At 52.7% G+C, this 57,671-nt stretch carries 51 protein-coding genes, 1 pseudogene and 1 riboswitch (1 of these 53 cut by a window edge); of the genes and pseudogenes, 23 read left to right on the forward strand and 29 right to left on the reverse strand.

The window, feature by feature from the left end:
* A protein-coding gene (gene glgB, locus KGP21_RS27010) for a 1,4-alpha-glucan branching protein GlgB (RefSeq protein ID WP_094982404.1) crosses the window boundary here: on the reverse strand, positions 1 to 405 show its start. 1,779 nt of this gene lie to the left of the window's left edge; only the first 405 of its 2,184 coding nucleotides appear in the window; it begins with the start codon at positions 403 to 405; its stop codon lies beyond the left edge, outside the window.
* A 626-nt stretch (positions 406 to 1,031) separates the two neighbouring features.
* Between glgB and KGP21_RS27015 the strand changes: the two genes are divergently transcribed.
* Complete coding sequence (locus KGP21_RS27015) at positions 1,032 to 1,517, forward strand: heme-binding protein (protein ID WP_021807430.1); 486 nt, start codon at positions 1,032 to 1,034, stop codon at positions 1,515 to 1,517.
* A gap of 204 nt (positions 1,518 to 1,721) precedes the next feature.
* Here the strand turns inward: KGP21_RS27015 and asd are convergent, their stop codons facing one another.
* Positions 1,722 to 2,828, reverse strand: a complete 1,107-nt coding sequence (gene asd / locus KGP21_RS27020) for an aspartate-semialdehyde dehydrogenase (RefSeq protein WP_021181748.1) — start codon at positions 2,826 to 2,828, stop codon at positions 1,722 to 1,724.
* Positions 2,829 to 3,030: 202 nt separating this feature from the next.
* On the opposite strand from asd, the gene KGP21_RS27025 reads away from it, so the two are divergent.
* Positions 3,031 to 3,624 carry a YhgN family NAAT transporter gene (locus tag KGP21_RS27025; protein ID WP_021181749.1) on the forward strand — a complete coding sequence of 198 codons (594 nt, stop codon included), beginning with the start codon at positions 3,031 to 3,033 and terminating at the stop codon, positions 3,622 to 3,624.
* Between the two features lie 43 nt (positions 3,625 to 3,667).
* Here KGP21_RS27025 and gntT read toward each other — a convergent pair whose 3' ends face one another.
* Positions 3,668 to 4,984 (reverse strand): gluconate transporter, encoded by a 1,317-nt coding sequence (gene gntT / locus KGP21_RS27030; RefSeq protein WP_021807428.1) that lies wholly within the window; start codon positions 4,982 to 4,984, stop codon positions 3,668 to 3,670.
* Positions 4,985 to 5,289: 305 nt separating this feature from the next.
* Between gntT and KGP21_RS27035 the strand changes: the two genes are divergently transcribed.
* Positions 5,290 to 5,796 carry a gluconokinase gene (locus tag KGP21_RS27035; protein WP_094982405.1) on the forward strand — a complete coding sequence of 169 codons (507 nt, stop codon included), beginning with the start codon at positions 5,290 to 5,292 and terminating at the stop codon, positions 5,794 to 5,796.
* 36 nt (positions 5,797 to 5,832) lie between these two features.
* On the opposite strand, the gene gntR is transcribed toward KGP21_RS27035, so the two are convergent.
* On the reverse strand, positions 5,833 to 6,828 hold the full coding sequence (gene gntR / locus KGP21_RS27040; protein WP_037376522.1) for a gluconate operon transcriptional repressor GntR: 996 nt from the start codon (positions 6,826 to 6,828) through the stop codon (positions 5,833 to 5,835).
* A gap of 135 nt (positions 6,829 to 6,963) precedes the next feature.
* Positions 6,964 to 7,659, reverse strand: coding sequence for a pirin family protein (locus KGP21_RS27045; RefSeq protein ID WP_059199439.1), 696 nt, complete (start codon positions 7,657 to 7,659; stop codon positions 6,964 to 6,966).
* Between the two features lie 387 nt (positions 7,660 to 8,046).
* On the opposite strand from KGP21_RS27045, the gene KGP21_RS27050 reads away from it, so the two are divergent.
* Complete coding sequence (locus KGP21_RS27050) at positions 8,047 to 8,544, forward strand: GNAT family N-acetyltransferase (RefSeq protein ID WP_021807423.1); 498 nt, start codon at positions 8,047 to 8,049, stop codon at positions 8,542 to 8,544.
* Between the two features lie 72 nt (positions 8,545 to 8,616).
* Here the strand turns inward: KGP21_RS27050 and iolE are convergent, their stop codons facing one another.
* The 3 genes from iolE to iolD form a co-directional block, all read right to left on the reverse strand.
* A complete protein-coding gene (gene iolE / locus KGP21_RS27055) occupies positions 8,617 to 9,513 on the reverse strand; it encodes a myo-inosose-2 dehydratase (protein ID WP_021807422.1) in 897 nt (298 codons plus the stop codon).
* A 62-nt stretch (positions 9,514 to 9,575) separates the two neighbouring features.
* On the reverse strand, positions 9,576 to 10,589 hold the full coding sequence (locus KGP21_RS27060; RefSeq protein WP_059199437.1) for a Gfo/Idh/MocA family protein: 1,014 nt from the start codon (positions 10,587 to 10,589) through the stop codon (positions 9,576 to 9,578).
* Positions 10,590 to 10,698: 109 nt separating this feature from the next.
* On the reverse strand, positions 10,699 to 12,639 hold the full coding sequence (gene iolD, locus KGP21_RS27065; protein ID WP_223536609.1) for a 3D-(3,5/4)-trihydroxycyclohexane-1,2-dione acylhydrolase (decyclizing): 1,941 nt from the start codon (positions 12,637 to 12,639) through the stop codon (positions 10,699 to 10,701).
* 593 nt (positions 12,640 to 13,232) lie between these two features.
* On the opposite strand from iolD, the gene iolC reads away from it, so the two are divergent.
* Positions 13,233 to 15,173 (forward strand): 5-dehydro-2-deoxygluconokinase, encoded by a 1,941-nt coding sequence (gene iolC, locus KGP21_RS27070; protein ID WP_094982408.1) that lies wholly within the window; start codon positions 13,233 to 13,235, stop codon positions 15,171 to 15,173.
* 207 nt (positions 15,174 to 15,380) lie between these two features.
* Positions 15,381 to 16,217, forward strand: coding sequence for a MurR/RpiR family transcriptional regulator (locus tag KGP21_RS27075; protein WP_021807418.1), 837 nt, complete (start codon positions 15,381 to 15,383; stop codon positions 16,215 to 16,217).
* A 46-nt stretch (positions 16,218 to 16,263) separates the two neighbouring features.
* On the opposite strand, the gene iolB is transcribed toward KGP21_RS27075, so the two are convergent.
* Both iolB and KGP21_RS27085 read right to left on the reverse strand, forming a co-directional pair.
* Positions 16,264 to 17,073 carry a 5-deoxy-glucuronate isomerase gene (gene iolB / locus KGP21_RS27080; protein WP_021807417.1) on the reverse strand — a complete coding sequence of 270 codons (810 nt, stop codon included), beginning with the start codon at positions 17,071 to 17,073 and terminating at the stop codon, positions 16,264 to 16,266.
* 110 nt (positions 17,074 to 17,183) lie between these two features.
* Complete coding sequence (locus tag KGP21_RS27085; RefSeq protein WP_024482786.1) at positions 17,184 to 18,689, reverse strand: CoA-acylating methylmalonate-semialdehyde dehydrogenase; 1,506 nt, start codon at positions 18,687 to 18,689, stop codon at positions 17,184 to 17,186.
* Positions 18,690 to 19,249: 560 nt separating this feature from the next.
* Here KGP21_RS27085 and KGP21_RS27090 point away from each other — a divergent pair.
* Both KGP21_RS27090 and KGP21_RS27095 read left to right on the forward strand, forming a co-directional pair.
* Positions 19,250 to 20,686, forward strand: coding sequence for a sugar porter family MFS transporter (locus KGP21_RS27090; protein WP_223536613.1), 1,437 nt, complete (start codon positions 19,250 to 19,252; stop codon positions 20,684 to 20,686).
* 27 nt (positions 20,687 to 20,713) lie between these two features.
* Complete coding sequence (locus tag KGP21_RS27095; protein WP_223536617.1) at positions 20,714 to 21,550, forward strand: TIM barrel protein; 837 nt, start codon at positions 20,714 to 20,716, stop codon at positions 21,548 to 21,550.
* Positions 21,551 to 21,616: 66 nt separating this feature from the next.
* Here the strand turns inward: KGP21_RS27095 and fetB are convergent, their stop codons facing one another.
* The 5 genes from fetB to KGP21_RS27120 all read right to left on the reverse strand — a co-directional run bounded on the left by fetB (position 21,617) and on the right by KGP21_RS27120 (position 26,627).
* The gene (gene fetB / locus KGP21_RS27100) at positions 21,617 to 22,390 is read right to left on the reverse strand and encodes an iron export ABC transporter permease subunit FetB (protein WP_021807413.1); all 774 of its coding nucleotides are present in this window, start codon (positions 22,388 to 22,390) and stop codon (positions 21,617 to 21,619) included.
* Positions 22,377 to 23,054 (reverse strand): iron ABC transporter ATP-binding protein FetA, encoded by a 678-nt coding sequence (gene fetA, locus KGP21_RS27105; protein ID WP_059199432.1) that lies wholly within the window; start codon positions 23,052 to 23,054, stop codon positions 22,377 to 22,379. The genes fetB and fetA overlap by 14 nt, the downstream gene beginning before the upstream one ends.
* A gap of 519 nt (positions 23,055 to 23,573) precedes the next feature.
* The gene (locus tag KGP21_RS27110) at positions 23,574 to 23,876 is read right to left on the reverse strand and encodes a hypothetical protein (protein ID WP_094982411.1); all 303 of its coding nucleotides are present in this window, start codon (positions 23,874 to 23,876) and stop codon (positions 23,574 to 23,576) included.
* Positions 23,877 to 24,495: 619 nt separating this feature from the next.
* Positions 24,496 to 25,236, reverse strand: a complete 741-nt coding sequence (locus KGP21_RS27115) for a lipoprotein (RefSeq protein ID WP_021807411.1) — start codon at positions 25,234 to 25,236, stop codon at positions 24,496 to 24,498.
* Between the two features lie 191 nt (positions 25,237 to 25,427).
* The gene (locus tag KGP21_RS27120; protein WP_223536620.1) at positions 25,428 to 26,627 is read right to left on the reverse strand and encodes an NAD(P)/FAD-dependent oxidoreductase; all 1,200 of its coding nucleotides are present in this window, start codon (positions 26,625 to 26,627) and stop codon (positions 25,428 to 25,430) included.
* A gap of 304 nt (positions 26,628 to 26,931) precedes the next feature.
* On the opposite strand from KGP21_RS27120, the gene pitA reads away from it, so the two are divergent.
* Positions 26,932 to 28,437 (forward strand): inorganic phosphate transporter PitA, encoded by a 1,506-nt coding sequence (gene pitA, locus KGP21_RS27125; protein ID WP_021181770.1) that lies wholly within the window; start codon positions 26,932 to 26,934, stop codon positions 28,435 to 28,437.
* Between the two features lie 64 nt (positions 28,438 to 28,501).
* On the opposite strand, the gene uspB is transcribed toward pitA, so the two are convergent.
* Positions 28,502 to 28,837 (reverse strand): universal stress protein UspB, encoded by a 336-nt coding sequence (gene uspB / locus KGP21_RS27130; RefSeq protein ID WP_021181771.1) that lies wholly within the window; start codon positions 28,835 to 28,837, stop codon positions 28,502 to 28,504.
* Between the two features lie 553 nt (positions 28,838 to 29,390).
* On the opposite strand from uspB, the gene uspA reads away from it, so the two are divergent.
* A complete protein-coding gene (gene uspA / locus KGP21_RS27135) occupies positions 29,391 to 29,825 on the forward strand; it encodes a universal stress protein UspA (RefSeq protein WP_021181773.1) in 435 nt (144 codons plus the stop codon).
* 182 nt (positions 29,826 to 30,007) lie between these two features.
* Positions 30,008 to 31,351, forward strand: coding sequence for an NADP-specific glutamate dehydrogenase (gene gdhA / locus KGP21_RS27140; protein WP_021807409.1), 1,344 nt, complete (start codon positions 30,008 to 30,010; stop codon positions 31,349 to 31,351).
* A gap of 68 nt (positions 31,352 to 31,419) precedes the next feature.
* Here the strand turns inward: gdhA and KGP21_RS27145 are convergent, their stop codons facing one another.
* The 3 genes from KGP21_RS27145 to prlC all read right to left on the reverse strand — a co-directional run bounded on the left by KGP21_RS27145 (position 31,420) and on the right by prlC (position 36,240).
* Positions 31,420 to 33,312, reverse strand: a complete 1,893-nt coding sequence (locus tag KGP21_RS27145) for a bifunctional UDP-sugar hydrolase/5'-nucleotidase (RefSeq protein WP_223538550.1) — start codon at positions 33,310 to 33,312, stop codon at positions 31,420 to 31,422.
* Between the two features lie 130 nt (positions 33,313 to 33,442).
* Positions 33,443 to 34,189: a 16S rRNA (guanine(1516)-N(2))-methyltransferase RsmJ gene (gene rsmJ / locus KGP21_RS27150; RefSeq protein WP_059199427.1), complete on the reverse strand. Its 747-nt coding sequence runs from the start codon at positions 34,187 to 34,189 to the stop codon at positions 33,443 to 33,445.
* 8 nt (positions 34,190 to 34,197) lie between these two features.
* On the reverse strand, positions 34,198 to 36,240 hold the full coding sequence (prlC, locus tag KGP21_RS27155; RefSeq protein ID WP_021181777.1) for an oligopeptidase A: 2,043 nt from the start codon (positions 36,238 to 36,240) through the stop codon (positions 34,198 to 34,200).
* A 424-nt stretch (positions 36,241 to 36,664) separates the two neighbouring features.
* Between prlC and KGP21_RS27160 the strand changes: the two are divergent.
* Positions 36,665 to 37,148 (forward strand): annotated as a pseudogene (locus tag KGP21_RS27160) (Hcp family type VI secretion system effector).
* Positions 37,149 to 37,179: 31 nt separating this feature from the next.
* On the opposite strand, the gene KGP21_RS27165 reads toward KGP21_RS27160, so the two are convergent.
* Genes KGP21_RS27165 through KGP21_RS27175 form a run of 3 tightly spaced genes read right to left on the reverse strand, consistent with a single transcriptional unit; the run spans position 37,180 to position 38,538 of the window.
* On the reverse strand, positions 37,180 to 37,665 hold the full coding sequence (locus tag KGP21_RS27165) for a hypothetical protein (RefSeq protein WP_223536622.1): 486 nt from the start codon (positions 37,663 to 37,665) through the stop codon (positions 37,180 to 37,182).
* Entirely contained in the window at positions 37,662 to 38,270 is a 609-nt protein-coding gene (locus tag KGP21_RS27170) for a hypothetical protein (protein WP_223536624.1), read from the reverse strand. Before KGP21_RS27170 ends, KGP21_RS27165 begins: the two co-directional genes overlap by 4 nt.
* On the reverse strand, positions 38,158 to 38,538 hold the full coding sequence (locus KGP21_RS27175; RefSeq protein WP_223536626.1) for a hypothetical protein: 381 nt from the start codon (positions 38,536 to 38,538) through the stop codon (positions 38,158 to 38,160). Before KGP21_RS27175 ends, KGP21_RS27170 begins: the two co-directional genes overlap by 113 nt.
* Positions 38,539 to 38,840: 302 nt before the next feature.
* Between KGP21_RS27175 and KGP21_RS27180 the strand changes: the two genes are divergently transcribed.
* The 11 genes from KGP21_RS27180 to KGP21_RS27230 all read left to right on the forward strand — a co-directional run bounded on the left by KGP21_RS27180 (position 38,841) and on the right by KGP21_RS27230 (position 50,585).
* Complete coding sequence (locus KGP21_RS27180) at positions 38,841 to 39,683, forward strand: 23S rRNA (adenine(2030)-N(6))-methyltransferase RlmJ (RefSeq protein WP_021181782.1); 843 nt, start codon at positions 38,841 to 38,843, stop codon at positions 39,681 to 39,683.
* 192 nt (positions 39,684 to 39,875) lie between these two features.
* Positions 39,876 to 40,730, forward strand: coding sequence for a tagatose bisphosphate family class II aldolase (locus KGP21_RS27185; RefSeq protein ID WP_223536628.1), 855 nt, complete (start codon positions 39,876 to 39,878; stop codon positions 40,728 to 40,730).
* Between the two features lie 450 nt (positions 40,731 to 41,180).
* Positions 41,181 to 42,482 carry a tagatose-bisphosphate aldolase subunit GatZ gene (gene gatZ / locus KGP21_RS27190; protein WP_223536630.1) on the forward strand — a complete coding sequence of 434 codons (1,302 nt, stop codon included), beginning with the start codon at positions 41,181 to 41,183 and terminating at the stop codon, positions 42,480 to 42,482.
* A complete protein-coding gene (gene gatA / locus KGP21_RS27195; protein ID WP_021807402.1) occupies positions 42,475 to 42,972 on the forward strand; it encodes a PTS galactitol transporter subunit IIA in 498 nt (165 codons plus the stop codon). Before gatZ ends, gatA begins: the two co-directional genes overlap by 8 nt.
* A complete protein-coding gene (gene gatB, locus KGP21_RS27200; RefSeq protein ID WP_021181786.1) occupies positions 42,969 to 43,253 on the forward strand; it encodes a PTS galactitol transporter subunit IIB in 285 nt (94 codons plus the stop codon). The genes gatA and gatB overlap by 4 nt, the downstream gene beginning before the upstream one ends.
* 3 nt (positions 43,254 to 43,256) lie before the next feature.
* Positions 43,257 to 44,639 (forward strand): galactitol-specific PTS transporter subunit IIC, encoded by a 1,383-nt coding sequence (locus KGP21_RS27205; RefSeq protein WP_021807401.1) that lies wholly within the window; start codon positions 43,257 to 43,259, stop codon positions 44,637 to 44,639.
* Positions 44,640 to 44,690: 51 nt separating this feature from the next.
* A complete protein-coding gene (gene gatD / locus KGP21_RS27210) occupies positions 44,691 to 45,740 on the forward strand; it encodes a galactitol-1-phosphate 5-dehydrogenase (RefSeq protein ID WP_059199418.1) in 1,050 nt (349 codons plus the stop codon).
* A gap of 128 nt (positions 45,741 to 45,868) precedes the next feature.
* Positions 45,869 to 46,657, forward strand: a complete 789-nt coding sequence (locus KGP21_RS27215; RefSeq protein ID WP_059199417.1) for a DeoR/GlpR family DNA-binding transcription regulator — start codon at positions 45,869 to 45,871, stop codon at positions 46,655 to 46,657.
* A gap of 123 nt (positions 46,658 to 46,780) precedes the next feature.
* Positions 46,781 to 48,133 (forward strand): glutathione-disulfide reductase, encoded by a 1,353-nt coding sequence (gene gorA / locus KGP21_RS27220; protein ID WP_166733629.1) that lies wholly within the window; start codon positions 46,781 to 46,783, stop codon positions 48,131 to 48,133.
* 239 nt (positions 48,134 to 48,372) lie between these two features.
* A riboswitch (M-box (ykoK) riboswitch) is annotated at positions 48,373 to 48,544 on the forward strand.
* A 286-nt stretch (positions 48,545 to 48,830) separates the two neighbouring features.
* Positions 48,831 to 48,902 carry a protein MgtS gene (gene mgtS, locus KGP21_RS27225; RefSeq protein ID WP_245208526.1) on the forward strand — a complete coding sequence of 24 codons (72 nt, stop codon included), beginning with the start codon at positions 48,831 to 48,833 and terminating at the stop codon, positions 48,900 to 48,902.
* Positions 48,903 to 49,220: 318 nt separating this feature from the next.
* Positions 49,221 to 50,585 carry a cation-efflux pump gene (locus KGP21_RS27230; protein WP_094982419.1) on the forward strand — a complete coding sequence of 455 codons (1,365 nt, stop codon included), beginning with the start codon at positions 49,221 to 49,223 and terminating at the stop codon, positions 50,583 to 50,585.
* Positions 50,586 to 50,736: 151 nt separating this feature from the next.
* Here the strand turns inward: KGP21_RS27230 and KGP21_RS27235 are convergent, their stop codons facing one another.
* The 7 genes from KGP21_RS27235 to KGP21_RS27265 all read right to left on the reverse strand — a co-directional run bounded on the left by KGP21_RS27235 (position 50,737) and on the right by KGP21_RS27265 (position 57,542).
* Positions 50,737 to 51,663, reverse strand: a complete 927-nt coding sequence (locus KGP21_RS27235; RefSeq protein WP_094982420.1) for a fimbrial protein — start codon at positions 51,661 to 51,663, stop codon at positions 50,737 to 50,739.
* A gap of 15 nt (positions 51,664 to 51,678) precedes the next feature.
* A complete protein-coding gene (locus KGP21_RS27240; protein WP_037376519.1) occupies positions 51,679 to 52,182 on the reverse strand; it encodes a fimbrial protein in 504 nt (167 codons plus the stop codon).
* An 18-nt stretch (positions 52,183 to 52,200) separates the two neighbouring features.
* A complete protein-coding gene (locus KGP21_RS27245) occupies positions 52,201 to 52,722 on the reverse strand; it encodes a fimbrial protein (protein WP_021807393.1) in 522 nt (173 codons plus the stop codon).
* On the reverse strand, positions 52,722 to 55,331 hold the full coding sequence (locus KGP21_RS27250; RefSeq protein WP_223536631.1) for a fimbrial biogenesis usher protein: 2,610 nt from the start codon (positions 55,329 to 55,331) through the stop codon (positions 52,722 to 52,724). The genes KGP21_RS27245 and KGP21_RS27250 overlap by 1 nt, the downstream gene beginning before the upstream one ends.
* A gap of 81 nt (positions 55,332 to 55,412) precedes the next feature.
* Positions 55,413 to 56,117: a fimbria/pilus periplasmic chaperone gene (locus KGP21_RS27255; protein WP_115159366.1), complete on the reverse strand. Its 705-nt coding sequence runs from the start codon at positions 56,115 to 56,117 to the stop codon at positions 55,413 to 55,415.
* Between the two features lie 214 nt (positions 56,118 to 56,331).
* A complete protein-coding gene (fimA, locus tag KGP21_RS27260) occupies positions 56,332 to 56,895 on the reverse strand; it encodes a type 1 fimbrial major subunit FimA (protein ID WP_094982423.1) in 564 nt (187 codons plus the stop codon).
* 146 nt (positions 56,896 to 57,041) lie between these two features.
* The gene (locus KGP21_RS27265; protein WP_218520164.1) at positions 57,042 to 57,542 is read right to left on the reverse strand and encodes a hypothetical protein; all 501 of its coding nucleotides are present in this window, start codon (positions 57,540 to 57,542) and stop codon (positions 57,042 to 57,044) included.
* Positions 57,543 to 57,671: the final 129 nt, after the last annotated feature.

The following is a 57,671-nucleotide window of genomic DNA, read 5'->3' on the forward strand; positions in this document are numbered from 1 at the left end:
CACATTATCCAACGAGCCAGGATGCGCCCCCAGCCGCTCATAAGGCCGCAGATGGGTGCCCTCGGCCAGCAACCAACTGTCAATATCCTGCAGCAGGGTGCCAAAACGGTAAGGGTCTTCGAGAAGTTGTTGATGGTCGCGCCAGCTGACTTCAAGCTGATAGCGGAAAGGGGTTTTACGACGCGGTACGAGAGCGCTGAAAAAACCACGAGCGTCATCGCAATTGAGCTGAACCAGACGGTTACCGGTTTTACTCTCTACCAGCCACACGGTGCCCGCATCCGGCAACAGCGCACAAATCTGTAGTCCGTTTTCGGTTACATGCATGCCGAGCAAGGAAAAGGGATCGGCATAGTGACCGGAGATGAGCTGATTGATCACGTCACGTTCGGGAAGTACAGGCATAGCATTCTTCCTTTGATTAAGAGCATGACTTTTAAAAGGCTACGCTGAACAAAAAGCAGCCGTTGCACCTATCATGCAATTCATTTGCTACCTAAAGCGTGATTTCAGTCGGTTATTGATTAATCGATCGCCTTCATGCTCGCAGTTTCGCTCTTTATGCTTAATTTTTAGGCGAATTTTCACCATTGATGGAAAACTTTTCATCCACCTAATAAGCATAGCCATGTCTGCTAAAAACACGGTGACATTACCAAGGAAAATTTTCAGCCGGAAAACCGGCGGAGCGGGCAACCTTCGCTGGCCGCGTCTGATATACGACAGGCGTGACGTCACCTTGCCTGCATCGCCTTTACTGCTAGAGCAATTGAGACCAGAAATGTGGAAAACAGCACATTGGAGGGCTGAAAGAGATCAGCCTCAAGGAAGTTCAAGGTTATAGCAGTAACATACAGTGTTGGGGCTAACCGAACGTCAGATCAAACAACGCTCCAGCCCTTTCACAGGGTTGCATATCCCCTTACTCAGTAAAAACACCTAGCCAAGTAGGTAATCAAGACAATGGATTGCTTCAATGACACCCTCTATTCTCTTTGTTACACCAAAGGTCTATTCAGGAGCAAGCCAAGATGAAACGTATAATCTCATCCGCCATTTTATTTAGCAGTATGCTGTCATTCACCAGTGCAGCCAGTGGCATTCTGACCGAAAAGAATCTCTCCCTCGAATTGGCTGATAAGTTGGCGCAAAGTGCCATCCAGGCCTGTAGCGCCAATAACTACAATGTTGCCGTTACCGTGGTAGACCGCGCCGGTATTCCTCTGGTTATCAAGAAGATGGATAACGCGGGCCCTCATACGGTGGAAGCCAGCCGGATGAAAGCATTTACCGCGCTGACCACCAAAAACCCTACCGAAAATGTGATGAAAAATGCCCAGACCAACGCCGGGGCAGAAAATCTGCGTGATATCCCTGGATTTTTATTGCTGGCCGGTGGCGTACCGGTGAAAAGCGGTGAAGAAGTCGTTGGCGCTATTGGTGTAGGCGGCGCACCGGGTGGACACCTTGATCAGCAATGCGCGCTTACCGCATTAGAAAAGGTGCTGACGAAATAACACGATGGGCCGCGGTTTCAATGATATACCGCCAACATGGCCCCCGCATTACGTTGCCGCCAATCGACCTGTCCCCAAAGTACGGTCTTGGGGATAACCTAAAGGTGCGTTTTAGTAATGCTATCCACATAAAAAAGCCCGCTTTCATGCGGGCTATCGGTTTTTTACAGCTTAGTGATCCTTCATGCAACGCAACTAAATATCCTACAGCAGGATACGCAGCATGCGGCGCAGGGGTTCGGCCGCGCCCCATAACAGCTGATCGCCAACGGTGAAGGCGGAGAGGTATTCCGGCCCCATATTCAGCTTGCGCAGACGGCCAACTGGCGTGTTCAAAGTACCGGTTACGGCAGCAGGCGTCAGCTCACGCATGGTCAGTTCGCGGTCGTTCGGGATCACCCGTACCCAGTCGTTGTGCGTGGCCAACAGTTGCTCAATTTCCGGCAGCGGAATGTCTTTCTTCAGCTTCAGAGTAAATGCCTGGCTGTGGCAGCGCAGCGCACCGACGCGCACACACAGACCATCAACCGGGATGATGCTTGAGGTGCTGAGGATCTTGTTAGTTTCCGCCTGGCCTTTCCACTCTTCGCGGCTTTGGCCGTTATCCAGCTGCTTGTCGATCCAAGGGATCAGGCTGCCCGCCAGAGGAACGCCAAAGTTATCGGTTGGCAGCTTACCGGAACGGGTGGCCTCCGTGACTTTACGTTCGATGTCCAGGATCGCCGAGGCCGGGTCCTGTAACTCCTTCGCTACATCCGCATGCAGCATGCCCATCTGGGTCAACAGCTCACGCATATGGCGCGCCCCCCCGCCAGAGGCAGCCTGGTAGGTGGCAACAGAGGCCCACTCCACCAAGTCATTGGCAAACAGGCCGCCCAGCGACATCAACATCAGGCTGACGGTGCAGTTACCGCCAACAAAGGTCTTGATGCCTTTGTTCAGCCCTTCCTGGATCACCGCATGGTTCACTGGGTCGAGGATGATAATCGCCTCGTCTTTCATACGCAGAGAAGAGGCCGCATCAATCCAATAGCCCTGCCAGCCGGCAGCCCGCAGCTTTGGATAGATTTCATTGGTGTAATCGCCGCCCTGGCAGGTAATAATAATATCGAGAGCGCTTAATGCTTCGACATCATACGCATCTTGCAGCGTACCTTGCTGCTGGCCACCAAAAGCCGGGGCGGCAGCACCGAGCTGCGAAGTGGAGAAGAATACCGGGCGAATGGCGTCAAAATCGCGCTCTTCAGTCATGCGTTGCATGAGAACCGAGCCGACCATACCACGCCAACCAATGAAACCAACGTTTTTCATATTTACTGTCCTGCCTTGGAGGATGGCTATGCTCTATACCCTTTCAGGAAGGATATGAGATAGAGTTAAGTTATATGTTGTGTGCAATATCTACCCACCTTACAAAAAGTCGGCGCGAGCGCAAAGTGAATTTATTCAATGAGCAGGCAATTCTCAGTAACGCCGCTTATATCCGTCGTTTTTTCTGATTTTGAGGCCTTAAATGACAGAAATGATTGCGGCAACGGTGTTGCTGTTTTTAATTATGGATCCGCTGGGTAACCTGCCGATTTTCATGTCGGTGCTGAAACACCTGGAACCGCGCCGTCGCCGGGCGGTGGTGATCCGCGAGTTGCTGATAGCCTTGGTATTGATGCTGATTTTCCTGTTCGCGGGCGAACATATTTTGGCGTTCCTCAACCTGCGCACCGAAACCGTGTCGATCTCCGGCGGGATAATCCTGTTCCTGATCGCCATCAAGATGATTTTCCCTTCGCAGGAGGGCAGCGGCAGCGATCTTTCCGCCGGAGAGGAGCCTTTCCTGGTGCCGCTTGCCATTCCGTTAGTGGCCGGGCCGTCGATTCTCGCAACCTTGATGTTACTTTCACACCAGTACCCCAACCAGATTTCGCATCTGGTCGTGGCCTTGCTGATTGCCTGGGGATTGTCGGCGGCGATCCTGCTGATGTCGAACGTATTCCTACGTTTACTGGGTAGCAAAGGGGTGAGTGCACTGGAACGACTGATGGGGTTGATTCTGGTGATGCTGTCCACCCAGATGTTCCTGGACGGCGTTCGGGCGTATCTGAACCTTTAGCAGTCAGGGCGCAGCAGAGATTGCTGCGCCCCGCCGTTAAGGCTTAAACCACCATCGCCAACAGCAGGCAGCCAATCAGGCCACAGACTGAAATGATGGTTTCCAACACGGACCAGGACCTGATGGTTTCCATAATGGTCAGGTTGAAATACTCCTTGAACAGCCAGAAGCCTGGATCGTTTACGTGAGAGAAAATCACGCTGCCCGAACCAACGGCGATAACCATCAGCTCCGGGCTAGCCCCGGTGGTAGCAATCAGCGGAGCCACAATGCCCCCGGCGGTGATTGCCGCTACGGTCGCGGAACCCAGTGCAATACGCAGCACTGCGGCAATTGACCAGGCCATCAGGATCGGTGACACATTGCTGCCATGCATGATGCCAGCAATGTATTGCTCAATGCCGCTGTCCACCAGCACCTGTTTGAACGCCCCGCCACCGCCGATAATTAACAGCATCATGGCGATGATTTTGATGGAGTCGCTGACGGTACCCATCACTTCGTCCATGGTGCGGCCACGGTTCAGGCCGAAGGTAAAGATGGCGATCAGCACCGCGATCAGCGTTGCCATTACCGGGTCACCAAAGAACTCGGCGTAAGCCAAGATCGGGTGGCCTTTTGGCAACACCATTTCCGCCACGGCACGCAACGCCATCAGGATCACCGGCACCAGTGCAGTCGCTACGCTGACGCCAAACCCAGGCATTTCTTCTTCGGTAAAGGTTTTTGGGTTATATAGACCGACTGGAACCGGCTTATCGATACCTTTCAGGAAGCGGGCATACACCGGGCCTGCCAGGATCACGGTTGGGATTGCCAGCAAGGTGCCATACAACAGGGTTTTACCCATGTCCGCATGGAAAATGGTAGCAATGGCTGTTGGGCCTGGGTGTGGCGGCAGGAAACCGTGGGTAACGGACAGCGCCGCAGCCATCGGCACGCCGACATACAGCAGCGGGATACGTGCAGAGGCAGCAATGGTAAACACCAAAGGCAGCAACAGCACGAAGCCCACTTCGTAGAACAGAGCAAAACCGACGGTAAAACCGGTCAGCACGATGGCCCATTGGATATGCTGTTTACCGAACTTGTCGATCAGCGTGGTCGCAATCCGCTGCGCACCACCACAGTCCGCCAGCAGCTTACCGAGCATGGCACCAAAGCCCATGATCAGCGCCAGACCGCCCAGCGTTCCGCCCACGCCGGCCTTGATAGAACCAATCACTTTGTCTACCGGCATTCCCTGCATGATACCAACCGCCAGAGCGACCAGAATCAACGAGATAAAGCCGTTCAGCTTAAAGCGGATCATCAGCAGCAGTAGCATGGCTACGCCGATGGCAACAATCACTAGTGGCATAATTTTTCTCCAACCCTTTTATCACTTGGCCTCTTTACGCAACGGCAGCGAAAGAAGGTGCTTTGTTTTATTGTACGACCCTATCCTGGTGGTCTAAGTAGGCAGCTGAGTACAGTGGTAGCCAATGGATGCAGATTGCAGCCCGCCACGTGGCGACATGAAAACGCCGGGCATGTTCCCTGTTCTGTGCTGTGTGATGACAATCACATCTCCATTTGTTACCCGTATCATGATACCGGTAACATGATAAGATCCGGAACCAGGTAACCCAGCAAAATTCGCATTCTGAGATAGAGATCAAACTTATGGCGGGAAAAAGCATCATCCTGATGGGCGTCTCCGGCAGCGGCAAATCCACGATTGGCGCGGCGGTAGCACGGGAAATCAAGGCAAAATTTATCGATGGCGACGATCTGCATCCACGCGCCAATATCCAGAAGATGGCCAGCGGCCAGCCGCTGAATGACGAGGACCGCGCGCCCTGGCTGCAACGCCTCAACGACGCCGCGTACAGCCTTAATCACAAGAACGAGAGCGGGATTATTGTCTGCTCGGCACTAAAGCGCCGCTATCGCGATCTGCTACGCAAAGACAATGACAATATGGTGTTTATCTATCTAAAAGGCAGCTTCGAGACGATCCTGACCCGTCTGCAAGCCCGCTCTGGGCATTTTATGCCCACCGAGCTGCTAAAAAGTCAGTTTGAGGCATTAGAAGAGCCAGGGGCCGACGAAAAAGATGTGATTTGCGTGGATATCGATACCGACGTTGAAGGCGTAGTTGGCCGCTGTGTTGCAGCGCTAAAGCAATAAGTTAGCCGTGCTGGGCGCTGGCTGTTGCGCCCAGGTTCAGATGCTGCCACCGGGTGCCACGGTGAAGCCCACGTCCACCATACGTGGGGAAACAACCTCTCCACGCAGCCGTGCCAACAGGCGCTCAGCGGCGATCTGCCCCATATGCTCACGCGGCGTCAGCACACTCGCCAGCTTTGGTACCATCACCTGGCCGATATCGTGGCCGTGGAAACCGGCAATCGCCATATCCTGCGGGATAGATAACCCCTGGCGCTGGCACTCGAATGCCGCACCGATCGCCAAGTCATCGTTGGTACAAAAGATACTGTCGACCTGCGGATAATCTCGCTGCGCCTCGCGCAACATCTCACCACCGGCCGAATAGGAAGAAGAACGTGAGGTCATGATGCTGTAGGCTTCAAGACCAGACTCACGCATGGCCTGTTCGTAGCCCTGCTGTTTGATAATGGTGCGTTCATCCTGACGCGCGCCAAAGTACACCACATGACGATGGCCGCGAGCGATGATCTGCTGGGTCATTTGGCGGGCCGCTTCAAAGTTGTTGAACCCGACAGCCAGATCGATACAGGGTGACACACAGTCCATCAGCTCCACCACTGGAATGCCTGCAACTTCAATCATCTTCAGGGTACGTACGGTATGGTGGCGTTCGGACAAGATCAACCCATCGATGTTATAAGAAAACAGCGACGTCAGACGCTCTTCCTCACGCTCCGGCAGATAGCCGTAGTGCGCCAGCATGGTTTGATAGTTGTGTGCATCGGTAACGCTTTCGATACCCCGCAACACTTCGGCAAATACCTGGTTGGTCAACGACGGTAGCAACACGCCAATTGCCCGGCTGGTCGCATTGGAAAGGATATCCGGGGCACGATTGGGAATGTAGCCAAGTTCGTCCAGCGCTACCGCAATTTTTTGCTGTAAAGCGGCAGAAACCTGATCGGGATTGCGCAAATAGCGGCTCACCGTCATTTTGGTGACGCCAACCTGATCTGCAACATCTTGAAGCACCGGCCGTTTTTTCTTCATTATCACTGAACTGGCTAACCGTGAATGGGCGGCCATTTTAGCAAATAAAACGCCTTTCCGATATTGTTGGTTATCCGGCCAGCAGACACAAAAAAGGGCCCGGCATTGCACCAAGCCCTCGCCATTACTTTGTCATCACACCGGCGGCAGATCGAACAGTAAAATCTCGCTGTCGTCATCGGCATGGATAGACAGTGCTGTCTCATCCCAGATGGCAAACGCATCGCTAATACCTGCTTTGTGGCCATTGATAGAGACATTGCCATGCACCACCTGGATCCAAACGCGGCGTTCTGCCTGGATTGGATAAACCGATTGCTCGTCTTTCTTCAGCGCCCAGCGAGACAACGTCATATCCTGGAACACCTTCAGCGAACCTTCACGGGCGTCTGGCGACAGCACCAACTGGCGGCCCTGAGGCGCATCAAACATCCGTTGTTCATAACGCGGCTCCAGCCCAACCTGATCCGGAATAATCCAGATCTGGTAGAGATGCAATGGCCGATCGCTATTGGCATTGTACTCAGAGTGACGCACACCGGTCCCTGCACTCATGATCTGGAACTCACCGGCATTAATCTGTTCTTTGTTGCCCATGCTGTCCTGATGCTCCACCGTGCCGCTCAGCACGTAGGTCAGGATTTCCATGTCTTTATGGGGATGAGTACCGAACCCCTGGCCTGCATCAATCACGTCTTCGTTGATCACTCGCAGCGCCGAGAACCCCATAAAGTCGGGATCGTAATAGTCAGCAAATGAGAAAGTGTGCCAGCTGTCGAGCCAACCGTGATTGGCATGACCGCGATCTTGTGCCTTACGTAAATAAATCATATTCAACTCTCCTCAACGTTTTCTACAGTCTAGACCTGACGGAGGAATATGAAAGCGCAAAAATCTCACCCCTCTGTTCAAAAAATTAGGTGGAGTTTGCCAGCACGTAACAAAGGGTTTGTGGGATGAGTTAGCCGATGAATTTGGGCAAAAAAAAAGCCAGCACCCGAGCTGGCTAAGTAAACACTGGAAGCAATGTGAGCAATGTCGTGCCTTCAGCAAACAGTATCAAAGGTTGATACTCTCTCTGAACGCATGACAATAATAATCATTATCATTCGCACCTGTAAAGCGTTTTTTTGACCAATAGGAAATTATATTGACTCAGGGGAGTAAACGGATAATTTGGGAGGTTATTCAAACGGTAAACGCCAAAGAGAGGAAAGAATGAGCGAGATTGTAGTTCGTCACGTGGAAAGTAACGATGCTGAAGCCCTGCACCAGCTATATTCCCACCCGGCCGTTTACCGTGACACGCTACAACTACCGCTACCGTCAAAAGCCATGTGGCAGCAACGTATTGCTAACGTGCAACCCGGAACCTACAACATGGTGGCCTGCATTGACGATCGCGTGGTGGGGCAGTTGTTCGTGGAACTCAACCAGCGGGTACGCCGCCGCCATGTGGCCACTATTGGCATCAGCGTGGATGCCGGTTACCACGGCAAAGGCGTTGGCAGCGCGCTGATGCAGGCGATGATCGATATCTGCGACAACTGGGCCGGTATTGAGCGCATTGAGCTCACGGTATTCACCGACAATCAGGGTGCCATTGCGCTGTATCGTAAGTTCGGTTTTGAGATTGAAGGCACCAGCCGCCGCTTTGCCATGCGCGATGGCGAGTTGGTGGATGCTTATCATATGGCTCGGTTTAAAACCCCGTAATCAGAACTGCTTTGTAGGTGGGGCGCTAATACCAACGCCCCACCAGTTAGACTCAGCAAACCAATAACTAACTTAAAGCCCGGCCGTTTCGCGAATATAGCGGCGTGCTTTCACTGCGTATTCAAAAGGATTGGCCAGCGCCGGATCCTGCTCGGCCTCCACCACCATCCATCCCTTATAGCCACGCTCATCCAACAGCTTGAATATCGGCCGGAAATCGATCACGCCATCCCCCGGCACGGTGAAGGTGCCTTTTTTCACCCCGTCCAGGAAGCTCAGGCGCTTGGCCTTAACCTCTGCCACCACCTCGTCACGCACGTCTTTCAAGTGCACATGGTTGATGCGCGGCAGGTATTTCTCCAGGATTGCCAACATTGCCTGTTGGCTGCCTTCGGAGTAATAGGCATGCCCGGTATCAAACAGCAGGTAAACATCGTCGTTCACCATGCTCATATAGCGGTCTATCTCTTCGGTGGTCTGGATGCCCGTGCCCATATGATGGTGCAGGCAGACCTGCATCCCCTTTCCGGCGGCAATTTTCGCCAGCTCGTTATACCCTTGCGCCACCCGCTGCCACTCTTCATCGCTAAAATAGGGCTTCTCTTCAAATACCGCCTTGGTGGTGCCCTGAATGCTCTTGCTCTGCTCGGAGCAGCCAATCACTTTGGCCCCCATTGCATGCAGGAAATTCATGTGGTTAATAAACTCATCGATGGTCTTTTCCTTCAGCCCATCGGCAAAAAACGTGCTGAACCAGGCATTACAGATCTGGATCCCGCGGATATCCAGCATCGGCTTCAACACCTTGGGATCGCGCGGGTATTTGCTGCCCACTTCGCTGCCGGTGAACCCGGCCAGCGCCATTTCGCTGACGCACTGCTGGAACGTGTTCTCGTCCCCTAACTCAGGCATATCGTCATTCGTCCAACCAATCGGGGCGATTGCCAGCTTTACGTGGTCTTTGTTCATTTTTCAGCCTCAGTCATGTTGGCACTTACCGGCTATCTTTCCCACCGGCTTGGCCAAGAAAGTTATTTACCATAGAAGCCAGGACGGGCAGGCAAGGTCACTGGCACCACCTCACCGCTGGTCTGCGCGGCGATACAGGCATCCGCCGCCACCGCAGCGGCAAAGCCATCCCAAGCAGAAGGCCCGGTGAGATTGCCGGCCTGAACGTCATTGATAAAGGCTTGCAGTTCAACATCATAGGCACCGATAAAGCGGTCTTTCCAGTCGACCAGGATCTCGGTGGACAGTTTGGCACCGCTGCGCATTTGCACCGCGGAAGGCTCTGGTAGCTTGGCAATGCCGGTTTCCCCCACCACCTCACACTGAATGTCGTAGCCGTATTGGCAGTTAACAAAAATTTCGACGTCAATGCGGGTGCCCTTGGCCGTTTCCATCAGCACAATCTGCGGGTCTCTCAAATGCGGCAGGGCTTTGCTGCTCTTGCGTGGGAACACCACCTGCACCGAGACGTAATCATCGTCCAGCAGCCAACGCAGCACGTCTAACTCGTGAATGAGCGTATCGGTAATGGCCATATCCGTGGTGTAGGCTTCACCGACCCTTGGATTACGGTGGGCACAATGCAGCATCAGCGGTTCGCCGATCTGGCCGCTGGTCAGTACCTGTTTCAGCGCCCGGTAGCCCTGATCGTAAGGGCGCATAAAGCCCACCTGTACCAGGCGTTTGCCATGCCTGGCTTCGGCATCCACGATGTTTTTGCAACCCTGTGCCGTGACCGCCAGCGGTTTCTCGCAAAACACGGGTTTACCCACAGCAATGGCGGCCAGCACAAACTCTTCATGGCTCGGCCCCCATGACGTGACCAACACCGCCTGGACGTCTGAGGAGTTGATCAGATCGTGAGCATTGTCATAAACCTTGGCGTCCAGTTTCAGTTCGCTGACCACCTTGGCCGCGCTGTCCCGATTGATGTCATTCACCGCAACCACTCTGCTACCCTGCAACACCTGGCTGCAACGGCGGATATGATCCCTACCAATAGCACCGGTACCAATAACCCCAATGTTCAATGTCATTTTCGTTATCCTCGTGGACTGTAAACGGCAGACGCAAGGTCTGAAGTAGATCGGATTATTTATGCGCGGCGTTCTCCGCCGCACCTACGATTGCCAAGGCATTGCGTTATCAGTAGTCGCGGGCTTTATCGATGTTCTCCTGCAGCCTGCGGGCGACGGCAATAATTTTTTCACTTTCAGCCACCTGGGCCCCCCCCACACGCCACCAACTGAGATAGTTGTGCACCATGGTTTTCGGCAGCACTTTGATATCCAGCAGGGTGGAAACCTGTTGCTTACGGGCATCTGCTAGCGCATCGATCAGCTGTTGTTCTGTAGTAATGCTGTAGGTTTTGCAACCATAGGCCGCCGCCAACATGGCAAAGTTAACCGGAACGAGCTTGCCATCCAGTTTGTTGCCTTGCGGATTACGGAAGCGGAACTCAGTGGTGTAGCTCCCCATGCCGTGCCCTATCTGCAGGTTGTTGATACAGCCGTTGGTCATGTTGTCGAACAACACCACGTTGATTTTGCAACCTTCCTGGATCGAGGTGACCAGCTCAGAATGCAGCATCATGAACGCCCCATCCCCCACCATGGCGTAAACTTCGCGCTGCGGCTCCGCAAGCTTGACGCCTAACGCGGCGTTAACCTCATAGCCCATACAGGAGTAGCCGTATTCCACGTGATAGCCGTGCTCACCCCGGTTTTGCCACACTCGCTGCAAATCGCCCGGCAAACTGCCAGCGGCGGCAACGATGACGCTGTCCTGCGGTAAATGCTCATTCAGCACCCCCAGCACTCGGCTTTGGGTTAATACGGAGCCGGTTTTTTCGATAAACTCGGCAAACACCTGTTCACGATCGAGGCTGTCGTCGACTTCCGGCACAAAGCCTTCGCCGGTATAGGTCACTTGATAGACACGCTCGGTCTCTTTCTGCTGTTCGCCAAGCGCCTTGCTGATAGTGTCTTGCCAATCAGCACGATAATCCGCCTGAGCCAACAGCGGGCTGAGAGAGGCCAGAGCCGCACGGGCATCTGCCAAGACTTGCAGACCGTCCAGCTTGCCAGCATCAAACGCGCTGACGTTGATGTTAAGGAAGGCCACATCCGGATTTTGGAATAGCCATTTGGACGAGGTGGTGAAATCGCTGTAACGGGTGCCGATGCCGATCACCAGGTCTGCCTGCTTCGCCAGCGTGTTGGCCGCCAGACAGCCGGTTTCACCGATGCCCCCCACGTTATAAGGATGAGCGGAAAGCACCGTACCTTTACCAGCCTGAGTTTCGGCAAACGGAATATGGAAGCGTTCAGCAAACTGCTGCAACGCCTGCCCAGCCTGCGAATATTTCACCCCGCCACCGCAGATTATCAACGGCTTGCGTTTTTTCACCAGTAACGCCAAAGCCTCTGCCAGAGATTCTTGGCTGGCCGGACGGCGCTCAAGGCGATGCAGCCGTTTGTGGAAGAAATAGTCTGGGTAATCGTAGGCTTCGCCCTGAACGTCCTGCGGCAGGCAAAGCGTGACGGCACCAGTTTCTGCCGGATCGGTCAGCACGCGCATGGCATTAATGCAGGCGCTCATCAGTTGTTCTGGGCGCACAATGCGATCCCAATATTTACTGACAGCGCGAAATGCGTCGTTGGTACTGATGCTTAAATCGTAGGATTGTTCGATCTGTTGCAATACCGGATCGGGCTGGCGAGAGGCGTACACATCGCCCGGTAGCAGCAGTAAAGGAATGCGGTTAGCCGTGGCAGTGGCCGCAGCGGTAATCATATTGGCTGCGCCGGGGCCGATGGAAGAAGTGCAAGCGTAGATCTGCTGGCGCAGCTTCTGCTTGGCAAACCCGGTAGCGGCATGCGCCATTCCCTGTTCATTGCGCCCCTGATGCACCAGCAGATCGCCACAGTCTTGCTCCAGAGCCTGCCCCAGGCCGAGTACGTTACCGTGGCCGAAAATGGCGAAGATACCCTTGACGAATTTGGTTTCGACACCGTCTACCAGCAGGTACTGGTTGTCGAGAAATCTGACCAACGCCTGTGCCATGGTCAACTTGATCTTACCCATTTTACTCACCCTTTCATTTGGCGTTATCCCGAGCCTGCTGCAGATGATGGTGTGCGAGCAGACAGGTGTAGCCGGTGGCGTAGCGCTGACGTCGTTACACAAAAGCAGTGATAATCTTGTCTGGGTTGTTACACACTGCTCATGCAATAAGCGGTTTGAAACGTGCATTGATTATAAACAAATATATTTTTCATAAAATATAAATACAGAAAAAACATTTCATTTTGCGATAAAGATCGCATATTACCAAACCACCAAAGCTTGATTTATTTATATAATTCAATTAATTAAGTATAAATTCATCATCACTCTCTTTCGATCGATGCGCCCACTCGCCGATCGAACCAGCAACCATCAAGATGGCGCTCGCTTGTGCAGGAAATTTCCGCAATGTACTGTTATATCAATAATAATATGCCAGATCGGCAGGCCGTCCGTTATACGCTGCTTTTAAATGCATCACGTTTACGGGGTGTAAATTTCATTTCGTATTGAAATTGAAATTTTTATTCCTCATACTTCGAACCATGCTTCCTACTTAGCTCCTTTACCGGGTCGCAATCGGTTTTGCTTAATGACAGAAGGAAACGGGTATGGCCACACAACAAAAGCAGCTTGATGTCATTTGCCTCGGGCGCATCGCTGTCGATTTCTATGCTCAACAAATCGGCGCACGCCTGGAAGATGCCAGCTCATTCGCCAAATATCTTGGCGGCTCCTCCGGCAACGTGGCCTATGGCACCGCGATCCAAGGGTTAAAATCCGGCATGCTGGCTCGCGTAGGGGATGAGCACATGGGCCGCTTTCTGCGTGAAGAACTCCAGCGCGTCGGCGCGGACACGCAGAGTCTGATCACCGATAAGCAGCGCCTGACTGGCCTGGTGATCCTGGGCATCAAGGATCAGGAAACCTTCCCACTGATTTTCTACCGCGAAAACTGTGCCGACATGGCGCTGACACCCGAGGATATCGATGAAAACTACATCGCATCATCACGGGCCCTGGCGATCACCGGCACCCACCTTTCCCATCCCAAAACGCGCGCAGCGGTACTTCAAGCGTTGGAATACGCCCACCGCCACGGGCTGCGTACCGCGTTGGATATCGATTATCGGCCAGTGCTGTGGGGGTTGACCTCGTTAGGCGATGGCGAGACCCGCTTTATCGAATCGGAAAAGGTGACCCGCGAGTTGCAGGAAGTTCTGCACCATTTCAATCTCATCGTGGGGACTGAAGAAGAGTTCCATATCGCTGGCGGCAGCACCGATACGCTGGTCGCGCTGCAAAACGTCCGTAAGGTCACCCAGGCCACGTTGGTGTGCAAGCGAGGGGCGCAGGGGTGCTCGGTATTTGAAGGGGATATCCCCACAGATTGGCAGCAAGTCAAACTGCATTCTGGCGTTCGCGTTGACGTTTTAAACGTGCTCGGCGCGGGTGATGCCTTTATGTCTGGCCTGCTACGTGGCTATCTTAATGATGAGGGTTGGGATCAGGCTTGCCGTTACGCCAATGCCTGCGGTGCGCTGGTAGTGTCACGCCACGGCTGCGCCCCCGCGATGCCGACCAAGCTGGAGCTGGACGATTACCTGCAACGCGAACAAGAGGTGAAACGCCCGGATCTGGATGCCCGTCTGAACCATTTACACCGCGTTACCACACGTAAACAGCAGTGGCCGGAACTGTGCGTATTTGCCTTTGATCATCGCAAGCAGTTGGCAGAAATGGCGCGAGAGGCAGGAGTGAGTACAGAGCGGATCCCACAGTTAAAAACGTTATTGTTGGCCGCTGCACAGGCTGCAGCTGCCGAAGCGGGGTTACACGGCAACAGCGGTATTCTGGCAGATACTACCTACGGCCAGGCGGCGTTGAATGCCATTACTGGCCAAGGCTGGTGGATTGGCCGCCCGGTGGAGTTGCCGAGCTCCCGCCCTTTGCGGTTGGAGCACGGCAACATTGGCTCGCAGCTGATCGACTGGCCCCAAGAGCACGTGGTCAAATGCCTGGTATTTTATCATCCACAGGATGCCGAAACGCTGCGCCGTGAGCAGGATGAGCTGATCGTTGACGTGTATCGTGGCTGCTGCAAATCGGGCCATGAGCTGTTGCTGGAAGTCATTTTGCCAGAAGGTCATGCCGACAAAGACGAGCGCAACTATCTGCAGGTGATGGAACATTTCTACCGGTTGGGCGTTCTGCCAGACTGGTGGAAATTGCCGCCGCTGAGTGCCGCCAACTGGCAAAAAGTGGGGGAATTGATTGAAACTCACGACCCATTCTGCCGCGGGGTGCTGATCCTCGGGCTAGACTCCCCACAGGAAACGCTGAAAGCCGGGTTCGCCGCAGCCGCAGATGCCCACTGGGTAAAAGGTTTCGCGGTTGGCCGCACCATTTTTGGCACTTCTTCACGCCTTTGGCTACAAGGTGAGATCGATGACCTCGGGCTGGTCGAACAGGTGAAACAGAAATACCTGACGCTGATCGGTTTCTGGCGGCAATATCGCCCGCAGCCTGCGAGTAAAACCAGCCGGAGTTAAGCTGGCGTTGTTAATGAACCTGCCCCTTAAAGTGATTTTCGCTGCTTTAAGGGGATTTTTTTGCCCATTTTCTGTGAAGTAACGCAACTGGCGACGAAATAAATCGCTTTTTGTAGAAATGAAATGTCCACTCCATCTGTTAGAATAACCGGACAATATCTTCAGCGTATACCCAATACGCCTCAGCCAATACTGCGAGCCGAATGGATGACTAACCCAACTCAACTTTCGCTGTTACAGGACGAGATCCGCCGCCGTTATGAAACGCTGAGCAAGCGCTTGAAACAGGTAGCACGATACATTCTGGATAACAGTAACAGCATTGCTTTCGATACCGTTGCCTCCATCGCCGCACAGGCCAGCGTGCCGCCATCTACCCTGATCCGTTTCGCCAACGCCTTTGGCTTCAGCGGTTTCAACGAAATGAAGCAGGTTTTCCGCCAGCATCTGATGGAAGAAACGGTGAACTATACCGAGCGCGCACGCCTGTTCCGCCAAACCTCTACCGACGACAGCGTTGCCCCGGAAAAGCCGGCAGAAATCCTTAACGTGTTTACGATGGTCAACTCGCAGGCGCTGCAACAGTTGGCGATGCAAACCAGTGCCGAGCAGTTGGATCGGGCGGTAGAGTTGCTGAATAGCGCGGAAAATATCTACGTGATCGGCCTGCGCCGCTCATTCAGCGTGGCTTCATATCTCACCTATGCCCTGCGCCACCTGGAAAGGCGCGCCTTCCTGATCGACGGGTTAGGCGGGATGTTTACCGAACAGCTCAGCATGGTGAAGCCCAAGGACGTGGTGATCGCCATAAGCTATTCGCCTTATGCCAAAGAAGCGGTAGAACTGGTGGAGTTGGGTGCCAAGCAGGGCGCACAGTTGATCGCCATTACCGACAGCCAGGTCAGCCCGCTTGCCGCCTTCAGCGATGTCTGTTTTGTAGTGCGCGAAGCGCAGGTAGATGGTTTCCGCTCGCAGGTGGCCTCCATGTGTCTGGCACAGACGCTGGCGGTATCATTGGCACTGAATAACGCCAAAGAGCTGTAATATTCGAAAAGGGCCGCAGTGTGCGGCGGCCCCTACCTTGTCAGTATCAATAGCTCTCGCTGTTGATCCAGGCGTGATCTTTTTCCCAGGTGAACTTCCACAGGCGTACCGGCCCCGCCATCACATTGAGATAGTAATTGTCATATCCGGCCAGGGTTGCCACCGGATGGTAACCGCGCGGCACTTTCACCACATCGCGGTTATAGACCGGCATACACTCATCCAGCGAACGATCGTCGGTATAGACACGTTGCAGGCAGAACCCTTGTTCAGGGTTAAGACGGTGGTAATAGGTTTCTTCCAGGTAGGTTTCGTCCGGCGAGTTTTCCTGGTCGTGCTTATGGCTTGGGTAGGAGCTGGTATTGCCTTCGTCGGTATAAACCTCAACCACCAGCAGGCTGTCAGCCGGTTGGCTATCAGGCAGAATATTGTGTACCAGCCGTTGGTTACGGCCTTTACCCCGGCGCTCCACGCCGACGTCTGCCGGGGTGATCAAGCGTGAAGGCAGATGTCCGTTACCCGGTGCGCTGCATACCGCCAATTCCAGATCGGTTTCTGCCCGGACTTCAGCATGGTCGTGATGCGGTACATAAACGGAGTAAGGTGGAGTGCGCTCAAACGGGCTCATCCGCTTACCAATGTGTGGATACTCCGCTCGTTGCGTTACCACAGAGGCAATTCCCGCCACCAGCACCAGGCAAAGCTCCTTGTCGCCACTCTCCAACCGCAACGACTGCCCGGCCGCTAACCGATAGACCTCAAACCCGACAAAACGCCAGCCGGCATTTTCCGGGGTGACGGACTGAATACGCCCCTGCGCATCCGGTTGCTGACATTTCGCAAGTAATGATGACATGACAATGCTCCTTAAATCCCGTGCTTGTGAGTGTGGCTGCAATGCATTGATACCAGCGACAACGGCCGCTATCCCGATGGAATAACGGCCTCGGCATACCTGGCTGCGGTTTAGCCCAGCGTTGGCATACTGTATTCGGATACCGTTTGCTGGCCGGTTGGCCAACGTGCGGTGGCCGTCTTCATGCGGGTATAGAATCGCACGCCGTCAGTGCCATGTACGTTAAGCGCACCGAATACTGAACGTTTCCAGCCGCCAAAGCTGTGGAAAGCCATCGGCACCGGTACCGGCACGTTAACCCCCACCATCCCCGCCTGAACCTCATGCACAAACTGGCGAGCATAGTGGCCGTTATTGGTGAAAATGGCGCTGCCGTTACCAAACTCGTGGCTGTTCACCGTATCGATGGCCGTTTGGTAATCGGCCACACGCACAATGCCCAACACCGGCCCAAAGATCTCTTCGCGATAGATGCGCATATCAGGTTGTACGTTGTCGAACAGGGTACCGCCCACGTAGTAACCCTCTGGATAACCCGGCACCTGATAATCGCGGCCATCGACCACCAGCGTTGCGCCCTCTTTAACGCCAATATCAATGTACCCCAGCACTTTTTTCTGATGGGCGGATGAGACCAACGGCCCCATTTCATTTTCCTCACCACCTTGCTGCATGCCGGGGCCAACCCGCAGTTGGGCGATCAGCGGTTTGAGTTTGGCAATCAGTTTATCCGCGGTGCTATCACCAACCACGACGGCCACCGGCAGCGCCATGCAACGTTCACCGGCCGAGCCAAATGCCCCTCCCATCAGCGCATTGACCGTGGCATCCAGATCCGCATCCGGCATGACGATAGCCTGATTTTTGGCGGCCCCAAAGGCTTGTACACGCTTGCCATGCGCACTGGCGGTGGTGTAAATATGCTCTGCAACCGTAGATGAGCCAACGAAGCTCACCGCCTGAATGCGTGGATCGGTGCACAGCTGCGAGGCCTCTTCATTGCCACAATGCACGACGTTGAACACCCCATCCGGCAGGCCCGCCTCTTTCAGCAGTTCTGCCAGGCGCACGGAGGCCGAAGGCACCAACGCCGGAGGCTTCAAGACGAAGGTATTACCACAGGCCAGCGCGATAGGGAACATCCACATCGGCACCATAGCCGGGAAGTTAAACGGCGTGATCCCGGCCACAACACCCAGTGGCTGCATCAACGAGAAACTGTCCACGCCGGTGCCGACATCCGGTGAGTATTCCCCTTTGATCAGGTGCGGAATACCGCAGGCAAACTCCACCACCTCCATGCCACGGGTCAACTCCCCCAGCGCATCGGAATAGACTTTGCCATGTTCACTGACGATCAGTTGCGCCAACTCTTCGCGGTGCTGCTCTAGCAATGCTTTGAAATTGAACATGATACGCGCCCGGCGCAGCGGCGTGGTACGCGCCCAGTCGGTAAATGCCTGATGGGCGACATCAATAGCCTGTTTCACCTCGGCGGCGGTGCTCTGCGTCACCCGGCGTTCAACCTGGCCACTAGCCGGATTGTGCACGTCGACGGTTTGATTACTGCTGCTCAGGCAAACCTGCCCACCAATAAAGTTACCCACGGTTTTCATGCTTCACCCTCTTTTAAGTCCGCTATCGCCACGACCTGAAGCATTGCCGCATACCGTGACGTTCATCGTGCCGTCTGCAAGAGTACGGCCCACAGGCAGATTAAATCCTGACCAGATGAATCAAACTCTATTCTATTGAAAAAAAAGTTTCAAATAAAAGTTTTTAGAAAATTTGTTTTTAGTGCCGCCGATCGCAAATTTGCCATTCCCGTAGGCAGAGCGGGTGGTGGCAAACGATGTTATCCGCGATCCGCCAGCTGCGTGTCCTTACGCAGTAATCTCTATTTTTTAAACAGATACACTTGCCCGCCTGGAGGAGTCAATTTTCCAATCTGCTATGCACATCGGGCAGAACATTTGCCCTATTTATGCTCAATTTTTTGAACTTGATCTAAAAATCAATATTTCATTATTCACTAAATATGAAATAAATGTTCTTGTCTGCCAAAGGCCCCTTGAAAAACACCGCCTTGATGACAGGCACGGTTCACCCTTCTGCCTCCCTACCCCCTACAAGTCACTTAAGTAGGCAGAAGCCTGGATAAAAATCGGAGCAACATATGTCATATCAGCGTAAACACAATACTGGGTATATTCTGCGTATCTGCGGGATTGCAGCACTCGGCGGCATTCTGTTTGGTTATGACACCGCCGTGATTTCTGGCGCTATCGAGGCCCTTAAAGCCTACTTTGACCTCAGCCCGGCAGAAACCGGCTGGGCCGTGTCCAACGTAGTGATCGGCTGCGTGGTCGGTGCCTTCGGCGCTGGGCCGCTGGCCGGGCGCTATGGCCGAAAAAAGGCCCTGGTGGTCGCCGCCCTCCTGTTTACCGTCTCTGCAGTCGGTGCCGCTTTGGCCACCACCTTCACCTGGTTTGTTATCTATCGCATCATCGGGGGTCTCGCCGTCGGGCTGGCCGCAACGGTATCCCCCATGTACATGTCAGAAGTCTCACCGAAGGATATGCGGGGCCGGGCGCTCAGCATGCAGCAGTTCGCCATCGTGTTCGGTCAGATCGTGATTTTTTACGTTAACTTCAAGATTGCCAGCTATGCGAGCGAAGCCTGGCTGATTGAGATGGGCTGGCGCTGGATGATTGGCTCAGAGGTGATCCCCTGCCTGCTGTTCACCGCCTTGGTCTTTGTCATCCCCGAATCACCACGCTGGAGCGTAATGGTAGGCCGCGACGATCAGGCTTTAGCCATGCTGACCCGAGTTTCAAATGCTGAGCATGCTAAAAGCGTTTTGAGAGAAATCAAGGAGTCGCTTCGCCAGGACGAGCAGCACCGCAAGCAAACGCTGAATTATGGCGACGTGCGCGTACGCTTCATTCTGTTTGTCGGCTGTATGATCGCCATGCTGCAACAGGTGACAGGGGTTAACGTCATGATGTATTACGCCCCGGTGGTACTGAAAACCGTGACCGAAAACGCGCAAGAAGCCCTGTTCCAGACCATCTGGATCGGCGTATTGCAACTGGTCGGCTCGGTGATCGGCGCGATGCTGATGGATCGCTTAGGCCGTATTCCACTGATGCGCTGGGGCACCCTGGGCACCATCGTTGGTCTGCTGATCACCTCTTATGCCTTGTATACCCAGGCAACTGGCTACTTTGCGCTGTTTGGCATGCTGTTCTTTATGGTGTTCTACGCCATGTCATGGGGCGTGGGTGCCTGGGTGCTGGTTTCCGAAATCTTCCCCAACCGCATGCGTTCACAGGGGATGAGCATTGCCGTTGGCTGTATGTGGCTGGCCAACTTCGTCGTGGCCCAGAGCTTCCCGATGATCAATGACCAACCTTATCTGTTCTCCACCTTCCACGGGGCGTTCCCAATGTGGGTGTTTGCCGCCTGCTGCCTGTTCAGCTATTGGTTTATTGCCCGCTTTATTCCAGAAACCAAGGGTGTTTCACTGGAAAGAATGGAAGACGTCGTGATGGCAAAACGCTATCGCCAACCGCTATCTGAAATCGTCACGGCAGAAGATGGCAAAGCCTAAAGCCCACAAATCCAGGAGTGATGCAACATGGCCATTGCGTTAGCACGTTTTTGTATCAACCGTAAGATAGCCCCCAACCTCACTCTGGAGAACTTCTTCCGCCTGGTGAAAAGATGTGGGTTAAACAAGGTCGAACTGCGCAACGATATGTCGGGTGGCAAAGTGTCCGACAACCTGAGCAACGAGCAGTTAAACGCGCTGGCCAAAGAGTTCGGCATTGAGATCGTCACCATCAACGCGCTGGGAATGTTCAACCTGCTGGAAGATCAAGCTGCATTGCTGAAAAACGCTGAAGCGTTGCTGATTCAGGCAAAAGCCATCCATAGCAAGGCGGTGGTGATGTGCCCACATTGCAACGCGAGCGACCGGCGCAGTGAATCACAAAAGAGGGAAGATACGCTGGCTGCACTACGGCTACTCGCTCCGCTGTTCAAACAGTACGGCGTTGAGGGCTACGTGGAACCATTGGGGTTTGGCATAAGTTCATTGCGCTCTTCCTTGCTGGCACAGGCAATCATTCGTGATTCTGGCGCCCCCTATAAGATAGTGCTGGATACGTTCCACCACTATCTGAGCGACGTAGCACAACCAGAGTTTGACGCTCAGATCCGGGTTGAGCAGATTGGTTTGGTGCATCTCTCTGGCGTTGAGGATCCGCTCGTCAAAGGCGCATTAAGCGATGAACAACGCATTATGCTGAGCGATAAAGATCGGTTGGCAAGCGTAGCCCAGGTACAGAACCTGGAACGTTTGGGCTACCGGGGGATCTATGCCTTCGAGCCGTTCTCGTCACAGCTAAACACCTGGACAGAGGGCGATATCGAACGCGAGATCCGCCACAGTATTGCATTGCTGCAAGGATAAACGCACAAGCTGCCCGTAGGCTACAGAGAGCCTCGCTTTACACATACTGCGTAGGGCGAGAAGTGCCTATTTGAGCGTATGAACCACCAGTTGCTCACGCTGGTTGTAGAACTTCCTATAAGCCAGATAGCAGGCGATGATGGTTGACAGGCTGGCGGTAGAAAGCAGCATAAATGTCACCATAATCTGATACTTGATGGCTTTTACCGGATCGATACCAGCAAAGATCAAACCGGACATCATTCCTGGCAGGCTTACCAGACCAACCGTTTTAGCGGAGTCTATCGTCGGGATCAGCGATGCACGAATACTGTCACGGATCAGAGCCGCAGAAGCGAATTTGGGGGATGCTCCCAGGCTGAGCATTTCCTGGATCTTCTGCTGTTGGTCTTTAAAACGTTGCCCAAGGTTGTTGTAGCACAGACCCACCGCCACCATCGCGTTGCCAGCAATCATGCCGGAAATGGGGATCACCTGCATTGGCGTAAAGGCAATCGAGCCGCTCAGTACCAGCACTACCAGCGTCAACGTCGCCCCTGCAGTAATGGCAATAAACGAAATGGTAAACGCGTTATCGATATACTTACTGCGCTTTTTCGCGTTATATGCTGCATTGAAGCAGATAAACAGCACCATCAACACCGTTAATAGTCCATTATCCAAATCAAAGATATATTTTAAAACGTAGCCGACGATAACCAACTGTACCACCGCACGGCAAATGCTCCAGATAATGTCTTTTTCCAGTGCCAGCTTCTCTTTGTGGCTGATCAGAATGGCGACAATCACCAGGAGCATCGACAAGCCTAATGATTCGTTGGTGATATTATGCTGACTCATGAGCTTTCTCCTGGCTATCGATGCGGCTCAGCGGCAGGGTGATCACCTCGTCCGCATGCGCAATTTCATCCTTATCGTGTGTAACCCATAGTACCCCCAGACCTTGCTCGGCCACCAGGCGGCGGATCAACTCATTGACGTGACGTTTGTTATCTTCATCCAGAGCACTGGTGATCTCATCAAGCAGCAGTACCTTTGGCATAAATTGCAGATTTCTGATCAAGGAAATACGTTGTTTCTCACCGCCGGAGAGCTCGTTGATACCTTTTTTCAACATGCTATCCGGCAAGGCCAACAGTGTCAGATCCTGGCGGATTTTCTTCTCATCGGGTTTCAGTTTACGAATTTGATAGGGTAACGCGAGGTTATCGTAGACGGTGTCACCAAACAGGGCTGGCGTTTGGAAGCAGTAAGAAACCTGCTTGCGGTACTCTTCTGGGGCAACGTCATCAATATTTTTACCGTTGAAAATGATGTTGCCACGAGTTGGGCTAAGCAATGAGGAAACGATCTTCAACAAAGTACTCTTGCCACACCCCGAAGGCCCGGTGATCAACTTAAATTCGCCCGACTTCAGGGTGAAAGAAACGGCATCCAGAATAACCTGCTCGTCAATTTGATAATGGATGCCTTCCAATACCAGTAATTCATTACTGCCCTTCATGCTCACTCCGGCTTGTTGCGCGACTCTCCTCTTTCAGCGGCGAACTGCTGGCTGCCAGCTGAAATCCATGAGGGTATTTTCTGCCAGTAAAAAAATTCAGGCAAGTTGTTAATCGCTCAGCAAACCGGCCAGCTCAGCGCATGTGGAGAGCGGTTGATGCAGTATAGAACCAAGCTGAATAAAATGTTGCTGAGCCGAGAGGAGTCAAGGTCGCTCTTGGCACATTAATAATACTACGCATGTACGGCTGGCCGTGTTAATAATGTAGTAGTTTAGCCCCATTCGCCCCCAACGGCACGATAATAGGTATACGTGTAAAAGCAATTAATAATACTTTCTGCGGAAATAGAATTATATCGATAAAATACCCGGGCGTTCTACCCTATATTGGCCCTCCCCCCTTATCCAACAGCATAAGTTCAAAGTACGGTGAAATAAATAGCTCGTTAATAATGAGCCGGTACCATACGAACCAAAAAGCAACCCCTCGCTAAAATACAAGGGGTAGAGATGGAACTGTCAGGGTTCGATTTGCGCACGTAAATACGCCAGTGCGCTTTGGCTGTAGCTCTCCCCTTGAGTCAATTTGTTGATCCGGCCCTGGGCCTCCAGCACCATACCAAGACGATGTAATTCCTGATGCTGCGGAAGTACATCGGCAAACGCATTAAGCAGGATGATTGACGGCATGATTTTTTCTGCGCAAGTGCCTACTGCGCCAGGTTCATCCCCCCTGGCCGGACAGGGCAGGCTGTCCGAATGGCGATGTTGGCATGCCTGTAACAAGGTAATTGCCTGTTGAATTTCATGACTCCATGGCATAACCACTTTCCTCTGAGACTGATTGCCTTGCCTAGATATGATTAATAATCAGCACGTTAACATGCATTAACGACTAACAACAAACCACAAACGCCCCTAACCAAGCTGGCCCTATACAAGATAGGTTTTTCCGGCCATGGTTTATTGATATAGGTCACATTGCATAAAGATCGCCAAATTTTTATATCCCGTCAATGGCTAAGATAATTCGCAGAATTTCTATAACGCCACATTTTTCACTTAGAAAAGATAAAATTCCTACTGCGAAATCTATCTATCCCTAACCTAAATTGGGTAAAAAAAACCAGACTTTTCGGTAAATTACCGATTAAAAACAATAGAAAAATGCGTTCGCATGATGCAGAAGGATATTCTGAATAAACACGATAGTTGTAATTGTAAAGTTATTACCAACCAGATTATTCCTGTACGCCATTTATTGTCTCGAAAACGGCCAAGAGCAAGGTCTTGCTGGCCGAAAGGTAAGCGTTCACCCTGCGATGAGGCGATAGCCGCTACGGGGGTCAGGAGCTGCCGGTATGTCTAGGGTGTCTGAGGAAGCTGTAAACAGGCCCGAAGCCTGAACGTGGCCTCAGATTTTGAGGCCACGTTCACGCAATTACGGTTTCTTGCAGGGAGCAGGGGCGTATTTAGCATCCGCAGGGAACGCCTGCGGTTGGCAATCAGGCAGGCCCGGCAGGGCCATTTCATAAACCGCCACACCAATCACGCCGACATTCTCTTTTTCCCCCGCCAGTGAACTCGCAGCGTAGGAGTCATCCGGTTTTGCAAAACGGAATGCGGCAACGGACGAATCACTTTTACGGAAGCCCTCAATCACCAGGGTTCCTTTTGGGGAGACCAGATAGCCGGAATTACGCAGTGAACCACTGCGGCCAGAAATCACGTCCAGACCGTCAACAGCGGTTACCACCTCATAGGTTTTGCTGGGGCTGGTGTTATAGAAGAACAGCTGGTAGCGCTCGCCGTCATTGGCAGAGAATGAAAACTCGCCATTTTTATAGCGATTGAGCGCGAAATCCCGATTGTTTTCGGTCTGCACACGCATTCTGACGGAAGACAACACGATCTCATTGGTGTACTGCCCATTATTGGAAGCGGCCGCGCTGTACAACACTTTGGCGACACTGTCTGGAGAGGAATGCAAACGCTTCGCGTCAACAGTGGTCACTTTGGAGTAAACGTCCTCACCCCATGCCGTTCCCAGTTTATGTTCTTGGGCGACTGGAGCCGGTGCAGCTGCAGGATCAGCCGCCACGCGTGAAGAGGAAATCTTTTGGCTACAGCCGGAAACCAGCACCAGAGAAGCCAGTAATGCCAAACCGCATTTGATTTTCATCAGCAGAACTTTCCTTGTTATTATTTGAATAAGAGTGCGCTTACCTCAACGCACGAGCCGAGCCCATTATTCTGAATTACTTCCGATGTTCCTATCTCTTAAGTTCTTAAAATAGACGATTGATTATCTGAAAAGGCGCGGCATTCCGCGCCTCTTCATGGCGAGCCGTTTCAGGAGTGTCTGCCGTCTCTTTAAGATTTCTGCGCAGCCAAAGCCTGCGCGCAGGCCCAAGCGGAACTCCAGGCCCACTGGAAGTTATAACCCCCCAGCCAGCCTGTCACGTCCACCACCTCACCGATAAAGTACAGGCCCGGCACCTTACTCGCCTCCATGGTTTTGGAAGAAAGCTCTTTGGTGTCCACACCGCCCAGGGTCACCTCTGCGGTGCGGTAACCCTCGGTGCCATTGGGTTGTACGCGCCAATCTTGCAAACTATCAACCAACGCGGCCTGCTGCGTTGGAGTGAGTTGCTTCAACGTGGCCTCCGGCAGTTGCCCCAATTCTTGCAGCAATTCCACCAGGCGCTTTGGCAAGTGCAAAGCCAGAGTGTTTTTCAGGCTCTGGTTAGGATGTGCCTGGCGCTGTTCGTTAAGGAAGCCCACCAGGTCTAGCGTTGGAAGTAAGTTAATGCTCACAAACTCACCAGGCTGCCAGTAACTGGAGATCTGCAAGATAGCCGGACCAGAAAGCCCCCGATGCGTAAACAAGATGCTTTCACGAAAGCTGGTGCCATCATCCGCTGTGACCACTGCGGGAACCGAAACGCCAGACAGCGCCTGGGATTGCTCCAACAGCGGCTTATGCAGCGTAAAGGGCACCAAACCGGCCCGGGTCGGTAATACTTTCAGGCCAAACTGTTCCGCCAACTTATAGCCAAAGGGGGTGGCCCCCAAACCCGGCATGGAAAGCCCACCGCTCGCCACCACAAGTGAGCGAGCACTCACACTCTCGCCGTTAAGTGCCAATTCAAAGCCCTGGTCGGTTTTTTCGACGCTCAGGACCTCGCTGCGCAGGCGCGTTACCACCTGACCCAGTTCGCACTCTTGCACCAACAGATCGACGACCTGCTGTGCAGAATCATCACAGAACAGCTGCCCCAAGGTTTTTTCGTGGTAGGCGATGCCGTAGCGGTTAATCAGATCGATAAAATCCCATTGGGTATAGCGTGCCAATGCCGATTTGCAGAAATGGGGGTTATGCGAGAGGTAGGCCGCCGGTTCAACGGACATGTTGGTGAAGTTACAGCGCCCACCGCCAGACATCAGGATCTTGCGGCCCGGTTTTTTGCCGTTGTCGAGTAATAGCACCCGGCAACCCAGTTGCCCTGCCTGCGCAGCACAAAACATCCCTGCGGCACCCGCGCCAATGACGACAACATCAAACTGTTCCACCCAAACCTCTCTTTGCAATAGCCACAACAATCGCGGCAACAAGAGCGTATTTTACGCCTTTTACGTGCCTGTATACCGCTAAATCCGCGGTGGGGGATTGTAAAGGCATCGGCAGGACAACGCCAACGTAAGAAAATGTAACGGACATAAACGGCAGTAACATGCTGAAATTGCATCGATTCAACAGTGTTCAAACCCCTTGTACATCAGAGAAATCAAAAAAACGTCATATTTTCCTTTTCCCCGACACCCGTTGTCGCCGATAATGCGCGGCGTTCATGTCCACAAACCTGGCGTAACGCTTATGCTGCATTTGTTCACTGGCCTGGATTTCCATACCGGCCTGATGTTAATTCTCGCATTGTTGTTCGTGCTGTTCTATGAGGCCATTAACGGCTTCCATGATACGGCCAATGCGGTCGCTACTGTAATTTACACCCGTGCTATGCGCTCGCAACTTGCGGTCGTTATGGCTGGCCTGTTCAACTTTCTTGGCGTGATGCTCGGCGGTTTGAGTGTTGCCTACGCCATTGTGCACCTGCTACCAACCGATCTGTTGTTGAACGTCAGTTCAGCACACGGGTTAGCCATGGTCTTCTCCATGTTGTTGGCGGCAATTATCTGGAACCTCGGTACCTGGTATCTTGGGTTACCGGCCTCCAGTTCCCACACCCTGATTGGCGCCATTATCGGTGTCGGCTTGACCAATGCGTTGGTGACCAACACCTCCGTGGTCGACGCGCTGAACGTGCCAAAAATGATCAGCATCTTCCTGTCGTTAATCTTCTCCCCGTTGATCGGGATGATCATTGCCGGGCTGATGGTGTTCATGCTGCGCCGCTATTGGAGCAATACCAAAAAACGTCAGCGTATTCATATGACACCGGCGGAACGTGAAAAGGTCGATGGCAAACGTAAGCCACCGTTCTGGACACGTATCGCTCTGATCCTGTCGGCTATCGGCGTGAGCTTCTCACACGGTGCCAATGACGGTCAGAAAGGTATCGGTCTGATTATGCTGGTGCTGATCGGTGTTGCCCCTGCAGGCTTCGTCCTCAACATGAGCGCGACCGGTTATGACATCACCCGTACCCGCGATGCCGTGAGCCACCTGCAGCAATTCTACCAAAAGCATGGCGATTCTCTGGCACATGTGGCCACACAGACGCCGTTGGTTCCTGCGCCTCAGAATGCGGCTCCAACGCCTGATCAACCGGTTGAGTTCCACTGCGACAGCTCACGTGCCCTGATTGCCGTTGAGCGCTCTCTGGACCTGCTGAACAATCTGCAAAACTACGATCAGCTGACGGTAGAGCAGCGCAGCCATCTGCGCCGCCTGCTGATGTGCGTGACCGAGACTGCAGACAAGGTGGCCAAGCTGCCAGAAACCTCAGTGGAAGATCAACGCTTCCTGAAGAATCTGCGTTCAGACCTGTTGGAAACCGTTGAATATGCACCAACCTGGATTATCGTCGCGGTAGCCCTGGCGCTGTCCCTCGGTACCATGGTGGGCTGGCGACGCGTTGCTACCACTATCGGTGAGAAAATCGGTAAGAAAGGCATGACCTACGCTCAGGGGGTGTCGGCACAGATGACGGCCGCCCTGTCGATTGGCGTGGCCAGCTATACCGGTATGCCGGTTTCCACTACCCAAGTACTGTCTTCGGCGGTTGCCGGAACGATGCTGGTGGATGGCGGTGGCGTGCAGAGCAAAACCATCAAGAGCATCTTGTTGGCCTGGGTTCTGACCCTGCCTGTCTCGATTTTACTTTCCGGTGGCCTGTATTGGCTGGCGCTGAAAGTGATTTGACGATTGCTCGATACAACAATGGCGGCCAAAGTGGCCGCCATTTTTTTGCCTTGCTATCGCCGGGCTAATACCAGATCGCCAATGCCACCAGGCTGATCACCACTAGCCCACACAGCGATGAAGTCAGCACAAACTGGCTGCGGACACGCTGACAGCGGCGAATGAATTCCGGGTCGTGGTGCTCCATATAGCGTTGCGTAAAGATATAGCGCACCAGCCGTATCTGCTTGCTCGGCTGGCCGTGCGAAGTAAAGAACCCTCCGCCATCGACGTATTGGTAAAGTAACGGGTCGCAGCCGCGTAAAACAAATAGCAGCGCACGCAGAGAAGAAAAATACCGGGCCATGTTAATCACACAGACCACACACAATGCCCAAAACAGCGCGACGGTACTAATCATGATAGCCCCCTCAAGGCGTTGTTATCCCGGACACCCGCCGGGCCAACGGCCCTACTTCATACCTTATGCTGCCGGAGCCTTGGCTCCCATCCCCCTAGCACCTTACGGACCCGTTGCTACCCACAACCTCTGACCGCTTGATGAACAGGTCTTACAGCGATCAGAGGAAATAAGTGGGGTCCACATTCACTAGTGTAGAATAATGAAACGCAAACAGATCCCGGTGCCGCATAAAATTTACAGTCAGGGCCAAATTCTTCATCTACCCACTCTCCGCTCGGATAACCGTCATAAGCTATACTTTGAGCAACAATGCTTATAATTCAATCGTTCAAACGGCGAATAGCCGTATAAGCCATAGGATTTTTTGCCCCGTCGGTGTAAAACGGGTGGGGTAAACGTATAAACAAGGGTGATTGATGCGGTGCAGTGTGATCGCCCCAACATATCATTGTGTTATCTGGATGGTACTATGCAGGTAAGGCGAAAGCGCCAAGCTGGAACACTGAATGCCTGCCCCCTTTAATCGGCATTATATGGAAGGAGTATTCTCATGGCTTACAAACACATACTGATTGCGGTTGACCTATCACCGGAAAGTAAAATCCTGGTCGAGAAAGCGGTATCAATGGCGCGGCCGTACAATGCCAAAGTCTCTCTGATCCACGTTGATGTAAACTATTCCGATCTGTATACCGGCCTGATCGACGTCAACCTTGGCGATATGCAAAAGCGTATTTCCGAAGAAACCCACCATGCGTTAACCGAGCTGTCGCAAAATGCGGGCTATCCCATCACCGAAACCCTGAGCGGCAGCGGCGATCTGGCGCAGGTGCTGGTTGATGCGATTAAGAAATACGATATGGACCTGGTATTGTGTGGACACCACCAGGATTTCTGGAGCAAATTGATGTCCTCTGCGCGCCAGTTAATCAATACGGTACATATTGATATGTTGATTGTGCCGCTGCGCGACGAAGAAAAGTAAGCATTCGCTAACCTGTTTGGCCAACGCCCGCCCTGCGCGGGCGTTTTTCATGGTTTCCTGTTATTTATTGCTTGTTAATCAGCCACCCCACAGTGATATAGTCGAGGTAGACACAACATCCTCCCCAACTGTGAGACACATCATAAAAACAGGGGAACCAATATGCTAAACAGGAGCTATCCATGGAACAGGCTGTATCGCTAGAATCCTTTCTAAAATCCTTACAACGTCATAACTCGCATCAACCGGAATATCTGCAGGCAGTGCGTGAAGTCTTTACCTCTCTGTGGCCATTCATCGAACGTAACCCCCATTATCGTGACCATGCCCTGTTAGAGCGCCTGGTAGAGCCTGAGCGTATCATTCAGTTTCGCGTCAGTTGGGTCGACGATCAGGGCAAAGTACGGGTAAACCGCGCCTACCGTATCCAGTTCAACTCCGCCATTGGGCCGTACAAAGGGGGGATGCGTTTCCACCCTTCGGTTAACACCTCCATTCTGAAGTTCCTGGGTTTCGAACAGACCTTCAAGAATGCCCTGACCACGCTACCTATGGGCGGTGGCAAGGGGGGGTCAGACTTTGATCCCAAAGGCAAAAGCCAGGGCGAAATCATGCGCTTCTGCCAATCGCTGATGACCGAACTTTATCGTCACCTAGGCCCAGATACTGACGTGCCAGCCGGGGATATCGGCGTAGGTGGCCGCGAAGTGGGCTTTATGGCTGGCATGATGAAAAAGCTGTCCAACAACACCAGCTGCGTATTTACCGGCAAAGGCCTGTCGTTCGGCGGCAGCCTGATCCGCCCGGAAGCGACCGGTTACGGCCTGGTGTACTTCACCGATTCAATGCTGCAGCGCCATGGCCTGGGCTTTGAAGGAATGCGAGTCGCGGTTTCCGGCTCCGGTAACGTGGCGCAATACACCATTGAAAAAGCGTTGGAGCTGGACGCGCGGGTGATCACCGTTTCCGATTCCGGCGGTACCGTGGTGGATGAAGCTGGCTTCACCACTGAAAAACTGGCGCATCTGGCCGAAATCAAGAACCAGCGCTATGGCCGAGTTGCCGATTACGCCCGCGAGCGTGGCCTGACCTATCTGGCCGGTGAAAGCCCGTGGAACGTGCCGGTGGATATCGCCCTGCCTTGTGCCACCCAGAACGAGCTGGATCTGGAAGCCGCACAGGTGCTGATCCGCAACGGGGTCAAAGCCGTGGCAGAAGGCGCTAATATGCCAACCACCATCCAGGCCACCGATGCCTTCCTGGAAGCGGGCGTGCTGTTCGCACCGGGCAAAGCCGCCAACGCCGGTGGTGTTGCCACTTCCGGGCTGGAGATGGCGCAAAACGCCGCGCGCCTGAACTGGCGGGCAGAGAAGGTCGATATCCGTTTACGTCACATCATGGCGGATATCCATCAGTCCTGCGTCGAATACGGCGGCGAAGGCAAGCAAACGCATTACGTTCACGGCGCCAACATTGCCGGGTTCGTTAAGATTGCCGATGCGATGCTGGCTCAGGGCGTGCTCTAACCTTATCCTGAATGAAAAATGCCGGCAGATTCGCCGGCATTTTTTTATCTGGTTAACTGAGTATTACCTCAATTAATGGCTTCGATAATCATCAACCGATCGTTGAGCCGCTGTTTGATGACCGGATCGGTCGCTGCTTGCGCCTGTTGTTGCAGTGCCGCAACCTGCTGCTTCATCTTTTGCGGATCGCTAAACAGTAATTCTTTGACGTTGATGGAGGCTACGTTGGTATAGCGCCCATCATCGGTGGTTGGTACGCTGATCTTGCCGTCATTGAGCAACTTGTCCACAATCTTGCGCTCACGTTCATACCCTTCCAGCCCCACCAGCTTCCAGCGGTGCATCGCTTTGCCCTGGTATTCACCCTTCTTCACCTCGGTCAGATAGCGAATGGTGAGATTACGGATAGTCCCCGCTTCCTCACCAAATTCCGCCTTGGTATCTGACAGCACCGGGAACTGCATACCTTCCAGTACGCCGCCTTTTTGCGTCAGGTGGCCCATGCGATAACTGTTCATCCCCAACTGGATCGGCGTGCTGTCGGTCACTGGGGTGCCGTCGTTCAACTTCAACTCGGTGATGCGCTGCCCAACGGGTTTACGCAGATCGATGGTATAGGTCACACCATCAAAGAAGTCATTGGTTGAGTATTTGGACGATCGACGCTGTGGGTTAAAGCTGTAGGTGACATCGCCATCATGCTGCTGGTTGAAGTAGTCCGCTGACCACTCCATGTACTTTTTCAGCTCTTTACCGGTCAACTGGTAGACGGTGATTTCACCACCGGCATATTGATAGTTGAAGGCGATATCCTTGGCGGTGATGGTGCCCACGTTCAGCTTCGGCCTGTCGTTATCAATCTGCAACGCGATCACCTGCGCCTTAGGTGCGTAGTGACGAGCAGCCTCCTGATACAGGGCGCTGATGCCGGTATCCTGAATATGTACCTGTGGAATACCTTTTACCGCATCCGGCGGCACCAGATCCTGACCGGTCAGTTGCGCAATCGGCCGGTTGGCATTGGCACGCAGGATGGTATGGAACGGTTGGTAGATCTCTTCGAGCTTTTTATCGGAGCTGATGCCTTTGATCGGATAGGTGTAGCTGTCTTTATTGATCAGTACGTATTTGCCATTTTGCTGCTCAAATTGCAGATCGATACGCGACAGCGCACGGCCGTATTTGTCCGGCTCGGTGACGATCACGCCGTTGATCACCTCTTTATCCACCTTGACGTGCATATGCCCGGCCACGATCGCCGCCAGCTCCGGGTTGGCTCGAGCGATATCGCCCACGCCAGTGCCTGGCCGCTGGTTCTCATTATCGATCCCCATGTGGGCCACCAGCACGATGGCATCCACCTGGCCGTGGATCTGCTGGATCACCTTTTTCACCGCCTGCACCGGATCGGTAAACGTCAGGCCGTCGATACGATCGGTGCCCTTGGCAAACTCAGCGGTCATCGGCGTATCCATGCCGATAATGCCAATCTTCACCCCCTGGCGCTCAACGATCTTATAGGCAGGCAGATAAGGCTTGCCGCTGTCCCAGACGATATTGCCCGCCAGCGCGGTGCCTTTGAACTGGCTGAGTGGGGTTGCCAGCGCCTTCAGGCCAAAATCGAACTCGTGGTTGCCCATCACCCACACGTCATAGTCCAGCGCGTTAAAGCCGAGGATCATCGGGCTGGTCTTGTCGTTCTTGAAGGTTTCTACAAAATTGCCCTGAATGGTGTCCCCGGCGTCGACCAGGATCACGTTCGGCTGCTGGGCACGAACTTTATGCACCTGAGTGGCTATCTGGCTGAGGCTGCCCGCCAGGTTCTCGGTGTCGGTAGAGTAATCCCAAGGCACAAAGGTGCCATGCAGATCGGAGGTGCCCAGAATGGTGATATTTACCGGTTCAGCGGCCATGGCAGAGGTACTCAAGCAAAGCAGCAGGGAAAGCAGCGTCTTTTTCATCATGTTGTTTCATTATAGTTGATTGTAATTAAACAGGATTATGCGACGCACATCTCAGCGTTACCAGTGACATTGCAGAATGAACATGGGAAATGTGAGGAGGCTCAATGATTGCCCCCTCACGTTTATCTTACAGCGGCATATAAATATCGAAACGGTGATTTTTGGTGGTCGTGGCAGCATGAGCGGGAACATCGGCCAGCGGAGGGGCATAGTCCGGTCGTTTCACCACGACCCTTTTGGTCGCCAGCCTGCGGGCAGGCTCCAGCAAGCCGTCGGCATCATCATCACTGCCCACCAGCGACTGAAATACCCGCATCTCTTTTTTCACCAACGCACTCTTCTGCTTATGCGGATACATTGGGTCGAGGTACACCACTTCCGGGCGTGGATCGAGATCGCTCAGCGCCGTCAGGCTGGAGGCATGAAGCAACGTCATGCGTTCACGCAGCCAAAGACCGATCTCCGCGTCCTGATAGCCCCGTTGCAAACCATCTTCCAGCAACGCAGCGACGACCGGATCGCGCTCCAACATGCGAACCTGGCAACCCAGCGATGCCAACACAAACGCATCACGCCCTAACCCGGCAGTGGCATCCACCACGTTAGGCACATAGCTGCCTTTGATGCCTACCGCTTTGGCCACCGCTTCGCCACGGCCACCGCCGAAACGCCGCCGATGGGCCATCGGGCCAGAGATAAAATCGACGTAGATAGCGCCAAGCTTTGGCTCATCGCGCTTGCGCAGCTCCAACCGTTCTGGCGTCAGCACCAGCGCCATCGTCGCATTTTCGTCGCTGGTTAGCTGCCAACGATCGGCCAAAATAGACAAGGCGCCGGGATCGGCGCCTGCTTCACACAATAAAAACACGCTCACTTGGCGGGTTACCCTTTTATACCGTAATGGCGCAGCATAGCATCCAGCTTCGGTTCACGGCCACGGAAGCGTTTGAACAATTCCATCGGCTCTTCGGAACCCCCGCGTGACAGGATGTTATCGAGGAAGGATTGACCGGTTTCAGCGTTGAAAATCCCTTCATCTTCAAAACGCGAGTAGGCGTCTGCCGACAACACTTCCGCCCACAGGTAGCTGTAGTAACCCGCCGCATAGCCACCGGCAAAGATATGGCTGAATGCGTGTGGGAAACGGCCCCAGCTCGGCGAAGGGATCACCGCCACCATTTTCTTCACCTCGGCCAGGGTTGGCAGGATCTGCGCCCCTTTTTCCGGGCTGTATTCGGCGTGCATACGGAAATCGAACAGGCCAAACTCCAGCTGACGCAGGATAAACAGCGCCGCCTGATAGTTTTTCGCTTCCAGCATTTTGTCCAGCAGGGCTTTCGGCAGTGGTTCGCCGGTCTGGAAGTGACCAGAGATAAACGCCAATGCCTCCGGCTCCCAGCACCAGTTTTCCATAAACTGACTTGGCAGCTCCACCGCGTCCCAAGGCACACCGTTGATGCCAGAAACCCCGGCGGTATCGATCTGCGTCAGCATATGGTGCAGACCGTGGCCAAACTCATGGAACAGCGTGGTGACTTCGTTATGGGTAAACAGCGCCGGCTGGTCACCCAGCGGGCGGTTAAAGTTACAGGTGAGATAGGCAACCGGTTTTTGCAATTCGCCATTGGCTTTGCGCAGGCTACCGACGCAATCATCCATCCATGCACCACCGCGCTTGTTCTCGCGGGCATACAAGTCCAGATAGAAGCTGCCGCGCAGTTCACCTTTGGCATCGAACAGATCGAAGAAACGCACCTCTGGATGCCAGGTATCAACACCCTGACGCTCTTTGGCGGTGATACCGTAAATACGGTTAACCACTTCAAACAGCCCTTCCAGCACGCGCTGTTCCGGGAAGTAGGGGCGCAGTTGCTCATCACTGATGGAGAACAGATGTTGCTTCTGCTTTTCTCCGTAATAACTGATATCCCAAGCCTCTAACTCATCCACACCATAGTGCTGTTTGGCAAAGGCTCGTAGCTGTGCCAGTTCTTGCTCTGCCTGTGGGCGAGCGCGCTTGGCCAGATCGCTCAGAAAACCGAGCACTTGCTCCGGGCTTTCTGCCATCTTGGTCGCCAATGATTTGTCCGCATAGCTGGCAAAACCCAGCAGCTGTGCCAGTTCGTGGCGCAGAGCCAGCGTTTCCGCCATCACTTCGCTGTTATCCCACTTACCAGCATTCGGCCCCTGATCGGAGGCACGGGTGGTGAAGGCGCGATACATCTCTTCACGCAGCGCCTGGTTATCGGCATAGGTCATCACCGGCAAATAGCTCGGCATGTCCAGCGTCAGCAACCAGCCTTCCTGCTCTTTGGCCTGTGCCATCGCCTGGGCTTGGGCCAGTGCGCTTTCCGGCAGGCCGCTCAGCTCATTCACATCAGTAATCAACTTGCTCCAGCCCATGGTGGCATCGAGCACATTGTTGCTGTAGGTCGAACCCAGTTCAGACAGACGCGCCACGATCTCGCCGTAACGCTTTTGTTTTTCCTTTGGCAGGCCAATGCCCGATAGCTCAAAATCACGCAGCGCGTTTTCTACCGACTTGCGCTGTGGCGCGGTCAGTTTGGCAAAGCCTTCGCCGTCTTTCAGATTACGATAGGCCTGGTACAGCCCTTCATGCTGGCCCACCCAAGTACCGTATTCGGAAAGCAGCGGCAGCGCCTGCTCGTAAGCTTCGCGCAGTTCCGGGCTGTTTTTCACCGAGTTTAGGTGACCAACAGGTGACCAGATGCGTGACAGGCGATCGTCAGATTCGGCCAGCGGCTGACACAGATTTTCCCAGGTAAACGGCCCTGGTTGTGCCACGACGCGCTCAACCGCAGCACGGCAGTCGGCCAGTGCGGATGTCACCGCGGGGACGATATCTTCAGGGCGAATGGCAGAAAACGGCGGTAAGGCAAACGGTGTCAGCAACGCATTGGTCATAGAGGCAGTCCTGATTAGGGTGGTTGACCCGATGCGCACATCAGGCCAGACAAAGATAAACTTCTCTCTAACATGGTGCCAACCAGCGGGAAAATCAATGGTCATACGTGTGATTGAAGCTGTTTCTTCACTCACGCGGATCGTTTAGTGAGGAAGATAGGCCACGATCACATTAAGTAGGAAAGCGACCCCGCGAAGTACCTATAAAATGCTCTCATTTGCGTTAATACCCGTTTCTCAACACGCTCACATACATATAATGCACTTTATGAATCATTTTTATTTATTGATAAAAATTATTATTTCTAGCTAAAAAATCAGCCTGTGCGCTAAAAACCATGTTAATTGAGGCTGTTTTGAGACAAAATGGTTCTGTCTATTTTTAACCAACCACAGCCACGAATTACATGACAAGGAGTTCATCATGGCAAATAATATCTACGCAACGATTAATGGAAAACAACAAGGGTTGATATCGGCAGGGTGTTCTACAGCGGATTCGATCGGTAACAAGCACCAATTAGGCCACGAAAACCAGATGCTGGTTCTTAAACTCGCGCATAACATCAGCCGGGGCGAGAATGTGATGCATACATAACCCAGTGATTTTTGTTAAACCGCAGGATAAATCATCTCCTTTGTTTTTGCTGGCTATTTCTAATAACGAGTTGCTTAACCTTAAATTTGATTTTTACCGCACATCACAAAATGGTGCCCAAGAGTTGTACTACACGATCGAACTCAGAGAGGCAACCATCGTAGATTTCAACATAAACTATCCCCACTGCTTAACGCATGCTAGTGCACAACCCGAAGAAATTATTTCCGTACGTTATAAAGATATTATTTGCCAACACCATATCGCTGGCACCTCAGGTTATAGCGTATGGGACGACAGAGTTTATTAACGACTAGCAGGGTCTCTCTTACCAAGAGGCCCTAACGGCTATAAACAGCGCTGGGTCTTTTAAGCACTTGGGTTCCTCTTTTTTTACATTCACTGGCATCTTTGATATAGAGCGTCTCCGAATACAAGCTTCTTTTCCAACAGGTGCCATAGCCATGCTGATCCAACACTGTGGTAAAATGCCAATTAAAAATAAAGGCGACAACAAGCAAAAAAGCGGTAAGGCGTAAAGAGTAAATAAGTATAGGCTTGAATTTAGCTAGATAATTTTTGCCGGTAATAGACAAATGGAAAAACATAAGGAAATATACGGCACTTGCAGGAATAATTGCTAAAATGAAAGTTTCCAACCTGTTAAATGAAACAACATCAGGATAGGTAAAGCTGATGATATAGTTGCTAATAATACTTGGTGCAAAAATGCAACCTAAAGAAAAAATCCCGGCGACAAGCAAAGAACTTAAACGCTCTTTTACTGTAACTGTCTCGCCCACGTTGGTTATTAATTTATTTTTCATGGTTTATTGTATAAAATTTGGCTATTTATTCCTAACACACTTGAAACTCTTGGTGTCTGCGCTTCCATTTCCTTTATTTTTTCTATAATTTTATTAGTGATTCCATACTCCCGGTCTAAATACTCTAGACCCATCGTAATAAAAAACGCCACAATGGCGACACCAATAATAGCACCACCTAAGGAAACAGCCGCCCCTATTAACAACGCGGACGATGTTGCTCTCATGATAACAGTAACGACAACCGCTTTGGCAATATCACTAGTTATATTTCCTAAAAAACTAGCCGCAGTGCTTTCATCCTTTAGTATAAACTCCAGGCTACGGTAGGCCAAAGAGACATATATACTCCATTTCATGCCCTGTATAGCAGTATGATTAAGCCCTTTTACCCCGACCCCAATTTGTACAACCTGCATATTATTTAACGAATAACGCGTTCCATTTAAGATCCGTCTAATACCTGGGTAGCCGGTGATCTTGATGAGCTTCTCACCGTTTCTTCCGACATAAATGATGGCGGCAATCCCAAAGCCCCCCCAACTTCCTGACCAGGTCCGCCGCAGAGTAGAAATCCTTTGCGTTGCCGCTATAGGTTGCAGCATATCCCAGATAGTCCAACCCTTCATCACGTGTGATATTTAGAAAACCCTCATCATGCTGCCGATCGCCTCGGCCAAACTCTCCAAAGCACTCCAGAACATCATAGGCTTCTTCTTTGGTCAGCAGCATGATGTGGCGCTGTTCGGCATTCATACAAGCCTGGAATTTTTCTTCCGCAATTCGTCGGGCATAGGCGCCATGATCGGGTGGTGTGGGGAAGAGAGTGGAATTATTTCCCGTGAGATAGTTGGGGTATATTCTATCTTTCATCGCGGCCTCCGGTTGCCTTATAAGAAAGTATTTCCATTTACTCATCCACTAATATAATTGAAATTCGGCATTGTATAAAGAACAATCAAGGCAAATTCCTCATAGCTATCACCTATTCTTGACTATACCGGCGTAGATCCCTGCAGGCTGCAACGCTTTTCGCTTTTTACCAGCAAGGCGGTTTATACTTGGTAGCTTAAATTCGTTGATCTACGAGTTTGCAGTAAACACGCAGAACTCTTTTGCATTTAATGAGTTGATTTTATTGAAAATAACTCGAAAATCAGGAAACACAAAACGCCATGTTAAGTTACCGCCACAGTTTTCACGCCGGCAACCACGCCGACGTGCTCAAGCACACCGTTCAGAGCCTGATCATTGAGGCGCTGAAAGAAAAAGATAAGCCGCTGCTGTACCTGGATACCCACTCCGGTGCCGGGCGCTATCAGCTGAGCGGTGAGCATGCCGAGCGCACCGGGGAATACCTGGAAGGCATCGGCCTGCTGTGGCAACGTGACGATCTGCCAGAAGAGCTGGCGGCCTACATGAGCGTAGTGCACAACTTCAACCGTTCCGGCACCCTGCGTTACTACCCAGGCTCACCGCTGATCGCTCGCCAGTTGCTGCGCCCGCAGGATAAAATCCATCTGACAGAGCTGCACCCAAGTGATTTCCCGCTGTTGCGTAACGAATTCCAGAAAGACGAGCGCGCCAAAGTGCAGCGTGCCGATGGCTACCAGCAGCTAAAATCGCAGTTGCCACCTCCGTCACGCCGTGGCCTGATCCTGATGGACCCACCGTATGAGATGAAAACCGATTATCAAGACGTGGTGAAAGGTATTCAGGAAGGCTACAAACGTTTTGCTACCGGCACCTATGCCCTGTGGTATCCGGTGGTGATGCGCCAGCAGATCAAACGCATGCTCAAAGAGCTGGAAGCGACCGGCATCCGCCGTATCCTGCAAATTGAGCTGGCGGTGAAACCCGACAGCGATCAACGCGGGATGACGGCTTCAGGCATGATCGTGATTAACCCACCTTGGAAGCTGGAACAGCAGATGAACAACGTGCTGCCGTGGCTACACAAGGTACTGGTGCCGTCCGGTATCGGTCACCACCTGGTGAACTGGGTCGTACCAGAATAAGTTCGATGATGGTCGCCTGCCTGGGCGGCCATCCACTTTTCCCTTCTCCATCCCCCCTGCTTCAGCCTCATTTTCCCCCGATCTTTTGCCGATCCTCATCACAACCGCAAAATAACTGTTTGCTTATTTTACCTTTCGATTAGATGATGATCATCGAAAGATAACGTAACCAAGGAAAACAGGAGGCAGGCGGTGTACATCATTTCGACCAACAATATGCTGCAGAAGGCACAACAACAGGGCTATGCCGTACCGGCCTTCAACATTCATAACCTGGAAACCATGCAGGTGGTGGCTGAAACCGCCGCGCACATGCGCTCGCCGGTGATCCTGGCCGGTACGCCCGGCACCTATCTCTATGCGGGAACGGCTAACGTGGTCGCCATTGTCAAACAGTTGGCCGCCGAATACCGCATCCCACTGGCGGTACATCTGGATCACCATGAAACCCTGCAAGATATTGAAACCAAAGTGCATGCTGGGATCCGCTCGGCCATGATTGATGGCTCGCATCTGCCCTTTGCGGAAAATGTCGCCCTGGTGCGGCAGGTGACCGAGTTTTGCCATCGTTATGATGTCAGCGTTGAGGCAGAGCTGGGGCGGCTTGGTGGCGTTGAAGATGGCATCAGCGTCGATGCCAAGGATGCCCGCTATACCTCGCCGCAACAGGCCGAGGAGTTTGTGCGTTCCACCGGCATCGATTCACTGGCGGTGGCGATTGGTACGGCACATGGGCTTTACCAGGGCAAGCCAGAGCTGGATTTCATCCGCCTTGGACAGATCCGCGACAGGGTCAGCGTGCCATTGGTGCTGCATGGTGCGTCGGGTTTGCCGAACGCCGATATTCAGCAGGCGATTCGGCTGGGTGTCTGCAAGGTGAACGTGGCGACGGAGCTTAAAATCGCCTTTTCCGATGCGCTGAAACAGCATCTGGCGGAGCATCCGCAGGCCAACGATCCGCGCCACTATATGCAGCCCGCCAAGCTGGCGATGCAGCAGGTGGTGCAAAAGGTGATTCAGGTTTGTGGCTGCGAAGGCAGGCTGTGAAATACACCAGCATGGTAACGGCCCCTCACCCTAACCCTCTCCCACAGGGAGAGGGGACAGCACGTGCTACAAATTAAGCCTTGCATACTACCTCACCAACTCCCACAAAGAAGGGCAATTGAGGCGATCCAACAATGCACTCCATTCCCAACCACAACGCCGGACCACTCCCTCTCCCTATGGGAGAGGGTTGGAGTGAGGACATCCTCTCGTCACAATAACGGCTTTCACTTTATTGCGTATGCCGACGCCTCTCTTTATCAATCCTCTATAATTAACTGATTTTAAATAACTAAACCTATCCTGCTCGTTAACTTATTTCCTCACACTGAAAGCACTAGCACGGAAAAATAGCGGTAAAGTTTTCGATCTTGATCACGAATAATAGAAAAGTGCATTGCTAACCTTTCGAAACATTACGATTATATTCGTAAGAAAACGGAGGGTAAAATGAAAAATATCATCGCACGACATAAAGCAGGGGAGCCGATCGGGATCTGCTCTGTCTGTTCGGCACACCCATTAGTCATTGAGGCCGCATTACGCCTGGATCTGCACAGCGATCGCCAGGTGCTGATCGAGGCCACATCCAACCAGGTTAATCAGTTTGGCGGTTACACCGGCATGAAACCGGCGGATTTCCGGCAGTTTGTCTGCGATATTGCGGCAACCGTCGGCTTTCCGCTCTCCCGGCTGCTGTTAGGGGGCGACCATCTAGGCCCGAACTGTTGGCAAAATGAACCCGCCGCCAGCGCAATGGCGAAAGCGGAAGTGCTGATCGCCGACTACGTTACCGCCGGATTCAGCAAGATCCATCTGGATGCATCCATGTCCTGCGCCGACGATCCGATCCCGTTAGATCCCAATGTGGTGGCAGAACGCGCCGCCCGTTTGTGCCAGGTCGCCGAACGGGTCGCTACCCCAGAGCAAAAACAGCAGCTAACCTATGTGATTGGGACCGAGGTGCCGGTTCCAGGCGGAGAGTCTTCCGCCATTGGCAGCGTACATATCACTCACGCGACGGATGCCGCCGCCACGCTGGAAACTCACTATCAGGCGTTCCGCAAGGCTGGGTTGGCAGCGGCGATCCCGAGGATCATCGCCGTGGTAGTGCAGCCAGGGGTGGAGTTCGACCACTCACAAGCGATCGCCTACCAACCACAGCTTGCCCGTGAGCTCTCCCAATTTATTACCACCACGCCGTTGGTTTATGAGGCGCACTCTACCGATTATCAAACGCGTGAAGCCTATCAGCAACTGGTGCGCGATCACTTCGCCATTCTCAAGGTTGGCCCGGCCCTGACGTTTGCCCTACGCGAAGCGGTGTTTGCCTTGGCCAATATCGAACAGGCCCTGATTGCCCCGGAAAAACGCAGCCAGATCCTGGCGGTGATTGACGCCGTAATGCTCGACGAACCGGATTACTGGAAAAAGTATTATCACCCGACGTTCAGCCGCTCGCTGATCGACCTGCATTTCAGCCTGTCGGATCGTATCCGCTACTACTGGCCTCATCCGCGTATTGCCCAAAGTATGACGACGCTGCTCAATAACCTCGACCAGCAAGAGATCCCCGCGGGCCTGCTTAGCCAATACTTCCCGCTGCAATATCAGCGCGTGATGGAGCGCAAACTGGCGAAGCAACCCCACGCACTGATGATCGACAAGATTCAGGATGTGCTGCGCGCTTATCGCTTCGGCTGTGCCCCCGCAGAGCGGGCTAAAAACGCCGAGGAGATGGTCCATGCATAACAGCCAACTGTTCGTTCGCACTGGCATCAGCTTTGCCGACGCGCAGCAGGCGCTGGAGCACATTGGCGTCACCATGCTCAACGCCGGGGTCGTTCACAACAGCTACCCGCAGGCGTTGCTGGTGCGTGAGAGCGCTTATCCCACCGGCATAGCCCTTGAGCAGCACGCGGTCGCCATCCCCCACTGTGAAGCGGAGCATGCACGTGCTCCGGCTATTTATCTGATCCGCCCTGACCATGCCGTTCCCTTCGCTCAGGCGGATGATGACGGCACGATCGACGTTGCGCTGATTATCGCGCTGATCGTCACCGACCCGGCTGCGCAGTTGGTTTTACTGCGCACGCTGTTTGGCCAGTTGCAGCACCCCGAGTTTATCACTGCGCTACTGACCGCCCCCGAGGACCAATTGGGCGAAATTTTTGCCCAGCGGGTTTTCACTCCGCCCTCCCGACCACAACAAAAAACAGAATATGAAGGAGCCACACTGTGAAACGTAAAATTATCGTTGCCTGCGGCGGTGCCGTTGCCACCTCGACCATGGCCGCAGAAGAGATCAAAGAGCTGTGCGCGGAGCACAACATCGAGTTGGATTTGGTGCAGTGCCGCGTGACCGAGATTGAAACCTATATGGACGATGCCGATTTGATCTGCACCACCGCCCGTGTCGACCGGCAGTTTGGCGATATACCGTTGGTCCACGGCATGCCGTTTATTTCCGGCGTCGGCATCGATGCGCTGAAACAAAAAATACTCACCATTCTGACGGAGTAGCCCATGTTTACCGACATCATGCGTTACATCCTCGATCTCGGCCCTACGGTGATGCTGCCCATCGTGATCATCATCTTCTCGCTGATTTTAGGGATGAAGTTAGGGGATTCATTTAAATCCGGCATTCATATCGGCATTGGCTTTGTCGGTATCGGGCTGGTTATCGGCCTGATGCTGGACTCGATCGGCCCCGCAGCAAAATCGATGGCCGAACAGTTCCAGATCAACCTGCACGTGGTGGATATCGGCTGGCCAGGCTCATCACCAATGACCTGGGCCTCACAGATTGCCCTGATCGCCATCCCGGTTGCGATTGCGGTCAACATCGTGATGCTGCTGATGCGTATGACCCGCGTGGTTAACGTGGATATCTGGAACATCTGGCATATGACCTTTACCGGTGCCATGGTGCATCTGGCCACCGGCTCATACTGGCTGGGTATGCTGGGCGTGGTGGTGCATGCCGCCTTCGTCTACAAGCTGGGGGATTGGTTCGCCAAAGACACCCGCGACTTCTTCGGGCTGGAAGGGATTGCCATTCCGCACGGCACCTCCGCCTATATGGGGCCGATCGCCGTACTGGTGGACACCATTATCGAGAAGATCCCCGGCCTGAACCGTATTCACTTCAGCGCGGACGACGTACAGAAACGCTTTGGCCCGTTCGGCGAGCCGGTGACCGTCGGCTTTGTGATGGGGCTGATTATCGGTGCGCTGGCCGGTTATGACCTGAAGGGCATTCTGCAACTGGCGGTGAAAACCGCTGCCGTGATGCTGCTGATGCCACGGGTGATCAAACCGATCATGGATGGCCTGACGCCGATCGCCAAGCACGCTCGTAAACGCCTGCAAGCACGCTTTGGTGGCCAGGAGTTCCTTATCGGCCTCGATCCGGCGCTGCTGCTGGGCCATACCGCCGTGGTCTCCGCCAGCCTGATCTTTATCCCGCTGACCATTCTGATCGCCGTGATCGTCCCAGGTAACCAGGTGCTGCCGTTCGGCGATCTGGCAACCATCGGCTTCTTTGTGGCCCTCGCCGTCGCGGTACATCAGGGCAACCTGTTCCGCACGCTGATCTCGGGCTTTATCATCATGAGCATCACGCTGTGGATCGCGACCCAAACCATCGGGCTACATACCCAACTGGCGGCCAATGCCGGTGCCCTGAAAGCGGGCGGAGTGGTGGCCTCCATGGACCAAGGCGGCTCACCGATCACCTACCTGCTGATCCAACTGCTCACCTGGCAAAACGTGGTGGGTCTGGTGGTTATCGGCGTCATTTACGCCATTGGGGTGTTCCTCACCTGGCGCCGTGCCCGTCAATTTGCCCAGGCTGAAGCCACCGCCAAGCAACAGGCCGCCCAAAGCCTCAACGCTATGTCCTGATCCTTCGGGGGAGCTTATCTCCCCCCTCTCTATTTCTACGGAGTTCAAGTTATGCAATCAGTCGTGATCCACACGGAGGGAGAAGTGCGCGTTGAAGAACGCCCCGCCCCTGCTATTGAGGCCGCCGATGAGGTGTTGGTTCGGGTGGCTTATTCCGGGCTATGCGGTTCGGATATCCCCCGCATATTCGCCAAGGGAGCGCATTTCTACCCGATTACCCTGGGGCATGAGTTCAGTGGCCGGGTCGTGGCCTGTGGCGATCGGGTTACCGATCTGCAACAGCATGATGCCGTGGCCTGCGTTCCTTTGTTGCCATGCTTTAACTGCCCGGAGTGCCAGCGCCATTACTATTCGCTGTGTAAGCATTACCAGTTCGTCGGTTCACGCAGCCATGGCGGCAACGCCGAGTTTATCGTGGTCAAACGCGCCAATCTGGTGAAATTGCCTGCCAACGTCAGCTTATTGCAGGGGGCGTTTATTGAGCCTATCACCGTCGGCCTGCATGCCATTCAGTTGGCTGGGGGCTGCCAAGGCAAAGAGGTGATCATCATTGGTGCCGGCACCATCGGCCAACTGGCGATCCAATGTGCCCGCGCGATGGGCGCACGCAGCGTCACGGCGATCGATATCAATGACGACCGGCTCAAGCTGGCACGCCAGATCGGCGCAGAAAACGCGTTTAACAGCGCAGAACTCAGTCCCGCCCAGATAGCCGAACGCTTGCAGGAAAGGCGTTTTGATCAGTTGATCCTGGAAACCGCCGGCACGCCACAAACGGTTGGCCTGGCGCTGGATATCGCCGGGCCACGGGCACAAATCGCGCTGGTGGGGACTCTCCATAAGGATCTGCACCTGTCTTACAGCACCTTTAGCCAGATCCTGCGCAAGGAGCTAACGCTGCTGGGCAGTTGGATGAACTATTCGGCCCCGTGGCCAGGGGAAGAGTGGCAGCAGGCCATGAAGCTGTTCCAATCGGCAGATTTGGCTCTGGAGCCGTTGATTGCCAGCATCGATCGCCCGCAGCAATACGCCGCCAGCGTTGCGGCCCTGGCCGGTATGCCGATGCAGGGAAAAATCATGCTTAAGCTCGGCGAAGAGTGATATTTAGCCAATGGCTGCCCTGGTGCAGCCATTATTTTGCCTCAAATCCCATCTCCTTGATCTTTATGCTCCCCTTTCATATCCCTTTCGCATAAAATAAAAGCAAAACATTTCGATAGGTCAGGATGATGAACTCTTTTGAAAGACGAAACAAAATTGTCGACTTGGTTCAGCAGAACGGCAGCATCTTGGTCAGCGATCTTTCGAATTCCTTCGGAATTTCTGAGGTAACCATCCGCGCTGACCTGCGCCTGCTGGAAGAAAAAGGCCTGCTGATCCGCTTCCACGGCGGTGCCGCCAGGCCGGGCAGCCAGTTGGAGCAGGAGGCCGAGGCGCCGAAAACCACCGGTGAGGTCATCCTGGAGGAACGCTACCAGCTGGCCAAAGACCCGAAAAAACGCATTGCCTTAAAGGCAGCAGCGATGGTCAACCCCGGCGATACGGTGATCCTCGACAGCGGCAGCACCACCATGCTGATCGCCGAAGAGCTGGTGAAGATGGGCAATATCACGGTGATCACCAATAACCTGCCCGCCGCCTTTGCGCTCTCCGACAATAAAGACATCACGCTGGTGCTGTGTGGTGGCACGCTGCGCCATAAGACGCGCTCCATGCACGGCTCCATCGCGGAGCTCTCCTTACAGGGCATTGCCGGTGACGTGATGTTCGTCGGGGCCGACGGGTTGGACGCCACCAACGGCATCACCACCTTTAATGAAGGCTACTCTATCAGCGGCGTGATGGCTCAGGCAGCCAAGCGCGTAGTCGCGGTGGTCGACTCTACCAAGTTCGGCCGCCGGGGTTTCAACCTGGTGCTGTCGATGAGCCAGATCGACATGATCATTACCGATACTGGCATCAGCAGTGCCGATCGCCAAGCGCTCGATCGGGCAAAACCCGAACTGGTTATCGTGTAAAATCAACCGGGCAGAGGATCAAGCCTCTGCCTATTACAGCCATCGACGCAATCTTTGCGACAACCCCCAGTCAGGCGTTAAACTCTTACCCTTCTCGAATCACACAACTCATGGAAAACCCAGATGACGAAACATTACGATTATCTAGCAATTGGCGGCGGCAGCGGCGGTATCGCATCGATCAACCGGGCAGCCATGTATGGCCAGAAATGCGCACTGATTGAAGCCAAAGAGCTTGGCGGCACCTGCGTTAACGTGGGTTGTGTCCCAAAAAAAGTCATGTGGCATGCGGCGCAAATCGCCGAGGCCATTCACCAGTACGGCCCGGATTACGGCTTCGATACCACCGTTAACGCCTTCGACTGGAAACGCCTGATCGCCAACCGCACCGCCTACATCGATCGTATTCATACTTCCTACGACAACGTGCTGGGTAAAAACAAAGTTGACGTGATCAAAGGTTTTGCCCGCTTTATTGACGCGCATACCGTAGAAGTCAACGGCGAGAAAATCACTGCCGACCATATTCTGATCGCGACCGGTGGCCGCCCAAGCCATCCTTCGATCCCAGGTGCCGAATACGGCATCGACTCCGACGGCTTCTTCGAGCTGGATGCCATGCCAAAACGCGTGGCAGTAGTGGGTGCGGGCTACATCGCGGTAGAAATTGCCGGTGTGATGAACGCGCTGGGAGCAGAAACGCATCTGTTCGTGCGTAAACACGCCCCGCTGCGTACCTTCGATCCGATGATTGTAGAAACCCTGGTTGAGGTGATGAACACCGAAGGGCCAACCCTGCACACCGAATCCATTCCAAAATCCATCGTCAAGAATGCCGACGGTAGCCTGACGCTGGCGTTGGAAAACGGCAAAGAGTTCACCGTGGACAGCCTGGTCTGGGCCATCGGCCGCGAACCAGCGACCGACGATCTGAACCTGGCGGTCACCGGCGTGAAAACCAATGCCAAAGGTTACATCGAGGTCGACAAATTCCAGAACACCAACGTGAAAGGCATCTACGCGGTAGGTGACAACACCGGTGCGGTTGAGCTGACCCCGGTTGCCGTTGCCGCTGGCCGTCGACTGTCTGAGCGCCTGTTCAACAACAAGCCGGACGAACACCTGGATTACAGCAATATCGCCACCGTGGTGTTCAGCCACCCGCCAATTGGCACCATCGGCCTGACCGAACCGCAGGCGAAAGAGCAGTTTGGTGAGGACAAAGTGAAGGTCTATAAATCGTCCTTCACCGCCATGTACAGCGCTGTGACTCAGCATCGCCAACCATGCCGTATGAAGCTGGTGTGTGTGGGCGAAGAAGAGAAGATTGTTGGTCTGCACGGGATTGGCTTCGGCATGGATGAAATCCTGCAGGGCTTCGCCGTGGCAATCAAGATGGGCGCGACCAAGAAAGACTTTGACAACACCGTGGCGATCCACCCAACCGCTGCGGAAGAATTCGTGACCATGCGGTAAATGGTGCATTCCTTACTGTAAAACCGACTGTAAAAGGTCGGTTTTTGCTTTTATTCAGCTTATAAATGCTGATTAAGGCAATTGAATATCCCCGCCATAATGTTTATATCACTGCAAAATTAGCATTCATTAAGATAAATCGTTCTTTTAAATATAACTTCTTAAATATAACCTCAACGAGATGCCGATTTTCGAGCACAATCGCTCCCAACGCGCCTATAATCACCGCGTAGTTATATGCAGTATCTCGTTTGGCGAGGCTCCTATACAAACACAGGTTACTGATCTGACGACATCGAGAGATGCCCAAGGTTAAGACAGGCTTTATCGGATTAAGGTTCAGCCCAAGGTAACTTCTGAGATTGTTCAGATACGTTGTATAGTGCTAAAACCTGGACGCGGAGATAGGCTTTCTGCACTCCCCCTCTTTGGTTTACTCCCCTATGCGATGCACTGTTGAAGTTTAAACAGCAATAGGGTCAATCACTTCCAGACTCCTCAGCGATGACCGCTACCACGCCAGCAGCACAGGCGGGTCAGCCATTGCTAACGCTTTGAACGCTGACTTTTTCACCGCCGCTGGCACCAGGACGGTGAATGAAGCCAGAGACTACGTTACACACTTACTTTTAACCACAGAGGTCGTTATCGATTACAGTTAACCGAGGATAAGATTATGGGAAATATGATGTTTTTTATGGGATTTTTGTTTTTCATCAGCTCATTGGGGCTGATCGCAGCCTATCTGAGCACCAAATGGGATGACTAATGAACGAAAAAGATCCGCCTAGCATCATCCTCCCCGTAGCCTCATCAATCATTGCGGGGAGGATGAATAACCGCAATAAAACGGACGGTATTTACCGCGCGTGATAATGATGATAATTTTTATTCTTGGGTTGCTGTACGCTATTTTTATGATCTCGGTAGGTATTAATGAGATTTATTTGTATTCCACCGGTCAAACTGCCTTTCTTTCCTGTTTATTGCTGACAGCGACCGCAAGCTTGCTGCTCGTCGCTTTTGTCTGGCAATGTTCCGTAAAAACTAAACGCTGATTTTTTTTAATTCAACTATGAGCTGTGCTATGCAAAATAAAAAACAGGCCGTCGCCAGAAACTCGATGATTATCAGCGGATTGTTGGCGTTAGGTAAATTTATCACAGGTATATTTACCGGCAGTATTGGCCTGATCTCCGAAGGCATTCATTCATTTACCGATTTTATAGCCACCAGCATCACCTGGTGGGCGGTGAGCGTCAGCGATAAACCTGCTGATGATGACCATCACTTCGGTCATGGCAAGGTTGAGAATCTGGCCGCACTGTTTGAGGTACTGCTCCTGTTGGCGGCTGGCGGTTGGATCATCTTTGAAGCAGTAAGCAGCCTGATAGGTGAGGCCAACCAGATTGTAGCTGCACCGGTAGTGATTGCGGTACTGCTGGTGTCCATTGTGGTTGATTTCTTCCGTGTCCGAGCCTTGAACCGCGTGGCCAAAGCCACCAACAGCGCGGCTCTGGAAGCCGATGCTTTGCATTTCTTCTCCGATATGTTGTCTTCTGGTGTGGTGCTGTTGGGCATGGTTTTTGTGCTTTTTGGTTTTGCCCGTGCAGATGCGCTGGCAGCACTGATCGTCGCCTGCTTTATCCTGACTGCCGCATTGAAGCTGGGGAAACGCTCCTTTGATTCCCTGATTGATACTGCACCTGCTGGCACGCGGGAAGATATCGCTGCCATACTTAATGACTTCCCCGCGGTGCTGTCTACGGAGAATATTCGTCTGCGCAGTGGTGGAGCCACGCTGTTTATCGAGGTGAGCGTTGGGGTATGCCGTACGCTACCGCTTGAGCGGATCAAGGAATTGAAGCTGGCGATTACCGCCAAACTTGCGCAGCAATACGCCAACTCGGAAGTGAGGGTGATTGCCATCCCTCAAGCCAGAAGTGATGAAGATCTGGCAACCCGTATTCGCATGCTGGCCGCCAACCATGGGGCCGTGGTACAGAGCCTTTCGCTACAACAATTGGCAGACCGTGTGGCGATCGGGATGGATCTGCTGGTTCCGGCCAATGCCAGCGTAGAGCAGGCGCATGATATTGCCAGCGAGGTGGAGGAGGCTCTACGCCAGACCTTGGGCGAAAATACCGAGATTGAAACCCACCTGGAGCCCCAGATGCTGGATTGGCTAACTAGCCAGGATGTGGAACACGGCGAACTGGCAAGGATTGAACAAGCATTGACGGTTTCGGCGCAAAACAGCGGATTGGTGCAAGATATCCATGATATCCGTGCGCGAGAAACGCCACAGGGCGTGATTGTGAATTTTCACTGTCGGGCCCTTCCAGCCTTGTCGATTTCTGCGGTGCACGATGCGGTGGACCATATTGAACGGCAATTAAGAATACAATTCCCGATGGTATCGCGGGTGGTGGGGCATGTTGAACCGCTGTGATCCCTCACAGCGGAATAGGGAGTGGGCACAGTCAGCATCGAAGTAGAAATTGCCGGTGTGATGTGCCCCAAAAAACCAAGCCTCCCGATGCTGAGCTGCCAGCATCAGGGGGTTAAGAAGGTTTAAATAGCCATGGAATATTCGCTAACATTTACTGGTAAACAAACGTCACCCCAATGATTGACTGAACGTTTCCTGCGGTCAACGGCCCACTGGTACGTGCATAGCTCGCCGTTAACCCAAGCTCCACTGACGATTCTCCAACGTTACCCAGTGATACATTACTGTTCGCAGGGATAACCTTGCCGTTGCCCGTTATCTGTATGCCAACCCCTTGTGCGGCAGAGGCTGAAGCCGTATTGCGGAAAACGGTGTTGCCGGCATCCTCAGTCGTTCCTGAAAGGTAGTAGCTCAACTGTTGATTTTTCAAACAATTTACAGAAATGGGCACAGGAGTACTAGCAGGATAATCAGGTAATGAGACCGTAACATTACGTGCTGAAACATCGCAGGTTCCTGTAGGAATGACGACACTGTTATTAGCTATTAGATTCCATGTGTACGTTTCGAGTGTTACAGGGCCGTTATTATCAGGGCCTCTATCCATCATATGCACATACAAAACAGCAAAATTGCTCCCAGCTGGTATCACAACTCCTCTGGCAGATGAGTCAGGCGTAATAATAAGCTTAGCGGAGAGTGGTGTATAATTATAGTTAGAAGAAAAATATGAGAAAGTTTCGGTACCTAACGGCAATGAATACTTAGTTCTAACGAATTCTAAATAACCAGCATATTTAGATAGTTCCCCCGTGAAGCCTGAGTTGCGTGCAAAATAAAAAAAAACGGGGCTCCCGTTCCCACCATTAATTTTGTAGCGATCTTTACAACTGATAGAGTTGGAAAGGTTTACTACCATGTTTTCCCCAGCAGAAATACTCGGCCTAATATCAACATAGACATTCACGACGCTCTCGTCTTTATCACTTATAGTCTGACCAGTCAAATCTATACACGTAGTTGCCAAACTATTAAAAGAGCATCCCATCAATAATATTATTAATATGATTTTTTCCATAAAAACACTCATCAATCAGGCATAGGTATAGGTAATGCTAATTACCGCTTGAATAGTTCCCTGGGTAGCCGCACCGTTTACAGACAGTGCTCTGACTTTGAGTGGGAAACTTGCCGACTTGGTAGCATCGACGACCGATACTGCCTTTTTAATGCCATTATTCAGCTTGGTTCCTTTATCGTCCTGCAGTTCGATCTGAATATTACCCGCGGTCCCCATATTTTTATAATAACCGGTCGCATCAGCCGTCCCGCTAAATGTCGCTGTCACCTGTGACGTTCCGATGGGGCAACCCGTCAGGCTTAGGGTAACGGGTTTCCACTCCGATGCGGCACCCGCGGAGATCATATCCGAACTGTATATGTCACCTAGTGCAACAGAAGCTTTGGAGGTTGAAACGGTACAAGGGCCGGCTACCACTTTACCGCTAACCGTGATAGTCACGTCAGCAGCCTGTAATGGGCTGGCGAGGCTCAGTAGCCCGGACAATAGCAGAGGGTACACATTCCTATTTTTCATATTCATATCAGTTTCCTGTCACTGAAATTCAAGCGTAAAGGTTGCCGTTGCATTGACATGCCCGACGGTGACCGGCATCCGGGTAGCCATCAAACGGGCATAAAAATTAAGTACGTTGGTTTGTCCTGGTGTCAGCGTCGTCCATGATATTGATGACGATGTGGCATTGAGCGACAACATCGTCTGCTGGCTATTCAGAATTTGTACGCCTATTCCCGCAGCAGCAGCCGCACCACTGTCGAGCTTTAACAGACTTGTGTTGTCATTATCCGCAGTACCGGTAAAACTGACTTTTACCGCCGTTACCGAGCTTCCGCACGGGGAAAGCACGATACGGAATGGTACTGGTGATGTCGTCGCGCCTACTGTGTGAAATTGTTTAGCGACGTTATGCCTCAGATCGACAGTAAAATCTTTCGATTCACCTGCCACTGCGCAGGTGTTATTCAGGATGTTTCCGTAAAGAGAAATGGAGTTATCGGTGGCAACGGCCGAGCATATGTAACAAGCCAATAGCGCACTAAACAGGTTAAGTTTCATCAACGACACACCACCGTCAGTTGATTCAGCACTTTGTTCAGGCTATCTTTCGGCTGGCGATAATCAGCCACACAACTGTTGTCCTGTCCATGGCCCCACTTTGCCTGAACCTTGCCCACTAGCGGCATACCGCTCATATAAACCTGACCGTTCTCGTCGACGATATTGCCGCCCTGGTTGGTTTCGGATGTTACAAGGGCACCGAATGGCACTGGCTTGCCGTTGTATATCAACGTCATCAGAATTTTTATCCCGACTCTGACGTTGAAATCAGCGCGCACTACCGCGCCGTGGGTAGGTACAACACTGACCACCGGATCATCAAGCTCGACGTTATTGGCCAGAGTATTGGTATTCAGCGCTATCCGGTTTTCGCGATAGTCGGTGGCATAAGGCAGTACGGCGTAACCGCGCCAGTCCGTGCGAACACCGGTCTGGTTTTCAACTTTGATGCCGCCCGCGCCAGGCGCTTTCACCAGCACCACCGTATCGTTCAGCGGCTGGCTCAAGGTGACGCCATTGTCATGAAGCAGTGCACCACCGCTGACGCCGTAGTACAGCTGCTTAAAACCGTCGCTGCGGCTGTAGCCAATATTGGTGTTAGCGTAACCGCCACGGTAGTTCAGCGCCGCATAGCCCGTACCGTTACTACGGCTATCGCCTCCGCTGGCGTAACCGGTCTGCACGCTGTAACCCAGGTTGTTATCCTCCAGCAGCGTACCGTAGAGGCCGGCAAAGTTGTTCATCCGACCGTTCAGATCATGAGACATGCTGTAACTTGCACTGGCACTGTTCCATACTGACTGGCTGTTGGTGCGCTGCCAGTAGCTGAAGGGGATGTTGACGTTGAAAGCCAACATCTGGTTGCGGCCTGTCTGCCAGGCGCTTCTGGTCAGACTGTAACTCAGCGTCCAGTTGATGTTGTCCACTGCGGCATTCAGTCCCATTTGCAGCTGTTCGTCAGCCTTGCCGGTCCCCCAGTAGGTCTGGCGACTGCCGCTCAGATAGAAGGTGGCTGCCCCCCCCAACTGCTGGGTCAAACTGGCCTGTAATGTACCGCGTTTGTTCCAGGCGAGATTGTAGTAATCAGTGAATTTGGGTTGCACCTGTATAACCCCATCCTGGGTATCTATACTGTAGCCCTCCATTCGCCGGTAAGTGGTGTCTGCAAAGCTGTAGTAACCCCGTGTCGAGTGCCGATAGCCCACTAACTGGATATTTGTACCGGTCTCATTAAACGACTTGTTGTAGAGGAAACGTAGCGACTGCCCCTGATACTCGCTGTCGTCGGGTAGCATGGCGTTTGCCTGCGTGATATCCAGCGAGAAGGCACCGAAATCGCCGATATTCTTGCCGAACCCAAAGTTAAACGCCCGATAGCGATCCGCCAGTAAGGTGCCACCGTACAGCGTCCAGCCTGCCGGCATACCGTGCATCAGCGTACTCTGGATGAATTTGGGTTTCTCCTGCTGGCTGCTGCCGCTACGATATTCACCCGCCGCTACGCTGTAGCGGATTTGGCCGCTGCGCAGCAACATCGGCACAGAGGAATAAGGCACGCTGAATACCTGGCTGGTACCGTCAGATTCTTTTATGGTGACCTGCAGATCGCCACCGTTGCCTGCCGCATAAAGATCGTTGATGGTGAACGGCCCAGGTGGCACCGTAATGTTATAAGTCTCATAACCATTTTGCGTGATCGACACCTGTGCCGTACTACGGGCAATACCATGAATAACCGGCGCAAAGCCCCTCTGGCTTTCTGGCAGCATATTGTCATCGGAGACCAACTGCGCACCACGGAAGTTAATGCCGCCAAGAATGTCGCTGCTGGTATAGCTGTCACCCACCGTCAGACGTGAGCGTAGTAAGGTAATACCGCGCTCTATCCAGGTATTGATGTGTTGCCACTGATTTTTACTGTCGGATGAACCACCTCTGCTGTAGCTCCAAATGGTATTGTCGCGCAACCGCCAGGAGCCCATGTTCAATCCACTTTGCAGGTTCAGATAAGCATTATTTCTGCCATCACCAATATTATTACCGGTAAAGTTGTAGTTCAGCAGGCCGGCAGTAATCCCTTCATCCCAGAGCTCAGGCGGAATATAACCACGCACACGGTTACCCATAAAGGCCTGTGGTACGGTCAGATAAAGACGTTGCTGGCCGACGTCGAAACGGCTTGTGGCCCCCTCGATCATATCGGTCAAGGGGACACAGGCGTCTGGCGCGAACGTATCCATACCACTGACTACGGAGGTATTGACGCCCATGCCAACGAGCTGGCTGCCGGTCAGGCACGGAACCAGACCGAGACCGTTTTCACCCGCACTAAAGGCAACATCACGAGTGGTCATAAAGTCGTCGTTAAGATAGATATCTACTCGATAAGTATCAGGCGGCACTTCCTGACCATTTTCAAACCCGGAAAGATCTGCCACAGCAGCAGGATCGTCCGCCAGAAAACGGGGATTAAAGTAAAGCTCGGCTGGTGTTGTATATGTCGGTATCGTCGCCAATAAGGCGATAAAAAAACGCCCCGAATACTGGCTGAAGTGCATATTGAACCGTGAGCCTAAATGGCCTGTTCCATGTTTTAGCTGCGACATAGTCCCTCCGGTCTGAAATTGGCCGGCTGTCAGTTCTTTCTTTATACCCAGGGAACAAACCGCTGGGATCTTCCCTGTTGGTTATTGCTGTGCGCCCGTCATTTTTGGAGTCAATGCGCCATAGTCATTAATCGTCTGGTAGGTGATTTCGCCGCCAGCGTTGGCAGGAAGCGTCACCGAAGCTTTACCCATCGGTGGTACCAGCGCATTTTCCAGCACCTGGTTCCCAGCCTTCAGCTCCGTGACCGTCAGGTAATAGGGAGTAGGGTTGTGAAGCGTCAGCGTTGAGCCACTACGGCTGAATGTCAGTTTTTCCGCTGCCAACTCCGGCGGCAGGCTCAGTTTCCCTGGGCGATAATAGAGCTTGATACGGCTGATGATTGCCAATTGCAGCGTGTTTTCACTCAGCTTCGATTTATCCATCGATGGGATCGCTTTAACGTTTACCCAAAACAGGCTTTCCCGATCCTGCGGTAGCTGATTATTAGTGGCATCGATAATGCGCAGGGTGTTCTCTTTTTTACCCTGCATGGCAAACAGCGGTGGAGTGATGACAAAGCGACCGTCTTTGCCACCTTCAGCATTTTCCACCCATGATTGAATAAGGTAGGTGCTGTCCTGCTCATTATTGGTGACCGCAAGCGCAACCTGTTTCTGGCCCGCCGGATAGATAACCCGGGTGGTCCCCAGCGCTACACTCGCTTCGCTACGCACGGAAAAGCCGGTGGCGGCAATTATCAAACATCCCACGAATAAGCAGCGCGTTATCTCCAGTATTTTTCTCACATATTTCCCTTTTTATTCGTCGTTATTTTCTGTTTCTTATTGGTAGTTCAGAGAGAGCCAATACTGGCGGCTCCCTTTGGTAAGGTGATGCTCAAGCAATTACCTAAAACAGATAGCAGAATACCGATTTCACTTTCTGCATCGTTATCATCCCAGTTTTATTGTGTATAACGGGCCATCCTGGCCCTGAATGCCTCCTTGCCTGGCAAATGGATTACTCGTATTGCACCTTAAAGGAGGCATCAGCACTGACAGTACCGGCCGTTGCTGCACCAGTAGCGTAGAAACGAGCCTGGAAAGGAACAGCCGTACTGCCATCATTCAGAGCCATCGCAGTGCTGAAAGTTGAGCCATCCAATACCAGCGGAGTACCCGTTTTATCAAGGATCTGTACACCGATATTCTTTGCCCCACCGGAAGTTGAACTCTGCGTTGCAAGTACGGTAGTGTTAGTGCTGTCAACCGCTGTACCGGAGAAAGCAATAGAAGCTTTAGTCGAAACAGCAGTATCGCAATCGTTAAGCTGAATATTGAAGCCAACCGCCGGACTGGTGTCGCCTGCTTTAGCCAGTTTTGCGGAACGCACTTGGCCTAACTGAACGGTCTGATCGATAGAGCCCGCGTCTACAGCACAAGCTGCGTTAATTACTTCCCCTTTAAAATAAACCTTACCTCCATTCACAATGCTCTTCGTCGCACCAGCTTCCGCAGCCAATACGGATGTAGAGTTCAAGGCCAGGATTGACAGTGCAATGGCGCCCAGTTTATTAATTTTCATGTGTATTCCTTTAAACATATGAGTGAATAACCTTATTTAAACTAAGGTGGTGTGGTGCATATCCATATAACTATACGGAATTCTTGAAAATACCATTTCAAAACATCATGTACTCAGTGAGTAACGATGTTACTTACCTGAATGAATTAATGATGATTTAATGCCTTATCAGAAAGCCAGAGAAACTTAAACAAAAGCATACTTAAGTCATTAAGATTAGACAGCCCGGCTTTATATAATGCATTATTCCTTTTCCTATAAACGGTTTTTGAATTCATCAGCAGCACTTTAGAGACTCTATTGATGTCCATACCGTCATTAATCATCGAGCGCATGATACTGACCTCGTCAGCAGTAAACCGTTGCCACAAAAACATTTTTTCTCTAACGTGTCTTTTATCCGCTCTATTGGTTTTAACATCGTTAATAAAGCTTACAACTTCAGAAACTTCCGTTTTTGAGGATAAAAAAAACACACTTCCCTTTGGATTCGGCCTGACCTTCACAGGAACGTCGATAAAACAAACTGTTAGAATATCATTCGCTAACAAAAACCCTAAAATTTTTGAGAAAAAATGAATATTTTCCATATTTACATTTACAATAAATATACTATTTTCGGATGTTTTCTTAAGTGCACTACGCATTTTTTTCTCTGATGGAAAACGTCTCGACTGAATGAATCTCCATTCCGAATGCAAAGATTTCAGGCCAGATATAAAAAAATGATCGTCACTCCATGTTATGAATCTTGTTTTCTTAGCATACATAGTTTT

Origin of the sequence: Serratia sp. JSRIV004 (assembly GCF_019968705.1) — a bacterium.
Lineage (GTDB): Bacteria > Pseudomonadota > Gammaproteobacteria > Enterobacterales > Enterobacteriaceae > Chania > Chania fonticola_B.

Bases quoted from the DNA above. Each gene is read 5' to 3' on its own strand.
- uspA (WP_021181773.1), top strand. From the start codon at position 29,391: ATGGCTTACAAACACATACTGATTGCGGTTGACCTATCACCGGAAAGT.
- uspB (WP_021181771.1), bottom strand. From the start codon at position 28,837: ATGATTAGTACCGTCGCGCTGTTTTGGGCATTGTGTGTGGTCTGTGTG.
- KGP21_RS27235 (WP_094982420.1), bottom strand. From the start codon at position 51,663: ATGGAAAAAATCATATTAATAATATTATTGATGGGATGCTCTTTTAAT.
- KGP21_RS27165 (WP_223536622.1), bottom strand. From the start codon at position 37,665: ATGAAAAATAAATTAATAACCAACGTGGGCGAGACAGTTACAGTAAAA.
- KGP21_RS27045 (WP_059199439.1), bottom strand. From the start codon at position 7,659: ATGATTTATTTACGTAAGGCACAAGATCGCGGTCATGCCAATCACGGT.
- iolB (WP_021807417.1), bottom strand. From the start codon at position 17,073: ATGTCATCATTACTTGCGAAATGTCAGCAACCGGATGCGCAGGGGCGT.
- iolC (WP_094982408.1), top strand. From the start codon at position 13,233: ATGGCCACACAACAAAAGCAGCTTGATGTCATTTGCCTCGGGCGCATC.
- iolE (WP_021807422.1), bottom strand. From the start codon at position 9,513: ATGAACAAAGACCACGTAAAGCTGGCAATCGCCCCGATTGGTTGGACG.
- prlC (WP_021181777.1), bottom strand. From the start codon at position 36,240: ATGACCAATGCGTTGCTGACACCGTTTGCCTTACCGCCGTTTTCTGCC.
- KGP21_RS27250 (WP_223536631.1), bottom strand. From the start codon at position 55,331: ATGTCGCAGCTAAAACATGGAACAGGCCATTTAGGCTCACGGTTCAAT.
- KGP21_RS27180 (WP_021181782.1), top strand. From the start codon at position 38,841: ATGTTAAGTTACCGCCACAGTTTTCACGCCGGCAACCACGCCGACGTG.
- pitA (WP_021181770.1), top strand. From the start codon at position 26,932: ATGCTGCATTTGTTCACTGGCCTGGATTTCCATACCGGCCTGATGTTA.
- KGP21_RS27145 (WP_223538550.1), bottom strand. From the start codon at position 33,312: ATGAAAAAGACGCTGCTTTCCCTGCTGCTTTGCTTGAGTACCTCTGCC.
- fetB (WP_021807413.1), bottom strand. From the start codon at position 22,390: ATGAGTCAGCATAATATCACCAACGAATCATTAGGCTTGTCGATGCTC.
- KGP21_RS27170 (WP_223536624.1), bottom strand. From the start codon at position 38,270: ATGCTGCAACCTATAGCGGCAACGCAAAGGATTTCTACTCTGCGGCGG.
- gatZ (WP_223536630.1), top strand. From the start codon at position 41,181: ATGAAAAATATCATCGCACGACATAAAGCAGGGGAGCCGATCGGGATC.
- gatA (WP_021807402.1), top strand. From the start codon at position 42,475: ATGCATAACAGCCAACTGTTCGTTCGCACTGGCATCAGCTTTGCCGAC.
- KGP21_RS27090 (WP_223536613.1), top strand. From the start codon at position 19,250: ATGTCATATCAGCGTAAACACAATACTGGGTATATTCTGCGTATCTGC.
- gatD (WP_059199418.1), top strand. From the start codon at position 44,691: ATGCAATCAGTCGTGATCCACACGGAGGGAGAAGTGCGCGTTGAAGAA.
- gntR (WP_037376522.1), bottom strand. From the start codon at position 6,828: ATGAAGAAAAAACGGCCGGTGCTTCAAGATGTTGCAGATCAGGTTGGC.
- KGP21_RS27215 (WP_059199417.1), top strand. From the start codon at position 45,869: ATGAACTCTTTTGAAAGACGAAACAAAATTGTCGACTTGGTTCAGCAG.
- KGP21_RS27240 (WP_037376519.1), bottom strand. From the start codon at position 52,182: ATGAAAAATAGGAATGTGTACCCTCTGCTATTGTCCGGGCTACTGAGC.
- KGP21_RS27175 (WP_223536626.1), bottom strand. From the start codon at position 38,538: ATGAAAGATAGAATATACCCCAACTATCTCACGGGAAATAATTCCACT.
- KGP21_RS27015 (WP_021807430.1), top strand. From the start codon at position 1,032: ATGAAACGTATAATCTCATCCGCCATTTTATTTAGCAGTATGCTGTCA.
- KGP21_RS27115 (WP_021807411.1), bottom strand. From the start codon at position 25,236: ATGAAAATCAAATGCGGTTTGGCATTACTGGCTTCTCTGGTGCTGGTT.
- KGP21_RS27085 (WP_024482786.1), bottom strand. From the start codon at position 18,689: ATGAAAACCGTGGGTAACTTTATTGGTGGGCAGGTTTGCCTGAGCAGC.
- KGP21_RS27035 (WP_094982405.1), top strand. From the start codon at position 5,290: ATGGCGGGAAAAAGCATCATCCTGATGGGCGTCTCCGGCAGCGGCAAA.
- fimA (WP_094982423.1), bottom strand. From the start codon at position 56,895: ATGAAAATTAATAAACTGGGCGCCATTGCACTGTCAATCCTGGCCTTG.
- KGP21_RS27110 (WP_094982411.1), bottom strand. From the start codon at position 23,876: ATGCCATGGAGTCATGAAATTCAACAGGCAATTACCTTGTTACAGGCA.
- KGP21_RS27095 (WP_223536617.1), top strand. From the start codon at position 20,714: ATGGCCATTGCGTTAGCACGTTTTTGTATCAACCGTAAGATAGCCCCC.
- KGP21_RS27205 (WP_021807401.1), top strand. From the start codon at position 43,257: ATGTTTACCGACATCATGCGTTACATCCTCGATCTCGGCCCTACGGTG.
- gdhA (WP_021807409.1), top strand. From the start codon at position 30,008: ATGGAACAGGCTGTATCGCTAGAATCCTTTCTAAAATCCTTACAACGT.
- KGP21_RS27025 (WP_021181749.1), top strand. From the start codon at position 3,031: ATGACAGAAATGATTGCGGCAACGGTGTTGCTGTTTTTAATTATGGAT.
- KGP21_RS27230 (WP_094982419.1), top strand. From the start codon at position 49,221: ATGCAAAATAAAAAACAGGCCGTCGCCAGAAACTCGATGATTATCAGC.
- gntT (WP_021807428.1), bottom strand. From the start codon at position 4,984: ATGCCACTAGTGATTGTTGCCATCGGCGTAGCCATGCTACTGCTGCTG.
- fetA (WP_059199432.1), bottom strand. From the start codon at position 23,054: ATGAAGGGCAGTAATGAATTACTGGTATTGGAAGGCATCCATTATCAA.
- KGP21_RS27060 (WP_059199437.1), bottom strand. From the start codon at position 10,589: ATGACATTGAACATTGGGGTTATTGGTACCGGTGCTATTGGTAGGGAT.
- gorA (WP_166733629.1), top strand. From the start codon at position 46,781: ATGACGAAACATTACGATTATCTAGCAATTGGCGGCGGCAGCGGCGGT.
- asd (WP_021181748.1), bottom strand. From the start codon at position 2,828: ATGAAAAACGTTGGTTTCATTGGTTGGCGTGGTATGGTCGGCTCGGTT.
- KGP21_RS27075 (WP_021807418.1), top strand. From the start codon at position 15,381: ATGACTAACCCAACTCAACTTTCGCTGTTACAGGACGAGATCCGCCGC.
- iolD (WP_223536609.1), bottom strand. From the start codon at position 12,639: ATGGGTAAGATCAAGTTGACCATGGCACAGGCGTTGGTCAGATTTCTC.
- KGP21_RS27245 (WP_021807393.1), bottom strand. From the start codon at position 52,722: ATGAAACTTAACCTGTTTAGTGCGCTATTGGCTTGTTACATATGCTCG.
- KGP21_RS27265 (WP_218520164.1), bottom strand. From the start codon at position 57,542: ATGCGTAGTGCACTTAAGAAAACATCCGAAAATAGTATATTTATTGTA.
- KGP21_RS27050 (WP_021807423.1), top strand. From the start codon at position 8,047: ATGAGCGAGATTGTAGTTCGTCACGTGGAAAGTAACGATGCTGAAGCC.